Origin of the sequence: Streptomyces xanthochromogenes, from assembly GCF_014650455.1 — a bacterium.
Classification (GTDB): domain Bacteria; phylum Actinomycetota; class Actinomycetes; order Streptomycetales; family Streptomycetaceae; genus Streptomyces; species Streptomyces xanthochromogenes.
Window position 1 is genome coordinate 1 of sequence record NZ_BMUZ01000020.1, and the last position, 55,010, is coordinate 55,010.

The window sequence follows — 55,010 nt, forward strand, 5'->3', positions numbered from 1 at the left end:
GGGACCCCCCCCCACTTCTCGGGGCTGAGTGCAATCCGGTGCCGGCGCCTTCCCGGCGGGTAGTGGTTTTGCCCGGAGCGGCACCCAGGCCCGCCGGTTGGGGCTTGGTCTCCCGGATGGGCCCTGCTGTGCCAGCTCGGTAGGGTCACGGCCGTGAGTACCGGCTGCCAAGCCGTGCCGCGCTGCGGACGCGGTGCCCGCCGGGCTCCAATGATCAAGGAGGTTGCGTGACGCCACCGAGGAACCGGCCCGGCTCCGCTTCGCAGCAACAGCACCGTTCTGGTGAGCCGAAGTGGACGACGCTGGAACGGAAGGAGGCTCGACTTCGGTCCGACCAGCTAGCTGACCTCGCCGATCTCCGGCGGCATTTGAGCGCTCGACGCCTGGACCGCTCGGAGATCATCACAGACAACACCCTGATCCGCGTCGCCGTCGACGTGCTGTTGCAGGTTCACGCCGAACGGCTTCAGGGTGACACGGAGGAGGCGCTGCTGGCCTCCGCGCTGCCGCGACGCCGGGCCTCCGTCGCGGCGGAGGAATCCGCCCAGGGGGAGGCCGGCGAGACCGTCGGCAAGGGGAGGGTCCGCCGTTCCGTCGGGAGGGGCGAGCGGCAGCAACCTTCATAGGTCGGCACTCCCAGAGTCTGTGATTTGGCCAACGGGCGCGGTTCTCGCCAACCGCGCCCGTTCCGTTGTCTCGGCACAACGGAATGCCGCTAGGCTGCCGCCGCTCGTTGTTCCGGCACAACGGAAGGAATCCGCGTGGACAACGTCGACATGATGGCCGAGCAGATCAACGACCTGATCCGGCAGGCATACGCCGACGGGACGGCCCCAACCGAGTGCGTGCAACTACTCGCGCAGGCCGTCGGTCTCGCGGTCGACCCGCTACACCAGCTCGAACTGCTGATGCTCGTCACCGACACGGCGGGCCGGGCCGCGCGCGACGCCGCCGGCCGCGCCCTGCGGGGCGAGGGCTGCCCGGGAGGCAAGCCTGCGACCTGGACGGACATCGGCGGCGCGGCGAGCCTTTCGAAGGACACCGCCTTCCGGCAGTTCCACGGCGGTGACGCGCTCTCGTGGTCCCCGGCGGCCCGCGGTGTCCGCCAGGCCGTACGGCGCCCCGCTGCCGGGGAGGCCCGTTGATGTCCGTCGACCGGAGCCTCACCGGGGCCGACCTGCTGCGTGCGGCCGCCGCCGAGGTCTGCTCGTGGGACGAGGAGATCTCCGAGGCCCGCGGCCGCCAAGTGCGGTGGGTGGCGGGCGAGTACGGCCGAGCCTTGGCCCACGCCGACCACCCGCTCGACAGCGAGGCCGAAGGCCGCGCCCTGTTCCGCCGGGCCGCCGTCGACGCCTACCTGGACCTCGCCGCCCGCGGAGAGCTGCGGGCCCGCGCAACGGCCAAGAAACGGGCGAGCACCGACAACTCAAGGCAGACCCGGATCGAGGTCCTGGCGCTGCTCGCGAAGGCGGCCGGGGTGTACGGCGACCTGCCGCCGCAGCCCGACCCCGCCCGCAAGCAGCCTGTGCCCAAGCGGGCCCGGTCCCTGCTGCGGGCCTCTCTGGAGGAAGTCGCCGCCCGAGGTGATGCCCTGCCCGGACAGATCCGCATGCTCGCCATGGGCGCGACAGTCGCCGACACCGGAGCCCGGTCCGGCGAGTTGTGCGCGTGCCGGATCGAGGACCTTGCCCCCTCACTCGAAGAGATCCGGATCGTACGCAGGCCCCAGGGGTGGAGCAGGGATGAGGCCTACGTCGAGCTGATCGCTCTGTCCGCACTCTCCCGGACGGCGCTCCGCCGCTGGCTCGCGGAGCGGCACGCGCTCCTGGAGCGGGTGCGGGGCACCACCACCGCCCTGTGGGTGGGGCTGCGCGCCAACCACCGCGGTGAATACACGGTCCCGCCCGGCACCCCTCTGGAGCCGCGCGGCCTGTTCCGGGCCTGGACCCGGGCGGTCGAGCAGACCAACGAGGAAATGGCCGGCGAACCCTCCTGGGGGCCGCTGCCCACCCGCATGGAACAGCTCCGCCGCGGAGTCAGCCCGAAAGCCTCCCCCGCGCCCCGCCAACCGGACGCCGAACAGGCCGTCGTCCTCCTGGACGACGTCGCCGCAAGTGCAGGGGCCCTCGCCGAGGTGCGCCGCCGCGGCGAACACGAGGACACCACCGCCGAACTCGAAGCCCGTCTCGCCTGCCGCAGGGCTGTGCGGGCAGCATGGGCCGAGGGAATCGAGCACGAAGTTCAGCTGGCCGCGCTCGCCGAGGCGGGCCTGACCAGTGCTGCGGACCTGGCGGCCGCCGGGTGGGAGCCCGCGCTGCTCGCTGCAATCGAGCGTGCGCTGGGATGGGGCCGCCCCTCCAAGGCCAAGGCCGTCTGACTCGCACTCCGAGGCGGGCGCCGAGGCCGCGCTCGCCTCGTTCGAGTTCGACGGCTTCCGCTTCGACGCGACCGGGTGGGCATTCACCGGGATCGAGTACTGGTTCATCTACTCCTGCCAGGTGGCCCGGTACTCCCGAAGGTGTCGCCCGGGGACATGTCCCCGGGCGACACCTTCGGGAGTACCGGGCCAAGCGGTGAGTTCACGAATCCCGAGCTTCGAGAACCTTGCAGGTCAACGCACTGATCCGGTGTCAGCGTGGTCCCTCCACCATGAAGTCGGCGCCAGGCACCGCAACGTCTTCGCAGGTCAAGCGTGGTTACAGAGAGCTACTTGGCACTTCGTGGCAGCTTCGGGAGCACAGGGCCCAGGTCATCGCCTGGACCGTTGCCCAGTACGGCGCGCGGGTCCCCGTCCCCGCCTGACCGTGCCCGGCCGACGAGGACACGCATGGAGAAGCCCCCGGCGGCGCTCGGTGCAGGAGCAGCCGTCGGGGGCTTCGTGCGTCGCCCGGGCCCACTGGGGAGAGCGCCGGGAGACGGCTCAGGGGGCCGCGGCCGCCGGCGTGCCGACGGGCACGGCAGCTTCGAGCCGGTCCAGCCGCTCGTACAGCGAGCGGATCAACCGAGCCCGGCTCTGCACTCGTTCAAGGCTCGTGCACGGCCGCGACAGACAGCCGTCGGCCTCCTGCAGGATCAACTCGGCGAACACGCGGCGGCCGTCGTCCTCGGGCAGCCGGTCCGCGCAGATGCGCACCGCATCGGCAACCACCCACGCCGCCCCGGCGAGGAGGTGGCCGACCGCAGCGACGTCGGGGGCCGGGATGTCTAGCGGAGAGGGCCACGCCAGCGCCGTGCGCACCACCTGCTCGTGCGCGGTGCGGTCGGGCGGCAGTTCCGCCGCCAGGCGTCCATCCGGGTCGTACAGGATGTGGTGGGTGCCGGTCATGGGGTGGCCGCCTCCTGCTGGTCGCGGGCCAGGGCTCGCAGATGGTGGGTGAGTCGGTCGGGGCGGATCAGCGGCGGCGCGCTCTCGCGGGGCGGGCTGATCCAGTGCGCCACCGGGCTGCTGTGCTGACCGGCGGGCATCAGGAGTTGGAAGCCGTCGCCGAGGACCCGCACGCCGGGCAGGCCGGTGGCCGTCCCCCCGGTGCCCGGCGGCACCAGGACGTACAGCTGGTCGCGCAGGTGGTCGGCGAGTACCGGATAGCCCTGGCGCGGGCCCACCCGCATGGCGACCAGCACGTCCAGGCCGTGCGATATCGGGGTGATGGCCACCGCGTCCCAGGTCCGGCCGCACGCCACCCACTGGGTGCAGCCTTCCCCGCGCACCCACTGGTCGCGGAGCCGTTCGGAAGGCTGTGCGAGCCGGTGCCACGTCGGGCTGGAGGTCTCAGCGGAATGGGCCATACCTGGACCGTAGGGGCGGTATACACGACGTAGCCCACACGAAGTGTGTGGGTCATCGACTCCGTCCCGGAGCGCCTCATGGACCGCATCCAGTTCGGCCGCCGCGTCGCCCACTGGCGAGGACGGCGCCGCCTGTCCCAGCAGGAGTTCGCCTCCCTGATGCGGCGCTCCCTGCGCTGGGTCGAGGAGCTGGAGGGCGGACGCCGCCAGGCCGACCCGAACTTGTCGGTGGTCACCGAGATCGCCTCCCGGCTGAACGTCACGGTGGACCGGCTGCTGTACGACCCGGTTGTCCTGTGCCCCGCCGAGAGCGAGATCGACGCGGTGCGCGCCGTCTTGCAGCGTCACGACATCATCACCGGCCGCACCGACGACTCCGGCGCCGACCCGGTGCCCGTCGCCGACCTGCGCCGTGCTCTGGTCCACGCCCGTACCGGGTTCCAGGCCGGGCACTTCGCCCGGCTCGGTGTGCAGATCCCGGCGCTCCTGGTGGCCGCCACGCGCGCCGTCGAGCGTCACCACGGCGAGGACCTCCAGGAGGCGTACCGGCTGCTGTCGCTGTCCCTGGAGCTGACCGAGGCGGCCGCCATCAAGTGGGGCGACACCGAACTCGCCGTCGTGGCCGGGCACCGCGCGGTCGCGGCCGCCGAACGGTCCGAGGACGCCGTGATCAAGGCCAGCGCCGCCCGGCATCTCGCGGACGCGATGACCAGCCACGGCCAGGCGGAGGCCGCGGTCGCCTTCGCCACGGCGGCCGCCGAACGCCTGCGTCCTGAGCTGGTACAGCGCGGAGCGCTGGGGCTGAGCGTGCTCGGCATGCTGTTCCTCAAGGCCGCGCTCGCCCAGGCCGCCGTCGCCGAGGCGGACGACCGCAGCCCCGACGCGGCCGCCCGGACGGTCCCCCTCTACCTGGACCAGGCCGACGAGCACGCCGCCCGGATCGGCACGGACGGCAACGAACTGTGGACGTCGTTCGGGACGACGAACTGCGCGCTGTACCGGGTCGCGGCCCACGTCCAGCTCTCCGCCGGCGCGGACGCCGTGGCGGTCGCCGCGGACATCCCCGCCGAGGCCCTGGACGCCCTGCCTCGCGAGCGCCGCGCCCATCTGCTCACCGACCGGGCGTTGGGCGAGACCCAGGCCGGGATGCGCGAGAAGGCCGTCGACACGCTGCTGGAGGCCGAAGCCCTCGCCCCCGAGGAAGTGGTGTGCCGCCCCCGGACCAAGGAACTCGTCGAGAACCTGCGGCTGTTGGGCACGGGAAGCGCCGAGGGGCGCTTGCACGGCCTCGCTGATCGCTGTGGACTCTCCCGGTGACCATGAACCGCACCCTGTACGTCATCGCCTGCGCCGCGCCTCCCGCCCGCCGCCTGTCCGTACCGATCGAGGCCGCCCAGCAGGCCGGATGGGACGTCTGCCTGATCCTCACCCCGTCCGCCCACCGGTGGCTCACCGAGGACGCCGAGGGCGAGATCGAGGCCCTGGAACGGCTCACCGGCCATCCCGTCCGCCACCAGTACAAGCTCCCCAGCCAGCCCGACGTGTTGCCGCCGCCGGACGCGATGCTCGTCGCCCCGCTCACCAACAACACCCTGGCGAAGTGGGCGACGGCCGTCTCCGACACCCTCGCGCTCGGGCTGATCACCGAGGGCATCGCGCTCGTGCCGATCGTCGCCCTGCCCCATTTCAACGACGCCCAGGCCGCCCACCCGGCCGTCGCCCGGCACGTCGAGTTCCTGCGCGAGGCGGGCGTCACCGTGCTGCTCGGCGAGGGCGGGTTCACTCCGCACAAGCCCAAGCACGGCGACCTGGACGCCTATCCGTGGCAGGCCGCGATCGACGCTCTCCCGGCCTGACCGACCAGAACCCGCCCGGAGTCCGCGAGTACCGGACTTCCGGAATGCCGGAGTGCGGCAGTCCCAGAGTCTGTGACTCCGGCACTGCCGCACTCCTGGCGCCGACCGCCGTCAGTCGAGGTCGTAGTCGTCCTCGGGCGGGTGCGGGCTGACGTGCCCGCAGTAGTGGCAGACCGCCCCGTCCGCGCGGTCGACGGTGGAACCGCAGCAGCGGGGACACTCCCCCCGTTCGAGCACCGGGCCCGCGCCGCGCACGCAGCCGGGGCACGCGTGGCCGGCGGCGTCGTCGAGGACCCAGCCCGCGGCCGCCAACGCGGTCTCGATCGGGCGTTCTTCGGGGAGGTCGTCGGGTTCGAGGTAGACGGCCAGGCAGTACGGCCGGTCGCAGGTAGCAGCGTCGCGGATCATCGGGTCCCTTCGGTCGAGGGCGGCCGGGCTGTCCGGCCCTGCGCACCGCTGTGCCCGGGCGGGCGGCCCGGGCACAGCAGCACACAGGGCCGTCAGACGGCGGCGATCAGCAGGGCCGCGACGAACAGCCACAGGATGTGCCAGCTCTGATCGAGCGCATAGGCCCCGGTCCCGAGCGTGGGCGCGTACTCGCCCTTCGCCGTCACCGGGTGCCCGGCGTGGGCGGGCGTGCCCAGCGAGTAGAACTCCGCCTTCCCGCACCGGTCGGCGAGGCCCTTGAGCGTGGTGCGCCGGTCGGCCCAGTAGTGCGTGACCGCGTCGATCCCGAGCCCGAGGACCAGGCCCAGGACGGTGACCGGCAGGTGCAGCACCAGGACGGCCGGGACCAGGACCAGGCCCTTGGTGATGGTCAGGCCCAGGACGTGGCGGCCGCAGGCGAGGCGCCCGGTCCAGCCGGGCAGGCCCTTGGTCGCGGCCTGGCAGCTGGACTGCACCCAGTGGTCGCCGACGCTGTGCGCGACGTACAGCGTGACGAACACGGCGGCGAAGACGGCGGCGGTGTCGAGCTGGTTCATGATGGGGGTTCTCCTGTCCCTGATGGATGGGTGAGCCCCGGGGGACGGGCCGCTCTTGCTGGCCGGCGGACCGGCCCGCCCTCCCGGGTGCGCGGCGGCTACTGGCCGCCGCGGTCGTCCTGCGGGGCCCCGCCGCCTCGCCGCCGGCCGTCGCTGACGGCCCACTTCTCGAAGGTCCCCGGGGCGGAGTTGTGCAGGACCTCCCGGCGGTACTGCGCCGTGCTGCGCGCCACGTCCATTGCCAGCGCCAGGTCGCCGACGCTGCCGCCGCTGGCGGCGTGGGCGCGGATCAGGGCGTCGCGGATGCCTTCCAGGCGCGGCAGGAGCCGGTGGTCCACGTCGTTGATCATCGTGTGCCAGCTGTTCGGCGAGACGGCCTGGTCCGCCGGGGCGGCGCTCCGCAGCGTGGCCAGGGCCCACAGTGCGCTGTGGAACCAGTCGGCGAGCATGTCGGCGTCGGGGCCGAGCTTCTGCGACTGCTCGGGGGTCAGGCTGATGACGATGTCACCGCCGCCGAGCCGGGATTGCCTGGCCGGGACGAAGGCGATCGGGTCCTTGGCGTTCATCGGGTGCGTTCTCCCTTGGTGTCGTGCGATGGGTGGGTGTGGGTTGGCGGGCGGTCACTGCCAGCCGGGCAGTGCCGGGTGGTCGGTGGAGACGGGGGCCGGGGCGTCGGGGTCGAACACGGGCGTGCCGCCCATGTGGACCACGGCGCGCTGCTGGCCGAGCAGGGCGTTGAAGCGGTTGAGCAGGAAGTGCGCCTCACGGGCGATCTCCGGGTTGCCGCCGTACGTCTGGATGTCCCGGATCGCGTACTCCAGCGACAGGAAGTCCGCCTTCTGGATCGGGATGCGCACCTTCTCCGGGTCGAACTCGGTGACCGAGGCGGCTCCGGCGCTGCGGTACAGGTTGCCGATCACGTCGAGGTGGTGGTCACGGTGGCCGATGTCCGGGCGCCGGGCGGCCACGCGGTCGGCGGCGTGCAGCATGACTCGCTCGTACGCCGCCAGTTCGGCGAGGCTCATCGGGACGTACTCCACGCGCGGGAAGGGGGCGGGGGCCGGGCGGGCGGCGCTCTTGGCGCGGGACTTGCCGAACAGCATGGTGCTCTCCCTCACTGGCTGGGGCGGGGTCAGACCGTCTGCATGTAGCGGGCGGCGGCGTCCACGAACTCGTCGTGGGCGGTCAGGGCCGCGACGCGGGCCGCATTGAGGGTGTCGGCGTCGGTGTCCTGGTGGCGCATCCCGAACGTGGCGTCGACCATGCGGTCCGCGGCGGCGCGCACGGCCGGGTCGGTGATGAGGATGCGCAGCCCGACCAGGGGCGCGGCCACCGCGGCGCGGGTGTCGTGCGAGCGGACGCGCAGTTCCTCGTAGCGGTCGAGGTCGCCCTTGAACTTCGCGTCGCCGCGGCGCCACATCATGCTGCGGTAGGCGCTGATGGCCTCCGCGAGCGCGGTGACGGCGTTCAGGTGCTCCTTGCGCAGTTCGCGCCGGCGGGCCCCTGCCTCGCCGCGCTCGGTGGCCCGCTGCTGGAAGTGGCCGGTGACCACGGAGCCGAGCAGGGTGCCGAGGACGGCGATCACGGCGGTTAAGAGAGCGACGGTCACGGTTTCTCCTTCGGTAGTGGTGCGGTGGGGGCGGTGCGGCTGATCAGTAGCGGGAGGCGCGAACCTCCCAGCCGCCCTGGTAGTCGGGGCGGATCTCCAGGCCGGGGGCGGTGATCGAGCCGTGCACGGCGCCGGGGTGCAGGGTGCTGAGTTCACGGGGTACCAGCAGTTCCCGCCGAAAAAACAACGCTAAGCAGCTTCGCTCCAGTTCAGGGGGCGAATCAGGGCAGCCACAGCGGATGCCCCCCGAGGGGCGTCCGGAGCGCGGTCCTGGTCACTGGCAGCGAGCGCTGACCCGGTTCTCGTACTCGCGGCGGGCTTCACCCAGCAGCGCGGCGACCTGCTCGGCGATCTGCTGGGCGCGGGCCGTCTCGTCGTCGCTCGGCATGGTCTGTCGCATGGCGTCCGCTCCTTGCTGGCTGGCCCGGCGGCCCGGCGAGGCGTACGGAACTTCGTACACCTAGGACTGTACGGACTTCCGTACACCCCCACAAGAAGGCACCTCAAGATTCTTTAGACTGGACACCGGGCGAGCCTCTGAACTGCATGTTTATGCATGAAATTACAGAGTTCGGTACTCCGTGAGTACGTCACTCCGTGACTTCCGGAGTCTGTGACTTGCCGGTACGCGATCCGCCGGCGGGACGGGGCGGCCGGACGTCGCGGGGGAGGGGAGCGGTGCCCGGGCCGGGCGGACCAGCCCACCGCTCCCCGTCACCCTCACCACAGAAGACCCCCGAGAACGCCCCTGGCGGGGGCCAGGAGCGCCGTTCCTGCCACGGAGGCCCGGGAGTGCCGATCAAGCCCCGAGAGCCGCACAGGGCCGCTCAGGGACGCGCCGCCCTCCTCTTCTGGCTGCCGCCCGTAGGGCGTCCGCTGTCCCATCGGTGGAGCCGGGGGCGCCCGTGGCGCCCCCGGCGGAGCCGATTGGGCTGCGTTGAGTCGCCCCGGAGGGGCGTCCTTTCTATGGGTTGACCTGCACGTATGCACTCAGACCAGCCACCCACGGCGCGGGCCCGTCATCACCTCAGCCACGACGATGCCGTCACCCTGGCACCGGCCTTCACCCCTACGGGTGACGGGCCCGCGCCCCTCTCCTCTAACCCCTAACAGGCCCAGGCGCCCGAGAGCGGCGGTGCGCCGTCGCTGCGCTTGTCATGAGCCTGCGGCTTTCGTCGTGGTTGAGGTCATGACCTGCGCTTTCAGCGTGGGGGGGTCCTCTCCAGCAACGACGGTGAGGGTGCCATGAGCCCCTGTACCAGGGACAGGGGCTCATGGAGACGGCGGCCGCCCCGGCCTGTTAGGGGGACGATAGGGGCGGATTCCCACCGAGGCTTGCTCGGTGGGGAGCTGGTCTGCGGCCACCGGCCGCCGGTGGATCTCTTCGGGGGAGGAGCGAACTGGTCCGGCGCCGTGGCGCCGTCGGCCGCGGCGAAGCCGCCTCACGCACGCTCGCGCTCAACTACCTGTAGATGGCCTACGGCGTTCAGCGGCGCAACGCGCCGCAAGGCGCCACACCCGATCTTGGTTTCGATGACCTTGGTTTCGTTCTGCGGTGGCGTTTCAACCACCTCGGGAGGTTGCGTCTCCACCACTCCGGGAGGTGGCATTCATGCAACCTCCGGAGGTGGTATCAGTACCACCTCCGGAGTGACCTGCGGTTTTATGGCCTCAGAGGCCGAAATCGGAGTGAAAACCGAGGTCGAAATCGGGTCTCCGGACCTTCGGTTTTCTGCCCGATTTCGTGATGCGGGCCGCCGGCGGGACAGATGGGCGCCGGGCCGGTCGTCGAGTAGGCCCGAGACGGCCGTCTCGGGCCTGCCAGGATGAGCCTGTGAGCACCACCCGCCGCCCCTTGGGCACCGGACCGCAGTCCCCTGCCCCCGCGCTGAACACCGCCCTCCCGCGCCACGGAACCGTTGCCGACCGGGCCACCGGTCAGCCGCCTCCGATCCCTGACCGCGAGCTGGCAACACGCGACAAGCGGCGCCCCTTGGGGCCAGGCGCGGACTGTACTGAGTAACCCAGACTCCGGAAGTCCCGGAGTCACGTACTCCCGGACCGGCAGCGTCGCGGCCGCCGCCGACGGGCTCCCGGGAACGCGGCCATCCGGCCTGGAGATCGAGCGCGTCAGGTAGAGCCTGACAATTGCATGCCGTCAGGTTTAGCCTGACGGCATGACGGATGTGGAGCATGACCCCGACACCGAGCGGTACGCGTACAGCCCGAAGGCTCTCGCCCGACTCGTCCTCTCGTACGAGCTGCGCGAACTCGCCGACCGAGCCGCCGGCGGTGTGCCGACCGGCAGCGACGACTATGCCGAGCCGGGCGAGGAGGTTGCCGACGCGCTCGCCTTGGTGCACCAGGCCCAGGAGGTGCTAACCCGCGCCGTGCTCTTCGAGCGGGCCCGCCACACCAGCTGGGAGGCCATCGCCGAGCAGCTCGACATGAAGAAGCAGTCCGCGCACGAGCGGTACCGCGAGGCCGAGCAGGAGTGGAAGGACGCCCTGCACGAGCCGTTCAACCCGATCCCGCCCGGCGCCCGGTTCCCGTACGAGTACCTGCGGCTGCACGAGGCCGCGTACGAGCCCATCAAGGCAGGACGGGACTTGGACGAGTGGGCGCAGGAGCACGGCAAGGGCGAGCACGCCGTCACCGGCGGCCTGCCGACGCTCTCCCTACTGGACGAGATGGGCCAGCTTCTCGACGGCCTCAATTACCTGTACCGGGACATGCACAAGCGCCCGGCTCCCGGTGCTCGTCTCCGGCTGACCGAGCGCAAGGCGGCTCTGCTCGACCGCATCGCCATCGAGGAGGGCCGCCCCGAGGCCGCCGCGCAGGCGGAGGAGGCCCGTGCCCTCGCTGCCCAGCTCAGGGCCGAGATTGAGGGCACCGCATAGCCGCGATCACGTCTCGCCGTCGTCGCCCGCAGGCCTTTCCTAGTGCGTCAGCGCGCGGCCGCCAAGTCCTCGTGCTGCGCCATCTGCGCACCACGGCAGACGCCGCACAATCCGTCCTCGGCCTCAGTCGTACGGCCGCACGGCGAGCCATCCCAGCGCAGACCCGAGCAGGGCGCCGGTTCCGCGCCGTACATCACCGGCATCGATGGCACCTCCGGGGCCGCCTCCGGCTCGCTGGTCGGCTCCTGGGGGCGGTCGCTGTCGGCGTCCAGCGTCGCCAGCCGCAGCCGGTGGATGTCGGTCGCGGCCGATCTCGCGGCGAACTGCGCCGCCAGGAGCTGACCGAGGAGGTCGGCGCCCTCCCGGCGGACCCGCTCGCGCGCCTGTTCTGCCTCGGCGAGCACCCGCTCCTTCGCGTCCGCCCACTCGGCGGGCGGGTTCTCCATCCGGGCGACGTCCTCGGCGGCCCGCTCAGCAGCTCCGGCGATGTCGCTCTCGAACCCGCCCACGCACAGCGGGCACAGAGCGCCCTCGGTGCCCCGGTTCTGCTCGCACCCGGGGCACAGCAGGCGGGTCGCCGGGGTGGCGGCCGCCGCTTTCTTCGCCTCGCGGTCGGCCTTGTAGTCGGCCTTGTAGTTCTTGCCGCGCTCGATGCACAGCACGCACGCCTCGCCGCCCGCCAGCAGTTTGCCGTCCTCGCAGCTCAGATCCGGGCACTCGCCGTGTCGCACCATCGCCACCGCCGCGCCCACCGGACGCTCCAGGCGACCCGTCTCGAACTTCTCGGCGTACCCATGTGTCGTCCAGCGACGTAGAACCCGCAAGACCAGCTGCTCAGCGGTCCGCTCCCTAAGGGCCTTCGTCACCGCCGTCACGAGCGTCTTCGGCGCATCGGTGTGCGCGGTCTCGCGCATCGCCTCCCGCAGCTCCGGACGGAATGCCTCCAGAACCCTCAGCACTTCCGGCGCCAGCGGCACCTCGGCGGCCTTCTTACGTGCTTCGCGGGCCGGAGCGGGCTTCGGCGCCGGCGCGGGCGCGGGCTTGCCCTGCGCCGGGATCGTCGCGGCCGCCGTCTTCTTCGCGGCCTCCGTGCGCCCCTCCCACTTCGCGGCTGCCTTGAACTCTGGGTGGGCGTTGTAGAAATCCCGCAGTCGAAGCTGGCCCTGGTAGCCCGTCGGAGGGTTGTAGCGGACGAAGTACTTATACCCCTGGCGCATCCCGCCTGCGTACCGGTACTTCTCCGTCCTGATCGCGCCGAGCGCTTCCAGCTCCTTGCGGTAGGCGGCTACCTGGCGATCGTCCTTGAGCTCCAGGACCACTGCGATGGCTTTCTGCTTCGGGCAGGCGATCCGCTTCTTCGGGTTCTGGATACGCGAGTTGATGTGCTCGGCGAGGAAGGCGTACATCAGGAAGGCCTTGGCCGACAGACCGGCGAGCATCACCCACACCGGCACCGGCGTGCTCACGGTCGGCCAGTCCTCGGCGACCAGCTGGTCGCCCTCTTCCTCGCCGTAGCCGTCGTCGTACGGCTCGTCGTCGAAGTCGTTCACCGGGCCGCCTCCGAAATCATCGAGGCAGCCGCATCGTGGATAGAGCACACGAGCAGGGGCGCGGAGGCAGCGCCTGGCGGTCGAACGATGGTGCACATGGTGCGGGGGACCGGGTGGTGCATGGGGTGCGATCTCTCCCAATCGGGGTAGAGAGTCGCACGTCGGGGATCATCACCAGGTATTCGGACGGACCTATCAGCGGTGCTGCGGAAAGGTCGCCGGGGCGGTTACCCTGTTTGATGGTGACCGGGCCCGTCAGGGTCGGGAACCCGGCATCAGCCGACGTACGACTCAGGAGCTGTGGCTTAGGGGCCTGTGACTGAGTCAGGTTGTGAAGGTCGAGAGCCGCTCCTGTTGGCGCAGGGGCGGCTCTCGGCATTTACGGAGCGCGGGCGGCCATGACGGCCATCGTGAAGTCCTTCCGCCAGTCGGTAGAACCGATGATCAGCTGGTGTTGGTCGGCAGACCGCCGTCGGATATATCCGCTGTGGTGGAGCCGGGCTTCCGGTGCGAGCGCTTCGGGAGGGAAGTCGCAAGGGCGTCCTGCCACGGGGGGACGAAGGGTCGCCGTCGGCGTGTCACCGTGTCCCTCTGGCCCACTGGCTGTGGGCACGCGTAGCCTGCTGACCATCGCAGGCACCTCCCATTCAGGTGCTTGGTCACGCCGCCGACCACCACAACCGGCGAGCGCGACCGGCAGGCTCCCGTGACGGGGGCCTGTTCGCGTTTCGCGGGCCATCATCCACCCTCCAGGCATCACGCGGGGGCAGCCCCCTGATTCCGGAGTGTCGTCAGATTCCCGTTGTCCTCGATCACAGGTACGAGGCTTCCGGCGTAGACGACGGGGGACTCGCCGTTGCCTGGTGGCTCGAATCGGGCACCGTGCCGGAGTAGGTCTTCCTCAGTGAAGTACATAGCGTTGGGATTGTCGAAGGTGCTGGCGTTGCGCTTCTTGATCCGCTCCCACAGTTCCTCGTGGGTGGCGGGCAGGTACACCAGGGTGACCTTGGCCCCTGCAGCCTCGCCGACCTCGCGCCACTCCTGACGTTCGGAGAGCGTCCAAAGACCGTGGTCGAGGACGACGTCCCGGCCGGAGGCCAACGCGTCGCGGAGCTCGGCTGCGATCGCGGTCAGGATGGGGCGTTCGCGGATCTTGTAGGAACCACGAGGAAAGTCCCTCCCGTAGTGGCCGTGTTGCTCGAAAACCCGCTCGTCGGGGCAGATCCGCAGGTAGCCCCGAGTCTCCAGCTCGCGCGCGATCGTTGTCTTCCCTGACCCAGGAAGGCCAGCCAGCAGGACGAGTTGGGTCAGCCCCGGACGCCCCGCGAGTGTCCGCATAGTGCGCGTAACCTCCCTCTGTTCGGCCCAGGTGAGAGAGTCTCGGCGGTCCGCCTGGAGGAGGATGCCCAGGCGATTCTCGGCGACGTGAATGAGGGTGTCGTCCAGAAACGGGAGCGTCATGAGGTGCTCTCCTCCCTGGTCCAACGGCGGCCGGGCCCGCCGACATCCACGCCGTACTCAATGACGACGCCAGCACTATCAATGACTCTCACTGTCAGCACGATGACTGCTGCACGGGTGTCTTCGGGGATCTCCAGCGGCCCCGCGTCGGCCGGAGTGGTGTTGCGCGCCCACATGGAGCTGACTCGACGAACTACCGGACGACCGGTGTGCCGAGTGATCACGTCAATCGAGGTTCCGCTGGCCAACCGCTTGCCCATGAGCAGCTCTGGCAGTTCATCGGCGAAGCCAACCGGAATCCACGACGTGGAGTGAGAGATGACCTGGTTGGTGTGTTCGTCGCGGTATGTGCGCGAGCGTCGGAGGACCCTCTCGCCTACGGCGATCTCCAGGGCATCTGCGACTTCCTCAGGCGCGGCGACGATCCCGGCCATGTGCGAGTCGGAGCGTTCGCCCGCGCGCCAAGAAGATCCGGTGAGCTTGCTGCGCGCTTCCCGCTCAGCGCCGGATGCTAGAGGCAGACGGTTACGAACGACAGTCCCATGCCCCCGGGACGAAGTGACCAGGCCTGCCACTTCCAACGCTTTGTACGCCTGGTGCACAGTGTTTTTGGCCAGCCCAGCGTCCTTGGCCGTGTCCTCGATCTTGGGCAGCCGGTCGCCCGGAGCGTACTTCCCGCTCTTGATCTGCGCGGCCAGCGCATCTGCGAGGGCTTTCCACTTGGGCGGCATTCGCTCTGTTCTCCTCCGTCTCGGCGATCCTAGTGAATCACAGTCCTGAGATTGGTTCAGTAGGTAGCGCAGTCTTAATATTGCAGATCGACAGTGATTGACAGTCGTTCGCAATCCTGCGACTGTCGTTCTCGTAGGGCAGCGCCCCGTGACTCCATCTCACGAAGCGTGACGACATACCTATGTCAAAAACGGGCCCTCCGGCCGCCTGGAAGCCAAACCGGAGGGCCCGCGTAAGGGCCGATCTAGCAGAGAGGTACGACCCTATGAGGACTATCGTCGCAGGCCGCATCGTCGGTAGCGAGAACGAGTACATCGAGGCCGCACTGGGCTCCGGTATCGACTTTGCCGCCCTCCGCGCCGCGTCCCCCGAACTGCGGTCCGACTTCGTGGAGTTCCTGGTGGACACCAGCGACCCGGACAGCGAGATCGACCGCGAGAACATCAAGCACTTGCGCCGTGTGCTGGGCATCCGCCCCCCGGCGAACGTGGTGCCGCTCCCGCGTCGCGGCACCGCCGCCCTGAGCGCCGCGAAGGGTGGTCGGGCCGCATGAACTTCACGACCTCCAACCCCCGCCTGACGCTCCTGTTCTCCCTGCTGCCCGTGATGTTGGGCCGGGTGCGGCTGTTCGCCGCGCTGGCCGGCGGCGCCTGGCTGTTCGGGATCGAGCTGGACGTCATGGCCCGCATCGGCCTGGTGCTGATCGCGCTCGTGGTCATCGCGCTGGACGCCGTCCTCACCCCGCAGAGCGCCCTCACCTCCCCCGCCTTCCGCACGGTGGCGGGCGGCTACCGCGACAAGGAGGCGGCATGAAGACCGCGACCCTCACGGCGACCGACCGCACGGCCGAGGCCACCCCGCAGACCGCTGACATGACGGACTGGACCGGCGCCGACTTCGACTCGTGGCAGGTCCTCACCTCCCTGAACATCTCCGCCCCGATCACCCGCGTCACCCGGGCCCGCCAGGGTCAGGGCCAGGAAAGGACCCGCTGATGGAGACGACGACCTACGAGGGCCGCCGTCAGATGGACAAGGTCACGGCGCGTGCGGCGGCCACCCAGGCCGAGGCCACGGGGCGCCGCACCAACGCCCTGGCGGACATCGAGATCTCCGAGGCCCGCGACAAGGCCGCCGAGCGCAAGGACCTGCGCAAGGAGGCCGCGAAGACGAAGAAGCTGGAGGAGAAGGCCAAGCGGCGCGAGAAGCGGGCCGCGGCCCGCAAGGCCCGCAACGAGCGGATGGCGGCCGCGATCGGCCAGCCGATGCCGTGGGTGATGATCGTGGTGATCACCTCCATCTCGTTCGCGTTCCCCGGCCAGTTCTCCGCAGTGGTCGACCTCGGTGTGTTCTGGGTCCTGGCGCTGCTGGTGCCGGTCTTCGTCGAGGGCGCGACCTGGGCGATGTCGTGGCTGCGCAAGTGGGCGGTCGAGAACGACAAGCCCGCGAAGCTGTACGCGGTGATGCAGTGGACGTTCGCCACCATCGCGGCCGCGCTCAACGCCTGGCACCACGCGGACAAGCCCGAACTCGCGGTCGTCTTCGCCGCGTCGTCGCTGTTCGGCGTCGGGGTGTTCGAGGTCTACCTCCACTCCCAGATGCACCGCGTCGGCGGGCGCAGCGCGGAGGAGATCCGGATCGCGCTGCTGCGGCGGATCAAGCATCCGCGCGTCGTGCGCCGGGCCGCATGGCTGCGCACGGCGACGATGCCGCCCCTGTCGGAAGCGGAGGCGTGGGACCGGGCCTGGCGTCAGGTGCACGGCGCCGAGCCGGGCGTGACCGAGGGCATTCTCCAACGGTTCGGCAAGCGCGCGGGCAAGGTCGCCGGTCTCGTTGAGAAGCACGACGAGCTGAGGCCCACGGCGTCGCTCGCGATGTTCGACCCGCCCGCCGAGCCGGTGCGCGAGATGGCCGCCGGCGAGGGCTGGATGATCGACCCCACGGCCATCGGAAAGATCCTCGCGGACCCCGCGAACGCGCTCAGCGCGAACCGCGCAAAGGCATCCGCCGCGAAGATCAAAAAAGACGCCGAGGTCCCCGCTGGAGAGGCCTCACAGAGCCCGCGCGCGGCCCGCACGCGTGCAATGAACGAGCAGGTCAAGCCCAACAACCCCCCCTCTGCGCGGGGCCGTCAGAAGAGCATTGACGAGGGTGCCGCGAAGCAGGGTCGCGCGGTCCGCACGCTCGCTGCGGAGACCGCCCGCGCGGCCACCCCGGAACAGGCCGAGGCCGAGAAGCAGGCGGCCCGCGAGTGGGTCCTCGCGCGGCTCCGCGTGGAGCACGAGACGGGCTGGAAGGACGTGCAGCGGTACTTCGAGAAGGAGGTGCCGGAGCAGCGGCTGCGGGTGCTGCGCGGAGAGACCTGGTGCCGCGCGCGGATCAAGGAAGCCGAGCGCGAGCACAACGGCGACCCGGTCCTGCACCTGGCCGCGACCAGCTGACACGCGGACCAAATACCGGAGTCTGTAAGTCTGTGACTCCCGGACTCACGAAATCCCGTAGTGCCGGGTTCTGAACACCAACCGAAGAGTGCGAGACAGGGCCGGTCCCTCACCGACCAAGACGATGGCCGTCCCCGTCTCGCCACCCACCCCCAGAAGGAGGCGATTCCAGCATGACCGAGACCGACGAGCGGACCGCGAAGACCGGCCGCGACGAGCCTATGGCGAAGGTGATCCGGCTGCCCTTTATTGAGGACGAGCCCGAGGTCTCTGACATCACGGCGCCCGAGCCCGCCCCGCCGGCGGCCCGCGTCGACATGACCAAGCCCGCGGCCGCGCCAGTCGAAGGACGGGTGATCCCGGCCCGCGAGTGGGAGCTGGGGGAGGACGCGGAGGGTGACGCGCCCTGGATTCACCCGACGCTCCGCACCCCCGAGGGCCGCACCGCCCGGCGCGCCTACGTCCAGCGCCAGGCCCGGCGCAGGGTCCGCCGGTGGGCGTCGCGGCAGTGGACACCGCGCGGCATCGTCCCCACCACGATCCGCGGCGGGGTGCGCGTGCAGCGCTGGGTGCGCGGGGTCGAGGGCCAGAACGCGGACGCCGCCAAGCAGCGTGCCGAGATGCTCGCGGTGGAGGCGACGCGGGCCGCCCGCCGGGCCCAGTTCGCGTTGCTCCAGCGGGACGCGAAGAAGAAGGCGGCCGACGTCGCGCAGCAGGAGTCGTCGATGGCCCTGGTCCAGGCGACCGCCGCGGTCTCCACGGCCCGCGTCAAGATTCTCCAGCGGGTGGCGGCCGCGTACCTGCCAATGGCAGGGATCGACGCCGCCGGGTTCGTGTTCATGGACGGCCTGATCGGTCTGGGTGCCGGGGCGCTCGTCAACCTCGCGGTGCTGGCCCGCGTCGGGCGCCGCCCCGACATGTCGCCGGAGGAGCTGGAGGAGCTGGAGCGCGCCGAGGCCGGTCTGCCGGACCGCTTCGAGATGGGCATGACGCCGCGGGCCTTCGAGGCGATGCTGCACGAGGCGCTGACCAAGGAGATCGGTATCGCTGTCCACTCCTTGCAGATCTTCCCGCGCAACTGGGGCTTTGAGATCCAGATCGTGCTGAAGAACCAGACACCGGAGAAGCTGTCCGACAACCTTGCTCTGCTGGAGGCGTGCCTGCCGGGCGTCCGCACGAATTCGGCTCTCTTGCAGCAGTCCGCCAAGGCCCGTAATGAATGCGTGCTGCGTATTCCGGGGGATGACCCGTGGAAGGCCGTTCCGGAACTGCCGTACCGGGCGCCGAAGTCGGTCACCACGCACGAATTGCACAAGGCGCAGTTCGGTGCCGACATGTCGGGCCGTCCCCTGGCCCTTCCGGGCAAGCGGACCAGCGCCGCGTACATCGGCAAGTCCCGCTCGGGGAAGTCGACGATGCTGCGTGCCCGCCTGGACGCGCTCACCGCGACCAGTGACCGGATCATCGTCGGTATCGACCTCGGTTCCTACGGCTCGGGATTCGGCCCGTACCGCAAGTGCATGTCTGCCGTCGCCCGGACGCCGAAGGAGGCCCGCGTTGTTCTGGAGTGGGCCCTCGCGGTGGGAATGGGTCGGCCGAAGCTCTTTGACCGGCTGGGAATGGGTCTGAATTGGGAATCCAGCCCGGAGCGACCCGGAATTACCGTCGTTATCGACGAATTTCCGGCTCTGGTGATGGCCGCCAAGAGTGAGACCTTCCCCGAGCCCGAGGAGGGCGAGGAGAAGCCGCTCCGCCTGGACGAGCTGGTCAAGCAGATCAACCTCACCTCGCTGAAGTCCGACGTGGGCGTGGAGATCGCCTCGCAGGGCGTCACCCGCGACCGGGTGGGCGCGAACATGTGGCTGGCCGAACTCCCGGTCCAGGTCATGTGCGCGTGCGACAAGGACGACATCGTGCAGATCGCCGGCGGCGGCGCGATGGCCCAGGGGTGGCGGCCGGACCGGCTGCTGCCCGCGATGGGCGACGCCGTCAACGACGCCTCCGTGGCGTACGTGATGGCGGGCGGCGACTACTGCGAGCCGATCCCGTACCGGGCCTGCATCACCAGCGACGACGAGGCCGACCGCCGGGCCGCCGAGCGGGCCGCGGCCGGGATGTGCGAGCTGGACGCCGCATCGAAGGCCTTCGCCCCCGGCGTCGTTCTGCCGAACCCCGGCGGCGGCGACCCGTGGGACGGCGACGAGGACGAGGCCGAGGAGGAGACGCTGCCGGTCCTCCTCCAGGTGATCCGCTCGATCTACCGGTCCCTCGGTGACCCGAGCGGCCTGACGGAGGACGAGCTGTTCGACGCCCTGCACGAGGTCCAGCCCGAGACGTGGGACCTGGAGAAGTTCGCCACCGGCGACGGCCCGTCGATGACCAAGGGCGCCGTCCTGGCCCTGGTGCTCGACAAGGTCCTCGCCCCGCGGGGTCAGAAGTGGGCCAAGGAGACCTTCCGGCCGAAGGGCTCCAAGCAGACCAAGGGCTACCGCCTGCTCGACCTCAAGAGGCTCACCGGCGAGGCCGACGGGCGCTGATCCGCTTCCGGAACACCAGGAAACATGCAGGTCAGCGAGGGGGAACCAGCCCGGAACAGGGCCGGAACCCCCGCCCCGGGCCGGAACACGTTCCCCTCCCCGGACCCCGTTCCCGACCTGTTCCGAGCCCCTGACCTGCACGTTTCCCCTAGTTCCGCCGCTGTTACGTCCGGAAGATCACGAATGTTCCCCGGAGGAGATCCGATGCCGATCAGCCCGTGGCGGGCCCTCAGCCCCGACAACGGTGATCACTACCTGGCCTTCGAGCGCCGCTTCCGCTACGTCGTCGAGGACCCCGAGCACACGTGGCGCCGGGTGTGGATTCCGACCGTGCTGGCCTGCCCGGTGTGCGAGGCGGACACCGGCCTGCGGCTGGCCTTCAAGACCGGCATGGACGCCGCGGTGGAGGCCGCCTGCGGGATCGGGCACACCTGGGTCGAGCCCCGCGTCGCCGTCGTGCAGTGGATGGCGTACTGCCGCTTGCGCGCCGGGCAGCAGGAATCCGGCTGGCTGTGGCTGGTCGAGGCCGGTTACGGCGAGGAGCCGCCCCCGCCGATCGACTACGCCAAGGAGATCCGCCAGGGCGCGGCCGCAGTCACCAAGCATGTCCGGCGCAAGGCCAAGGCGAAGGTCCGCCGGGAGATCCGCAAGGCCAGGAAGAAGGTCGGCAGGCGGGTGCGCAACGAGGCGATGCGCCCGGTGGCCGCCGTCCTGCGCATGGCCTGGGCGATGCAGGCCGGGGGCGTCGAGCCGGTCACAGCCTCCCGACGGCGTCCGGCAGAGCCGAAGCTCCCGAAGACGCCGCCGGTCTCCGCCTACCGCAAGGCGTACGGCATGCAAGCCGCCACCAAAGGACCGAAATGCCTGGTCTGCGAGGACTCGGGGCGTATCACTGGCCCTGGCGTCTCCGTCCCCTGTACCGAATGCCGCGGGACCGTGAAAGCGACCACGGCAGCCGCCGTTGTCGCGGAGACCGCCAAGCGAGTCGCCGCTTTCGACGAGCGCGCGGCAGAAAGGGCCGTCACCCACGAGAAGGCGGCCGAAGGGCGGGCCGCAGCCAGGGAACTGGCCGCGGCCCGGGAACTGGCCGTGCAGAAGGAGAAGGCCGCGGCCCAGGAGCGTGTCTCTGCCAGCAAGCAGGCCGCCGCCGAGGAACGGATTGCAGCTGAACAGACCCCCACCGGGAAGCAGGCCCCCGCGCGGAAGCAGGCCCCTGCCCGGAGGAAGGCAGTCCAAAAGCGGGGCGGCTCGAAGCCTGTGACCACTGCAAGCCCGGCGGCCGCGCCGGCCGCGCGCAGCGCGGTCGACATCGTCGTCGACGAGCACGGCCGCGTGGTCAGCTCCAGCCGCCCCCTGACGCCCGACGAGGTCAAGCAGGTCCGCACGGCCGTGGAGAAGGCGGTCGATGTCGCGGCGGCGGTGGCCGCGGCTGCCTTCGAGACCGCCTCCGACGATTAGCCCCAGGCGCTGCCGCTGAACCCCGGACTCTGTAACTCCGGCACTTCGGAAGTAACAGGGTCCGGGACTCGGCGGGAGCATCTGGTCAGTCCCGACCGGATTCCGTCTGACGAAGGAGCCACCCCGTGAACGTCGCTGCCAAGCTCACCGCCCTCGCCGCCCGCCTCACCGGCAGGGCCTGGGCGCACGAGACCACCGAGCAGCTCGTCGCCGCACTCGACCAGCAGATCGAGCGGCTGACCGACGAGCGCGTGCCGGAGCACCTGGCCGGCGCCGCAAGCCTCAGCAGCCCGGCCGCCTACCAGCCCGGCCTGATCGACCTGCGCGCCGACGCTTACGACATGGCCGTCTACCTGGACGCGCTCACCACCGCCGCCGTGGCGCTCGGCGACGCCGACCTCGCCGACGCCTTGGTCGAGGCGGGCGAGTCCGCGCACGAACTCGTCACCCGCCTCGCGGTCGCCGCCCACGCCACGATCCCCGCCCCGGCCGTCCCGGTCGCTGATGCAGCCTGACCAGCGAAAACAAAAAGATGCCTACAAATGGTGGGCACACGCTAGACAGGCCTACAAAAAGTAGGCATTCTGAGAGTGCGGCACCGACCACGGGCCGCATCCGACGGGAAGGATCCCCGCTCATGACCGCGATCCAGCACCTCAACTCCCGCGACCTCCACGGCCGCGCCCTCCGGGCCCGGCGCCTCACCGTCCGCGTCCTGCGCCTGGTGGGCATCCACGCCGGGAACGTCACCATCGGCGCCATCTACGCCGCTGTCATCGCCTGGATGGTCAACGACGTCGTCGAGTTCACCACCGTCCTCAACATCACCTCCAACAGGGTCATCCTGCTGATCCTGGCCGCGTGGGGGACCACTCAGCTGATCAGGGCGGCCGCATACGACATCGCCGACCGGGTGGACCCCGACCGTCGCGACAGCGACGACCTGTGGGACGTCGCCGCCGCCCTCAGGGCCAATGCCCAGGACATCACCAACGGCGCGGACTACGACGAGATCCGGCTCGCGCTCCAAACCAGCGAGGTCCTGCCCGCCCTGCACGGACTGACTGCGCGGCTGCGCGGTGCGTATGCCCAGGACGGCGAGATGGAGGAGGCGTCCGCGCTCAGCGACACCACCGCCCTGATCCGCGCCGCCGCCGAGTCGCTGGGACACCGCGAACTCAGCGAGTGACTTCGCCCCGGGGCGGCCGCCATCCCGGCCAAGGAACTCCGGCCGCCCCGGGCCCCGAACCCGCTCCAGAACGGAGCAGGAGGAGAACCCATCCTCCCCCATCCCGAAGGAGCCCCCGACATGTCCAAGCCCGACACCGACAAGGCCGCCGAGGCCCGGCGCGTACAGCAGGTCCAGCAGCGCCTGGCGGCAGCGAAGACCACCCGCGACCTGCGCAAGGCCGACGCCGAGTTCGACTTCTGGGCCGACGTCGCCGCCGCGATCGACAGCGGCGAGGTCAAGCAGACCGAGGCCTGCGACGCCATCGGCTTCAAGCGCGAGTACGTGCGCCGCCAACTGATCGAACACCGCGCCCAGGCCGAGGCCCGGGCCACGACCCACACCCCCGACTCCACCGACTGACCCGCCCGCGAGGAGCTCCGATGTCCAAGCAGCCCCCGGCCCCCGGCCAGATGCCCGCACCGAAGAGTCCCGCCGAGTTCCTGAGCGAGCACCGCGCCTACGCGGGCACCACCGTGGCCGCCGGCACGCTGCTGACCCTGGCCCGGATCTGGAACGCCCAGGGTGCCGAGCACAGCGTCGGCGCCGCCGGGCTGATGCTGGCCTTCGGGGCCGCCTCCGGCTACCTCGCCGTCAAGAGCGACGAGGAGACCGCCAGCGCGGTGTTCTCGTCGATGGCCCTGACTTTCGGCGCCCTGTCGGTCGGCGTCTACTCCGACCCGATCGCCCCGGCGCTCATCATCTGGATCGTCGCCGTCATCGCGTCCAGCGTCCTGATCGCCCGCTCCCGCCGCGACGACCGCCGCGTGGCCACCCAGCATGCCGCCGAGATGGCCGCGCTCAAGGTGGACCGCTCTGCGGACATCACTATCGCGGAGATCGACGCCAACTCCCGGATCGAGGTGGCCCGCCAGCAGTCCGCGGCGGCCGCCGCGATGGAGGAGGCCATCGCCCACCGCGCCGCGCTCGCCGACGGTCCGCTCGACCCGACCGGCATGCTCCGCGCTTCCGGCCAGCTCCCGCCCCTGCACGTCGTCAAGGACACCGACGACGAGCGCCGCACCGCCTGACCGGTAGCCCTAGGCCCGCGTCCCGCACGTGGGCCCTGGAGATCTGGCCAGCACGACCGCGCACCCACTCGTCCGTTCAACGTCTGGAGAACCCCGTGAAGATCCGACTGCCTTGGATGAGCCGTCTCGACCGGAACCGTTGGAGGTCGGCGCAGGACCTCGGTCAGCTCGGAGGGCTCATGGCCCTCTGGCTGGAGGGGCACGTCGCCAGCTGGCCCGGCTACCAGCCCAACTGGGGCCCCGACGAGGAGACCCAGGAGCTGATCCCGACGCTCGCGGCCGCCAACCGCGCCGGGTACGTCACCATCGCCTCCCAGCCCGGCATCGGCCCCGTGGAGGGCTTCGACGGCCAGATCTGGCAGCAGAGGGCCGCCGTCGAGGGCTTCGTCCGCAACTACGACCTGCTGCGCGCCCTGGTCGACGCCGCCGAGAAGGCGGGCCTGGAGCACGAGATCGTCGACACGCTGGACACCGGCGAGCGGGGCATTGCCGTCACTCAGCGCGGCGGGAAGCCCTACACCACCTTCGGCGGCTACATGAGCCTCGCGGAGCTGCGGGACACGGTCTGGCGGGGTATCGGCCGCGGCGCCCTGGACGACGTCTTCCGCGCTGTGCGGGTCACGCTCGCCGCCCCCGAGTACGGAGCCGCCGCCGGCGAGAAGTTGTGGAGCGCCCTGAACGGTGTCATCGGGAAGCACGGCGACCCGGCGCTTCCGCACGGCACCGCCGATGCCGGGACGGCGGCCTGACGGCTGCCCGCGCCGCCCGGCCCGGGGGAGCGGGGCGGCAAGGGGAGCCGGGACAGCCCCGGTATCCGGAACAGAGCGAGAAGGAGGTGAACCTCATGGCGCATTGGGCGGTTGAGATCCCGACCCGCACCCCGGGCGAGCACGAGCAGCCCCGGACCGGCGTCCAGTGGTTCACATACCCGGCGTCACGCTTCCCCGGCCGCGGCGACGTGGTCGAGAAGGTCCGCGAGGACGTCGACACCGAGGACGCGGTCCGGCACCGCAGCGGTGCCGTCGCCGACGTCGACGCCATAAAGGTCGTCTGGCACGACGACCTGCTGTAGATCCGCCCCGGGGCGGGCGGCACCACGACCAAGCAGATCGCCCGCCCCGGGCCACCCGAACCCCCTGTAGAGGAAAGGGCATTGCCCATCATGACCCAGAAGACAGGCGGAAAGACCCCGGTCATCTTGATTCAGCTGGCCGACCCGTCGGTGCCCTACCCGGAGATGACCGGTGACGAGCCGTGCCGTCAGGACCCGGATTTCTGGTTCCCCGCGCACGGCGTGAACGCCGGTCCTCCCAAGGCGTTCTGCGTCGCCTGCCCGGTCCTGGACAACTGCCGGGCGTGGGCCCTGGCCAACCCCTACCTCGCCGCCGACGGCATCTGGGGCGGTATGAGCCACACCGAGCGCAACGCCTTACGCCGCAACGCGATGAGGCGGGCGGCATGACGAACCCGGCGGACATCAACCAGGCCCTCGCCGTCCTCGCCCTGGCAGCCGGGTGGGCGCTGCACGCCCGTCGCCTCCACCGGCGGCTGGACCGCTCCCGCCACGACCCGCTGACGGGGCTGTGGACCCGCGACGGCTGGAGTCGGCGGGCCGAGCGGGTCATCCGCCGGCGCCCCTGCGCCGCGGTTCTCCTTGCGGACCTGGATGGCTTCAAATGCGTCAATGACGTGCACGGTCATGCGGCCGGTGATGCCGTCCTCGCGGCCGCGGGGGAGCGGCTGGCCGCCTGGTGCGGCGCCCACGGAGTCGCCGGGCGGCTCGGGGGAGACGAGTTCGTGGCCGTCGTCGAGGACGACACGCGCTTGGACGACCGGCTCGCCGACCTCGCCGAGCTGCTGCGCCAGCCCGTCGAGCACCAGGGCGTGACGTTCACGGTCGGCGCCTCCATCGGCGCCGCCCGGCTCGCCGCCCTGCCCGAGCCGACCCTGTCGGCCGCGCTCAACGCCGCCGACCAGGCCATGTACCGGGTCAAGGGCCGCACCCGCCGCGGCCGCCGCCTGCTGCTGGCCCCGGCGTTCGCCGTCCTGCGCGGCCTCCCGCTGCGCCGGGACTACGAGTCCGGCGCCGTCCGGGCGTGGGCCCGCGAGCACGGCCACGACGTGCCGGACCGGGCGCGCATCCCGAAGAAGGTCCTGGAGGCCTGGCGCCAGCGCGAGAACGCGCCGCGGCTGGCCGCCGTCAGCTGACCGCCAGCACCCACCGCACGATTCCCGGGGCGCGGCCGCCATCCCGGCCAGGACCACACCGGCCGCCCCCCGGGGCCCCTCCGAACCCGAGACCCAGGAGATCCCCGACATGAACCCGATCCCCGAACCGTCCGTGATCGTGCTGATCGGCGCGAGCGGCTCCGCCAAGTCCACCCTCGCCCGCACCTGGCCCGTCGACTACCGGCTGGCACTCGACTCCTACCGGTGGACCGTCTCCGGCGACGCGGGCGACCAAGAGGCCACCGCCGACGCGGTGTTCCTGCTGGACGCCGTCCTGGAGCGCCGTCTCGCCCGCGGATTGACGTGTCTGGTCGATGCGACGAATACCCGCGTCGACGTCAGGAAGCGGCTGATCGAGGCCGCCCACGCCCACCAGCTGCCCGCGGCCGCCGTGGTGATGACCGCGCCGCTGCGCCAGTGCCTGGCCCGCAACTCCCGCCGCCCGGACAACCGGCGCGTCCCCGACAGCGAGGTCCGGCGCCAGTACCGGCAGATCAGCCTCGCCCGCCCGGGCCTGCACGCCGAGGGCTTCGACCACGTCGTCACCGACGACCGGCTGATGCGGCTGCGGCTGCTGCTCCAGCGGTCCGTCGACCGCGTCCACGCCGACCACCAGGTCGAGGGCGACCACACCGAGTACGCCCGCCGGGTGCTGGCCCGCCGGTTCTTCGGCGAGGACCTGGCGCAGGCCTTCCACTGGACGCACCTGCGCCCGAACCACGACCCGATCGGCGCCCTCGCGGTCGGCGGCGACGAGATCGTCGTTGCCTACCGCACCTGGTTCCCCGACCCGATGGACTGGGGGTTCGAGGCACAGGTGCCGTGCCTGGGCGGCTGCTCCGGCCCGGCCTGGGTGCCGGTGCGCAGCCCAATGGACCTGCTCGCCGTCTACGACGACGACTTCCCCGAGGAGGTTGTGCGGTGCGACCGCTGCACCGCCGGCGCCACCACGCGGGAGGCGGTGTGAGCACAGCGATGAACCCTGACACCGGCGACGGGTTCGACGCCCCGACCCCGTCCGAGGCCTACTCCGACGCCCCGAACCTGCGCCGTGAGATGCACGACGTGATGGAGCTGGGTGCCGTTCGCGAAGGCCGCCGCAACGGGATGGTCACCGTGCCGCCCGCACCCGACGCCGCGACGGTCGACCGGGTCTTCCTTCTGCGCCGGGCCGCCCTCATGGACCGCATGGCCGTCGAGGACCCCGGGCCCGGGGCCCGGGGCGCCGCAGTCCGGGCCGCGTTCGAACTGACCCAGTTCGACCACCAGCACCCGCAGATGACCGCCGGACCGCACGGGCCCCACTCGATCGAGTTCGACCCCAGCCAGCGCCCGTACGTCCGCCAGGAGTACGCCGCCTGGACCGCCGCCGGTCAGCCCGGCGCCTGACCCGCCCACGAGAGGACACGACATGTTCCAGGCCGGAGACACAGTGCGGATCGTCGCCTGCGAGGACGACCCCCGGGCGGTCGGCAAGACCGGGCGGATCGTCGACGAGGTGGCCCCGGGGCCGCTCACCGGCGGCCGGTGGACCGTCAACCGGATCAGCTTCCTGATCGGCCCGGTCCTCTGCCACGGCCACGAGTTGCAGAAGGCCTGAGTGAAGTAGCCCCGCCCGGGCGGGAAGTACCCGATCCCGCCCCGCACTGTCCGTACGGCACGACAGCATGGGCCCGGGGCCATCTGCCCCGGGCTCCGCCATGAAGGGAAGTACATGAGCACCACCGACACCGACCCGAGCGCCGCGGCGTACGCCGCCGTGAAGAAGGCCGCCACCGGCCTGCCGACGCTGTACGCGCCGAGCGTGCTCGACGAGGCCGCCGCCCTGCTGAGCGACCTGTGGGCCGCGGGTGAGCGGCACGGCGTGACGCCCAAGGAGTGGGACTGGGCGGTGAGTCTGGCCGGCGGCGCGCTGGAGGTCATCGCCAGCCGCTACACCCGCACCCCCGACACCGAGCGCACCGGGGAGCAGGTCACCGCGCTGTGCCAGGACCTGGTCTCGGCTCTGACCTCCGCCGAGATCGGCCTGACCGTCCTGCCCAACCCGCGTAAGCACCAGGCGGTCGTCGGGCGCCTCCCCGAGACGCCGCGCGGCGGCTACCACGGTGACGCCAGCCTGGTCGTCGGCATCTACTCCAACGGCGGCTGGGACATCAGCATGAACGCCGACGGCGCCACCGTCGTCTCGATCGCCGCCCCCGCCACCACGGCCGGGGCCGCCGAGGTCGCCGCCCTCGTGCGGGCCGTCGCCCGCGGCGAACTCGGCAACCCCTTCCGCCGCTGACTCCACCATCAAGGAGAGCACCACCATGTCCGACTGGGACCCGACCACCCTCGTCCGCGTTGACCGCGAGTACGACCGCCGCAACGCCGACAGCCGGTTCGGCTCGTACATCAGCGCCCGCACGGAGGAACTCTTCGAGGAAGACCGCACCGACCGCGCCCTGTTCACCGCGTGGGCGTGGCGCATCGCGACCCCGCCGGTGATGTCGCCCGGCTACATCGACATCCGTCCCGACCTGTCGGTCACGTTCGACCGCGACGAGGACGGCGACCCGATCGTGAAGGTCACCATGCCGCTGCCGCACCGGGCGCTCGCCCGCGAGCACCGCCCCGGCTACGAGGTGGGCGACTGGGAGGCCCCGTACGGCCGCGGCGAGACGTACCCGCAGCTGTGGGCGCCTGCGTACATCAAGCGGACGGCCGTCCTGGCGTCCGCCGTGATGCTCGTGCCCGCCACGGACTGGACCCTGTTCGTCCCCTCCGGCCGTCCCGAGCAGCTGGTCGACGACGCGCAGCTCGCCGTGGAGACCGCCGCCCGGCTCATCAACGAATACGTCGGCCCGCAGGTCGCCGACCTGCTCGGGGCGTCGTAGGCCGACCCGACCGAGGCGGGCGCCGGGACCGCGGACATCGGCCCCGGCGCCCGCCAGGGAGGAAAGCACATGCAGGAGACCGCCACCACCCGCCGCCCGGCGACCGTCGCCGCGGCGGCGCCCGGCATTCTGCACGCTGCCCTTGCCGCGTGCCACCACCCCAACCCGCTGCCCGCCTGGCTCACGAAGGCCTCGCCCCGCTGCGGCACCGGCCCCGGCGGCACGCTGCACTTGGACGCGGCGGCCGTCGGCGAACTGGCCGACCTCGCGGCGACGGCCCTGTGGGAGTGCCAGCAGGCCGCGGGGGAGGGGGAGCCGTTCACCACCCTGTTTGCCGAGGCCTGCGCCGCCGTTCTCGACTCCCTCGCCGCCGCCCGCCACACTCGAACCCAGACACCGGAAGGACCCGTGCGATGACCGCTCAGCCCGTCCATCAGCCCGCACCGCCGCCGTCCCCGGCGGCCGCCGCGCAGCTGCGCGAGCGCATCAGCCGCCACGCCCGCGCCGCGCACTGGCTGCCCGCCTTCGAACGGGACTGGGGGCACGCCCTGGAGACGGCCCGGCAGACCTTTGACCTGACCCCGCTGCACGAGACGATCCGGGAGTGGAGCGGCCGCCTGGACACCGCCCCCGCGGTCGCCGCGTTCCTCGCGGGCGGCATGGACACCTCCGACGGCGTCCCCCTGGAGGACGTCATCGGGTCCCGCGGGTGACCCCGGCCTGGCCCGCCCGGCTCTCCCCGAACGCGTCCGCCGTCCTCGCCCAGCTCCCGCTGGAGGTACAGGAGATGGTGCGCGACGTGCTGGACATCGCCTCCCGCCAGCCGTGGGGGTGGCCGCAGTGGGACCCCACCGACCCGGAAGGGCCGGACCTGCGCCGGGCTGACGTCGGCCCGCTCACCGTCGTCTACGTCGTCAACCAGCCGCGCCAGCACCTGTATGTGCTGGACATCGTCTGGGCCGGGTGACCGGCCGTCACCTCCCCTGCGAGGAGCCCCTGTCGGTCCACCGACGGGGGCTTCGTCGTGTCCGGCGGCATCGCGGCCCACGCACTTCGGCGTACGGTGCTGATCTCCAATGCCCGCAAAACCGAGGAGATGTGACGCCGTGACGACGTACGCGGTGCCCGGAGCCGAGCGACGGCCGCCGATATCAGCTGGCCGCGCCGCCCCCGACGACGAGGTCCTGGTCCCGATCCGCGGCGGCCTGCTCGCCTCCGCCGTCGTCGTCGCCGTCAACGCCATCGCGCTCGCGGTCATCGGCTTCACCGGCTCCTACCGCTCCGTGCGCGACCTCGCGCTCGGCTGGCACTGGGACTGGTTCTCGTACGTCTTCCCCATCGGCATCGACGTCGGGATCGTCGGCCTGATCGCGGCCGATCTTTTCCTGTGCGCGATCCGCACCCCGGCACCGATCCTGCGGTGGTTCGCATGGGTGCTGACCCTCGCCACCGTCACGTTCAACGCGGCCAGCGGCTGGCCGGCGAACGGCGAAGTCCGGTGGATGACCTACATCGAGGCGGCCGCGCACGCCACGATGCCCGGGCTGGTCGTGGTCATCACCGAGGCCCTGCGCCGGGCCATTGCCCGCCGGGCCCGGATCGCCGACGGCCGCCAGTACGAGCCGCTCGGGATCGCCCGGTGGTTCCTCGCCCCGGTCAGCACCTTCGGGGTGTGGCGGCGCATGAGGTTGTGGGAGGTCTACACCCGCACGGCCGCGCTCGATCTGGAGAGGGACCGGCTGACCCTGCGCGACGAGCTCCGCGAGAAGTACGGCAGGAGGAACTGGAAGAAGCGGGCGCGGGCGTTCGAGCTGCGGGCCATGCGCGATGCTCGCCGGGGGCTGCCGATCCCCGGGCATCTGATCGCGAACGGTGATCCGGGGACCGCGAACGCCGTCGGCGCGTTCACCGCGAACGGCGCGAACACCGACCGCGAAGCTCCCGGCCCCGGCAGCCTTCCCGCGAACGGTGCGAACGGTGCGAACGGCGGCGCGTACGCCGAGGAGGAGGCACCCGCGAACGACATGTCGACGAGCCCGGCGGCCGCGAACGGTCCCCTCATCGACATGGCGACGGCGCGAACGTCCTGGGAGCCGACGAGCGAACGCCTGCCGGTCACAGCCGCCGGTCCGGCCCCGGTGACTGGCTCTGACCTGCGCGATTCGCACCGCGAACGCGCGACCGTGCCCGCGGTCGCACCCTCGCGGTCGGTCGTCAGGAGCACCGTGCCCGCCCCCTACAGTCCGGACGGCTCCGCGGGCCAGGGCGACCGCGGACTGGTGGGCGCGAACGCCGGAGCCCTCACCGCGAACACCTCCGCGTACGCGGCCGCGCCGACCGTGAACGGCGCGAACGGGTACCGCGAAGACGCCGCCGGCGACGGCGCGGGGGAGGGCTACGAACAGCCTGCCGAGCGGTACTCCGAGGACCGCGCCGGGCGTCGGCGCCTCGCGGAGGACTTCCTGCGGGCGAAGGGCGCCGAGCGGCCGCCGCCCTCGCAGGCGAAGTTCGCGGCCACGGTCGGCGTCGCGCCCGCCACCGTGTCCAAGGCGATGAAGGAGTGGCGCGAGGACAGCATCGGCTGACGCCCTTCGTTGTGCCGACCCAACAATCCGTCACCCCGCACCCCTGTCCCGTTGTTCCGGCACAACAGGGTGGGGGTGCGGCGCTACGGCCGACTTCCGCCGCCGGTGGTGATGCAGGGGGCTCCGCCCCCCACACCCCCCGACCCTCCACAGAGGGGTGGGGGGTGCCGTTTTTGATCTTGCGGCCGGTGGGTGGTGGCGGGTGGGTGGTGGCCGGGGGATTCCCTCCGCGGCGGGACACCCGGAGGGGACCACAGCCCGCGCCGGGCCGCCAGGCCAAGCCGCCTGCGGCGGTCGCCTACGGCGAGCCCGGCCCCCCGACACGGCCCGCGGTCGGCGGAGCCTGCCCCGCCGCGGAGGGAATCCCCCGACCGGCCCGCCGTGCGGCGTGCGGACGCCGGACACGGCCTCGAAAAAACACCGTCTGAGCTGCCGTTTCGGGTTGACCTCAACCCTGAAACTTGATTGAATTAGCAGTGTCGGAACGGGGCGGGAATCCCGGACCGGCACCACCGAGAACCCTCAACGAAAGGATCATCATGGCCGTCACCTTCGGTCCGCTCCTGCTGGACGACGAGGCCAACACCCAGCTCAAGCCCACGTTCGAGCCGGTGCTGCGCCTCTACTACGTCGAGCTGTGGAAGGACGGCGCCGTCCTGGACGTGCACGGCAGCGGCGAGTGGCTGGAGACCGCCGCCTACGCGGTGGACACCGTCGACGCCTTCCTTGCCGGGCACGGTGTGCGCCCGCTGACCGGCATCGAGCGCGCCGACCTGCACGGCGGACTGCTCCAGGCCAGGGGCGGCGCGGGCTACGAGGTACTCACCCGGCAGATCACCCGCCGGTCCTGAGTGACCGTCACCCGGCGGGGTGGACGGGGCGGGAATCCCGCCCACCCCGCCGGACCACCGACCACCTCAACGAAAGGAATCCCGCGATGGTCGACCGCATGGACAGCCGTGAAGGGTTCACCACGGGCGACACGGTGACCCAGGCCGGAGAGGGCCCCTTCGGGCTTCCGCGCGACGGCGTGGTCCAGGGCTGGCTCACCTACGAGTACGCGCCCACCAAGTGGTACTGCTGCGTGACCTTCGGCGGCCGGTACATCGGCCGCTACCAGGCCCACGAGATCGAGCACGTCACCCGGCCGCAGTGACGAGATCGGCAGGGGGAGCGGGGCGGGAATCCCGCTCCCCCCGCCGGAGCCCACCACCGAAGAACCTCAACGACAGAAAGCCGCACATGACCATCACCAGCCAGACCCCCGCCGCCTGCCGCGTGCAGCTCGGCAAGGCCCCGGCCGAGTACCTCGTCATCGCGGACGACGGCCCCGCCGCCGACGACGTCTGCGCGGGCCGGACCCCCGTGCGCCGGGTGCGCTACGTCGAGCGCCGCGCCGTCGACCCGGTCGAGCGGCGGCTCCAGTGGGATGAGTTGGAGGGCGACTGCCTGGACGCCGAGGGCACGGTGCGGCTGCTCGCCGTCGCCGCCGTCAGCCACGGCCACGCCGCCCACGTCGCCCGCCGCGAGTTCGCTGCCTTCAACGCCGCTGTCCGCATGGGCGACGAGATCGGCCGCCGCCTTGAGCGCGCCGAGCGCGGGTGGCTCGCGATCCGGATCGCCGACGGCCGCAGCGACGGTGAGCTGTACGGCGACTACGAGGACGCCTTCGCCGCCCAGGAGCACCCCGGGGCGTGCACCTACTTCCCGATCTCCCCGCTGAGCCCGTGGACGCCCCGCATGTGCGCGGAGCACCTGGAGTTCATGACCCACCTGCGGCACGGGTGCATGGTCTACGGCCGCCCCACCTGCCGCTGACCCGCGGCCCCCGGTGACGCGGGCGGGGGCGGGAATCCCCGCCCGCGCCACCGGCCCGGCCGCTCGACACCGATCAACCTCAACGAAAGGCACGCACATGACCAGGACCCCGGCGTTCCGGCTCGGCGCCCCCGACTGGGAGCAGCGCTACCCCGTCCTGACCGGCACGGACACCGTGATCGGCGCCGTCTTCCGCTGGCACCGTGACTGGCTCACCATCACCAGCAGCGGCGAGCACAACCTCGGTCGTCCCGAGAAGGGCCGCCGCGGCGTCCCGCAGGGCGCCGCCCTGGCCGCGGCCGGGCACGTGGCCGCCCAGTACGGAGCCGGTCACATCACGGCCATGACGCTGGAGACCGTGACCGCCCCGGTGCCCGTACTGATGGACCCGGTGCCGCTGCTGCACGAGCGGATGCCGCAGAGCCCCCGCAACGTCGACGCGGCGAAGTCGGTCATGGCCTTGCTCGCGACGTTCCGGTGGAGGCCGTTCACCGGGTTCCCCGGCTCCGACAACCCGCACTGGATGGAGTGCGAGCTGTGCGGCTGGCAGGGCCCGCGCTACTGGTCGCACCTGCGAGGCCGACCCGTGGGCGCGCTGCCCAGCACCTACCGGCACCCGGCGTCCGAGGAGTTCGGGGCGCCCGCCGGTTGCGTCGGTGACGCGAAGGTCCGCGAGCTGATCGCGGCCTACAGCAAGTAGCTCCCCCACCCCACAGGCAGCCGGGTCCGGACGCGCGCCGGGCCCGGCGCCCCCCCAGGAGGAATCATGTCTGTTGACTTCAGCGTCGAGGGAACCGTCGAGCTGTACCCGCCCGTCCCGCTCGCGCAGTTGTGGGAGCTGACCGAGGGAGGAGACTTTCACGTCGCCCCCCACGGCATCCCGGAGAGCGAACTGGCGGCGCTGGTCAAGCGCGAGGCGTGGGTGCTCGTGCCCGACCCGGACAGCGGCACCGACGACCAGGGCCGTCCGAAGGCCATCAAGTACCTGCGGGTGGGCGACCCCGAGACCTACTCGTTCTCGATCAACCGCCGCCTCATGGCTCTGTCCGCGTGGATGGGTGAGGCGCATGAATTCGACGGAGAGCTGCGCTATCAGGACGGCGACGTCGGCACGATGGGCGTGATCGAGCCGTTCGAGGACGGCGAGCAGCCCGAGTGGCGCGAGACCGGCGGGCGGTTGTGGTGACACCGCCAGTGCGGGGCGCCCGCGCTCCGCACTGATTGGGGGCAGCGCGGCCGGCGGGGGAGCGGGGGGCAGAAATCCCTGCTCCCCCGTCGGCCGGACGGTCCGGGACATGCAGGCGGCCGGCGGGGCGCAAAAAAGCGTGGGAATCCCGCCGGCCGCAACGGCTCGGCCACCGAAGGCCCTCAACAGGCCGTCACCCGAGCACGCCAACATGGTAGACGCGTCCTACACACACCAAGGAGCAGGACCCATGAAGACCATTGACGGACGGCTGTACGCCACCCGGGCCGAGCTGTCCGAGCGTGCCGGGTACAAGGGCGAGGCCACCCTGCGCAACCTGTGGGCGGACCGTGAGGACAACGAGCACCCGCCCGCCCGCCGGATCGACCGCGCCCTGTACTGGGACCTGGAGGTCTGGGAACGCTGGCACGCCGAGCACCGGCGGCAGCACAACGGTGTCGACTACAGCGGCAGCCCCGACGAGGAACTGCCCCCGGCGGTCCAGGCCAAGGTCCTCGGGATCAGCGTCAGCGCGATCAGCCACTATCGCGAGAACCCGCCGCCGGGGTGGCCCGCGCCCGTGCGCGAGGAGGAGCTCGAGAGCGGCCGCACGCGCGAGTACCGCACCCGGCGCCAGCTCTGGGCCTACGCCGACGCCGGGCCCCGCGCCGGAGCGGCCGGCCGGAAGCCGGCGAAGGGCCCGGACCCCAGGGTCGCCCTGGCGGCTGAGGCCCTGGCCGCCGCGCCCGACCGGAAGGCGGGGGAGGTCGCGGCCGCCCTCGCCGAGCAGCACGGCGGGGGCCTGAGCACCTGGAAGCGCGCCGTCACCGAGGCCCGCAGGCAGGACTGACCGGCGGCCGCGACGCGCACGGGCGGCACTGCCTGAGAAATGGGCCGACCGCCGGTGCGGCAGCGTCTTGACCTAACCCTCATTACTTGATTGAATTAGCAGTGTCGAAATGGGCGGGAATCCCGGACCGGCACCACCGAGAACCCTCAACGAGCAAGGGCAGAGCACATGACCGAGACCGACTTCGGGGAGCCCACCCCCGAGACCTGCCTCCGGGTGGCCCGCCAGGCCGCCGAACTCGCCGCCGCAGCCGATGACATGGCGCTCAGCGCCGCGTGCCGCAGCACCCCCCGCACCGAGGCCCACCGGGACGAGATCATGCACGCGGTGCACCGGGAGGCCGTCGAGGCCGAGGGGCACGCCGCCCGGGCAGAGCAGTACGCGGCCGACCCGAGCATGCCGGACAGCGCGCTGCGCTACTGCGCCAGCGGCGCCGTCGACTACGCCGTCCGCGCCCAGGAGGCCGCCGGGATCGAGACGACGGCGGCTGCGCTGCGCACCGAGCTGGAGCGCAAGCTCACGCCCGCCGAGCACGCCGAGCGGGAGAGCGAGCGGCGCCGCGCCGAGGCCGAGCAGGAGGCCGAGGAGCGGGCTGCCACCGGCATGGACGCCGACAACCGGCACCTGGCCAGGATGAACGCCTACCTCGCCGAGAGCGCCGTCCCCCGGCTCGGGTGGACCGCCGGGCACGTGCGGGTCCTGCAGGCCGCGGAGACCGGCCGCCTGTACCAGCGCGACGGGCAGGTCCGGCAGGCCGCCGAGCGCGGCACCTGGAGCGGCGGCCGCAAGATCAGCCGGGAGCGGACGCAGGACCTGCACGCAGCCGGGTTCCTCGTCGTCGTCGACGCGACCGACGACGCCCGCGTTCTCGCGGCCACACCGATGGGACAGGCCGCCCTGGAGCTTGCGCGGCTGCACCCGGCGGGCCTGTACGAGAGCGACAAGGCGGCGTACGAGGCCCGCTACGCCTGCGTCGCGAAGCGGTACAAGCGCAGGGACGACAAGAAATCCGCAGCCCGCCGCCTGCCCGCCCTGGAACACGGGGTGGGCCGCTACCGGCGCCCGGTGACGCTCGTCGAGCAGGAGGCCCGCGCCGCCCGCGAGGCCGCTGAGCGATGGGAGGACGAGGGCGGCTGCTGCCCGGGCGTCGAGCCCCCCCGCCCGGCCGTCGAGCCCCGGGCCGAGGACGCGCCGGCGGCGGCCGCCGAGCCTGCCGTGACACTGGTCAAGCCCGGGCCGTCCCTGCCGCCGGGAATGTACTTCCTGCCGCTGCCGTCAACCCTGTACCGCGAGTGGTGGGCCATCCAGTGCGCCCGCTGTCAAGGTGGCGTCCGTATCACGCTGTCCGGCGAGTGGGCCGACAAGTACGAGGCTGCGGAGGCCGCCCGCGATCACTTCGAGGCGGCCCACCAGCTGCTTGATGACCCGCTCACCTCGGAGGAGATCGCCGAGGCGCAGCGCTGGCCGCTCTCGGATGCGCAGCGCACCGTGCTGCACTGGGCCGAGCACGCCGACCTGGCGGAGTACGACGACGGGTTCTGGGCCCTGGACTGCGTTCCGGACCGCTGGGACGTCAACAAGAAGGTGGCCCGCGGCCGAGTGGCCGGGATGTGGGCAGCCGGACTGCTGGACGTGCACTTGGACGGCAACGGCAGCCGCCGCATCGTGAAGTCGCCGACCGGTTGCCGGGTGGCCCGTCTGGTGTGGCGCGCAGAGCGCCAGGGCCTCGCCCAGGCCGCTGCGAAGGACGCCCGGCTCGTACCGCTTCCGACGCGCAGTGGCGGCTACCCGTTGCTGTCCGAGGGGCGCTACTTCAAGGGCGAGCAGCGGCGCGAGGAGGACCCGGTCCCGGCGGAGACCGTTTCCGCAGCCGCCGAACCGGCACCCATGAAGCCGCAGACAACGACCGTGGCACGCGCCGACCAGCCTCTGCTGCGGCGCCTGTTCGCTCCGCGCTCCGCCCGCGAGCAGCGGCCCGCGCACGACGTCCGTAAGGTCATCCGGCGCCCGCAGCGCCTGCTCACCCCGGAGGAGCGCGAGCGGGTGCGGGACATGCCGCTGCTCAACCTCCAGGGGGCCCTGATCATGGGCATCACCGATCCGGTTCCCAACGCGTCGCCGATGTCGGAGGACGCCGGTGCGTGGGTGCGCGAGCACGCGTGGCCCGCGCACTGGCAGGAGATGGAGGACCGTTACCCGTTCGGGTTCCACCGGTGGAGCACGTGCGAGCGGGGCACCTGCTGGAACTGCCTCAACGGCCGGTGCGACATCTGCGTCCACCGGCAGGAGGGCGGCCCGAGCGTCGACAGCAACCGGGACTGGGTGACCAACCATCAGGGGCGCACCGTCGCCGAGTTCATCCCCCGGCCGGGCGGCGAGCCGTGCGTGTGGTGGTGCCGGTGCGAGTGTCCCAAGGACGGCCCCGCACCGGCCCGGCCAGCGAAGAAGAAGCCCGCCCCGGCCGGTCCGCCGACGGCGCCCGAGCTCACTCCCGCGCAGGCCGCCGGGCCCGTCCGGGCACCCGAGGCGGACGCGGTGCAGACCGCCCTGTGGTGACGTGGGGGGCGCTGCCCCCCACACCCCCCGGCCCTCTCTCCAAGGGGGCGGGGGGACGGACGTCGGCCGCACGCTGAGCGGGTGGTGCAGGGGTGGGGGCGGCCGGGGGCTCCCTCGCCGGACGGGCACCCCGAGGAGGCCACAGCCCGCGCCCGGCCGCCAGGCCAAGCCGCCTGCGGCGGTCGCCTACGGCGAGCCCGGCACCCCGACACGGCCCGCGGCGGCTGACGCCTGCCCGACCGACGAGGGAGCCCCCGGCCGAGGCCGTCGTACGGCGTTCCGACGCCGGAACAAAAACAGCATGTGACCTGCCCGGACGTCTTGATCTCACCTTCAAGAGTTGATTGAATTAGCAGTGTCGAAACGGGCGGGAATCCCGGACCGACACCACCGAGAACCTCAACGAACAAGGGCAGATCACATGAACGAGGAGCGCGACACCGCAGCGACAGACGAGGACGGGCGCCCGTACGTGAACGGCGGCTTCCAGCCCGCGGTCAGCGACTGGGACGGATGGACGTGCGAGGACGACTGCACCGTCTGCGCGACCGGCGCGGACTGCGCCGACTGCCGGGAGTGCACCGACTTCGCATTCCCCTACCCGCCCCACTGGGCGCGCACCTGGCAGGACGGCGAACCGGAGCGCGGCGTCGAGGCGTTCGGCGGACCGGGCGGCATGTCGGCCGGACGCGCACTGGTCGACGACGGCGGCGACTGGATCCTGATCGAGCAGAACCGGGACGCCGCGGCGACGGCCCGGGCGGCCGGTCACTGGGTAGTGGAGGCGGACATCAGGACGCTGGACCCCCGCCACCCCGCCCTCCGCTGCACCCACCGCTTCCACGGTTCGCCGCCCTGCCAGACCCTCTCCGATGGAGGCAAGCGCTCCGGCTGGAACCGGCAGGAGATTGCCGAACTACAGACCATCATGTGGCAGGCTTCCGAGGCGTTCGGCTGTCTCGAGGTCGACGACCTGTGCAGCCTCTACGGCGGCCCACACCACTACTACGGCGACGTCATCTACGGCATGGAGGACCACCCTGACGCGCACGGCTGGGGAGACCGGTGCGGCGGCGGTCGCCTGCCCCCCTGCATGACCCCGACCGAGTTCCGTGCATGGGCCGCCTCGTCGGTCTCCGACGAGCGCACCGCGCTTATGGCCGAGATGCTGATCTGGCCCATGTGCCTGGTGCAGATCGGCGCCCCGCTGATCTCCATCACGATGGAGCAGTCGGCAAACCTGCTCCGCCAGACCCCGGCCCTGGCGGAGGCGATCCAGTCCGAGATCACCAGCGTGGAGGGCTTCGGCTGGGCATGGTGCTCGTGGCAGATCGCGGACGCCGCCGACTTCGGCGCGGCCACCCACCGAGAGCGGGCATGGATGGTTGCCACCCGCTACACGTACCCCCGCTACGCCGACCACGCCGACAGCCGGGCGGCGGCCCACGAGATGTTCGCCCACGTGCTCAAGAAGACCGGCAAGTTGCCCGACTGGATGCCCGAGCTGGACCGCCGAATTGAGCCCTACCAAGGTCGCCCCGCCCTCCCGGTCGTGACCGTCGCGGACGCCCTGAACCTCCCAGTCACCTGGTGGGCCGACACCCGCGGCAAGCGCAAGACCAACCCCAGGACTGGCAAACCGAACGGCGGCGGCAGCTTCCCTCTCAACCGTGTTGGACTGTGCGTCACCGCCCCTTGGTACGGGATCAAGTTCCGCCCGGCCGACGTCCCCCAGGGTGAAGGAACCATCACGGTTTCCCTGCCCGATCTCGGAGTCCTGGTCGGCTTCCGCCGGGACTATCCGTGGACCTACATCCCCGCCCGGACGGGAGCGAAGGGCATCCGCAACATCGCCCAGATGATCGCCGACGCCGTCTCGCCGTTCATGGGGGCCGCCATCTCCGCCGCAGTCCAGGGGCAGGACTGGTACAAGCCCGCCTCCAGCTATCAGGCGACGCTGTACCGACTGCGCAAGCAGGCGGGGACGACCAGGCGGCCCGAGGAACAGCTCACGCTGTTCGGGAACCAGACTCTCCTGCGAGCTCTGTTCGCCCCCCGGCCGTCGGTCCCGGCCGCCGACTGGAAGCCCGCCGTCTGACCGGCGGCCGCACGAAACACCAACGACGAAGGGCCCCGCGATGCGGGGCCCTTCGCGTGTGTCCGGAGGAGTGGAACGGTCAGGCCGAGGCGGTGCTGCCCGCCGTCGCCGAGGCGTCGGCCGCCCCGTCCTGAGCCGGGATCGTGCCCGCCGGCGAGGAGCCCTCGGAGGCCGCCGTGGACGACTGGCCGTCGGTCTTCTTCGCCGACGACCGCGACCGCTTCGGGCGGGTCCGCGGTCGCTTCACGGGCTCGTCCGCACCGAGGTTCGTCAGTTCCTCCGTCGTCCAGCCCGCAGCTTCGGCGTCGACGTACGCCTGGCCGTACGGCTCGTCGAGTTCGGCGAGCTGCTCCAGGAGGCCGCTCCGCTTGGCCAGGACCTCAACCAGGGGGCCCGCAGCGGCCATCCGGCGTTCCTGGACTTCCCTCATCTTCTGCAAGATCTCATCAGCGCTTGGCATGCGGTGATCGTAGCGTCCATCATTCCGGCACCCACCTCGATGTCTGGGTGGAATGCCGCAGGCGGTAAAGGAACTGACAGCACGGCATGTACGGGCCGCGCCTTACGGGAGGCAGTAACCACAGGCAGCGAGTTGTAGGTTACTGGGCCCAGTAACCGGATATCGCTGGCCGGTCTGCACTAGGTTGGCCGTCATCGATCTTGGTCCAGGGATGGACCGGGAGGGGTAGGAGAGGGGGCGCCAGCGTGGACGAGTCGTCGGCGGATGAGGAAGCGTCGCGTCCTCCGCTACGACGACGTGGGCGCGAACCGGGCGGGGCCCGGTCGCACCGCTTCAAGGTCTCCTTCAACGACGCCGAACTGGCGATCGTGCAGGAGGCAGCCGACCGAGAGAACCAGGCACTCGCGTCATGGGTCGGCCAGGCGTCGCTGGCCGTCGCCACGGAACAGGTGGTGCCCGTCTCGGCGGACTCCAAGGTGGTCTTGCAGGAACTCATTCGGCAGCGCGCGCAGCTGCGCCGTGTCGGCAACAACCTCAACCAGGTGGCCCATGTGCTGAACGCCGAGGGCGAGGTGACCAACGCTCAGATCAGGGCCGTACTGGCACTGGTTCAGGAGACCGTCCGGCACGTCGACGAGGCCACCCTCCAGGTGATGAGAGAGCGGCGGGCGCGCTCATGATCCCGAAGGAAGCGGAGCCCGGCGACGACACCGCCGGACTGCTCTACTACCTGTACGGGCCGGGCAAGCGAGACGAACACGTGGACCCGCACATGGTCGCCGCGTGGGACCCCTTCGTACCCGATCCGGTGAAGTCGGAGGACTTCTCGATCGCCGATCTCGCGATGCTGCTGGACGCACCCGTACGCGCCCTGACGGGCAGGAAGCCGCCGTTGCACGTCTTCCATGTGGCGGTGCGCAACCCACCGGAGGACAGACTCCTCACTGACGAGGAATGGGCCCGGGTGGCGCGCGAGATGATGCACGCCGCGGGCATCGCTCCACATACCGACGACCAGGGGTGCCGGTGGGTGGCCGTGCGCCACGCCGACGACCACATTCACATCGTGGCGACCCGTGCCCGCGAGGACGACCGTCAGCCGGACACGAGCTGGAGCAAGCTCCGGATGCAGGAAGCAGCGCGCGGGTTCGAGATCGAGTTCGGTCTGCGCCGTCTGGCTCACGCCGACGGAACCGCGCGCAGGTGGTCGAAGACCGGAGAGGCCGACAAGGCAACGCGCCGGGGACTGTCCGAACCGGTCCGTGAGACGCTCCAGCGCACTGTGCGCGAGGCGGCGGCCGCGGCCGTCAGCGACGCCGACTTCTTCGCCCGGCTCGCCGCGGCCGGGCTCCGCGTGAAGCAGCGGATCGCCCCGGACGGCAACACGACCGGCTACTCCGTGGCGCTGCCCGGAGACCGCGACAGCGGACAGAAGCCGGTGTTCTTCCCGGGCACGAAGCTTGCCCCGGACCTGTCGCTGCCACGCGTACGTGAACGCTGGAGTGGACCGCCGGTGAACCCCGCGGCGACGCCGGCGGATGCGTGGCGTGCGGCGGCGGCCAAGGTCCGCGCGGCCGCCGACCAGCTCGGGGCCGGGGGACTGCACGAGGGTGCCGGAGACGTGGCCGCGCTCGGGGATCTGATCGTGACGGCCGCCGTTGTCTCCCCGTACCTGGTGCGCAGTCAGATGCGGACTGCCGCCTACGAGTACGAGCGGGCATCCCGTGCCCCGGCTGCCCGCCAGATGGAGGGTCAGGCACGCCAGTTGTACCGGGAGTCGAACCAGGTCCTCGCTCGGTCTGTGTCGGCCGTTGGCCGCAACGACACGGTCGCCGCCCTCGGTCTGCTGCTCGCCCTGGTGACCGCGGTGGAGGCCTCCCGGCGCTGGCACCAGGCGCAGGAGCACCGCATCCAGGCGGAGGCCGCCGGACGGGCCGGACGACTGCTGCACGAGGCCGTCGAGGTGACCGTCGGCGTCAACGCGGCACGCGAGTACAAGCCCCGGGCCAAACGCACCGCACCCCGGGCAGGAACCGGACGGCGCGCGGTCACGGCGCCGGGCACCCGGCCGATGGTCGGCACGGTCCAGGAGGCCATCCCCGACCATGCGCAGGCGGTCCTGGCCGATCCGGCGTGGCCCGCCCTGAGAGCCCGTCTGGTCGAGGTCGAGGTGGCGGGCGACGATCCGGGCGACGTCCTGGCAACGGTCGCGGCCCGCAGGGAATTGAACTCAGCGGACTCGGTCGCCGAAGTGCTTGTATGGCGCCTGGACGGATGGCAGCGGCAGCGCAGCTCGGCGGCCGCCGCCTCCGGCAGCGGCACGACTGCCGCGCCCGCCGGCGGCCCCGGGCGAGGCGCCCCGGCCCGCAAGCAGGGGGCGCCGTCGCCGACACGGCGGCCGCCCGGCGAGGAGCAGCAGCGCAAGGGCCCGAAGCGGGGCCGCTAACGAGGGGAGAGCGCGAGATGACATCACCGGTACCAGAGGAGCAGGCGGGGGAGGCGTTCGCGGAGTCCGCCGCCGAGGCGGTGCAGACCGCGGTCATGGCAGCGCGTCTGGTCATGGCCATCGCGGACGCCGCGCGGCGCCACCAGCAGCGCAAGCAGAAGGGGAAGGAGGACGACCTTCCGTCCGCCGAGGAGGCGGTGAACGAGGTCGGCAAGGACGTACGGCGGCTGCTTCCCTCCGACATCTCCACGGCGCTAATGGAAGAGGCGGACTGGCCGCAGCTCGCGCAGCAGCTGCTCGCCCTGCGCAAGGCGGGCGTCGACCTGGACCAGGTCCTGCCGCGCATCGGCGAGGTCGCGGTGAACGTGCGCGACCAGGTCGCGGCGAAGGCATCGGAGTCCACCGACCAGTGGGTCCGGGCGGTGCGCGAGACGCTGCCGGCGGGACCCGTGCGCGAGGCGATCGTGACCTCACCGGCCTGGCCGGAGATGGCCGCGACGATGTCCCGGCTGGAGGAGAAGGGCGTCAACGTGCGCGAGGTCCTGGCGACCGCGTACAACGAGGTCCTGGCCGTCGACCAGGCGGTGGCGAAGGGGCTCGGTGCGGCCGCCGAACCTGCAATGAGCCGGGACGCCCAGTTGTCGTACGGGCCGCTGACGACTGGGCTCGACCTCCCCCGGGATTTCGACCTGGACGACCGCGAGGGAACCCTGTGGAAGCTGGCCATCGACCCCCAGGACAACCAGCGCTACGCCGGGCTTGTCCGCGAGGCGCTGCCCGGGCGCGAGCGGGAGGCGGACCTTTTGGTGGCGCACCGCGAGTGGCCGCTGGTGGCCAGCCGCATGGCACAGATGGAGAAAGAGGACAAGCCGGTCGGCGAGCATCTGGCCCGTCTGGCCAAGGACCCGTCGTGGCAGGAAGGCTCCGCTGCTCAGCTCGGGAAGCGCATGGTCAATGCGACGAGTGAGGCGTTGCAGCGTCCAGTCGGCGATGTGCCGGGCCAGTCGCGGGTGAAGGTGAACACCGCGGCGGCGAGGGCGACATCGCCGAGTGTGGACCCTACTAAGGCGGTCAAGGCCGCAGCGCCTGCGGAGGCCGGGGTCGCGCCGCACCGTCAGCCCGTACCCGCCGCGAAGAGTGGCAAGACTCTGTAGAGCCGTACGCACGTGTGCCGCAGACCGAGGCCCGGTCTGCGGCACACGTTGTTTCGGGTCAGGGGCGGGTGGCGCCGTAGTAGTCCCGCTCGGGCATGGCGGATGCCATGGGAGCGACTTCCACGTTGCGTCCGGTGCGCGGTGCGGCCACGACCTTGCCGTCTCCGGCGTACATGGCGACGTGGTATATCGACGACCCGTGGGCCCAGAACAGCAGGTCGCCGGGCTGGAGGTCGCCGCGTGCCACGGGGTGGTTGGAGGTGGCGCCGTACTGCTCGGCTGCGGTGCGCGGCAGGTGGAGGCTTGGCCAGTAGGCGTACATGACGAGGCTGGAGCAGTCGAAGCCGGAGGTGCTGGACGCTGAGCAGCTGCCGTTGAGGTATCCGTTGGTGCCGTCGCAGAATCCCGTTGAAGGTCCGTCAGGACCGCCGCCGCCCCACGCGTAGGGGGTGCCGACGCGGGTGAGGGCGCGGCGTACGGCGTCGGGTCCGGATCCGGTTCCGCTGACCTGGAGGACGCCGGGGCCCTGGAATTTAGACATTGCGGCGAGGATCTTCTTGACGTAGTCCTGGGTCTCGGCGAAGGGGGGGATGCCGGGCGGGTGGGCGTGGGTGACGGCGTACCAGCCAGCGTTGTAGCCGGCCAGGGCCAGGGCGCGGACGTCGCCGGGGATGCCGCTGGCCTTGGCGTCGCCGATCAGGGAGCACATGAAGCGGCCCTGGGACATGACGGCGTCGCCTATGTCCCAGGGGCTCGTGTCGCCGTTGCCGTCGTCGTCGCGGCCCCAGGTGGCCCAGGTGCCGGGCATGAACTGGGCGGGGCCGAGGGCGCCGGTGGAGCTGACGGTGCTGCGGCTGGTGCTGAATCCGGACTCGGCCTCGATCTGCGCGGCGAGCAGGGCGGGCGATAACTCGCGGTGGGTACAGGCGGCCGATGCTCTGAGGATCCATGGCCGGAATTCGGCGGGTACCCCGCGCAGTCCGCCTCCGCCGTCCGATATCTCGGCGGCCCCGGCTTTCGCGATGACGACGACGCCGACGACGAGCATCATGACGAAGGCGCCGAACAGGGCCACCAGGGCAATGCCAGCTTTCACCAGTGTGTTCACGCGCGTTCCCCCCGCGGGTGTGTGGTGAGCCGCGGTGCGCGGGCGGCTGCTTCCCCGCGTACTAGATCACGGGAGGCGGCGTGGGCGCTCCAGAAATGAGGCAGCGTCAGGGCGTAGGCGGCGGCCCATTCCAGGGGAAGTTGGACGTGGCCCCCGCGCTCGACCTGCGACACCGTGGTCGGCGAGTGTCCAACGCGCTTGGCCATCTCCTTCTGTGTGAGCCCGAGCGAACGTCTGATCTCGGCCAGTGATACACCGTCAGGGGGCGGGGCGAGGTGGAGTTCATGCCGGGGGACGCCCAGTGCTTTCGCGAGGGCGCGCACCACCCGTTCGCGGGGCTGGCGCAGTCCTGTTTCTGCTGCTCGCAGGGTGCTGCGGGAGATGTTCGCGGCGGCGGCCAGGCCCCGGATGGTGTGGCCGGAAGCGATGCGCAGCGCGGCCGCTCGTTTCCCGTTGAACAACATTTGGACTCGTCCCCCGTGACGCAATGAAACCCGGGCAGCTTTGCTGCGCAAATCACGCTAGCCTCTGGAGTCCCGCAAACCCAAGATCAGGGGACGCAAATAGAGTCAAACAGGGGGGACTTGGGTGTGAGTGCTCAAGCGGTATCGGCAATTCCGGGTAACGGGACCCCTATTGGGCCGCAGTACGCACTGATTCCCGTGCACGGCTACGGCATTGCTGTCGCGACGGTGATGCGCATGCTGGACGGCGAGGGCGGCGGGACGCGCGCGCGTCTCCTCCAGCCCGGCGGTCAGGTGCCGTACGGGGCGATGCCGGTCCTGCTCGCCGAGACGACGGTCTACGGCGCGGTGTGCGTCGAGACGGTGCTGCGGGGCTGGAGCAGCCAGCTGCCGCGCCCCTGGCTCGTGTGGATCGCCGATGCCCCGGCCCGGCCGGTACCGGCCGCGCGCTACCGCATCCGGGCCCTCCAGGCGCGATTGGCGGGGGTGGCCACGGTGCCGTACCTGCCGGTGCTGCGCACCGTCGAGGACGCCGCGCAGGCCCTGGAATACAAGGACGTCAGATCCGCCGGCGACAGGCTGCGGCGGCAGATGGAAGGGAACAGCAAGTGAGCAGCAGAGTGATGTGGGCGCTGGCCGACGGGCTCCTCCCGGCGGCGAAGCCGACGAAGATCAAGGGCCTGGACGGGCCGGTGAGCGAGCTGTTCGGCTACGGGCTGTGGCTGGTGCTGCTCGCCGGGGCCGGTGCCGTCATCTTCGGGATCTTCAAGCTCGCCACGTCGGACAAGTCGAGGAATGGCGGCGGCAGCGAGCCCTTCAAGTGGATGGGCGGCGGCGTCGCAGCCTGCCTGCTGTCGGGGGCAGTGATCACCATTCTCAACGGGATCGTGGGGTAGTCATGGCGCACAGGGGGTCGCTGAACAGCAAGGGTGTCTGGGCTGCGGGCGGTGTGGCCGTCGCCGTCCTGGCCCTGACCGCAGTGGCGATGTTCAACGGAAGTGACGGCGGGGGGGATGACGGGGCGGCCGGCAAGAAGGCGTCGGCGAGCGCGGGCAGGACTGCCTCGGGTGCGCCGGCGCCGACCTACACGATGCCGGACAACTGGACCGAACCGGCGAAGTGGGCTGCGCTTCCGCGGGGGGAGCGCAGCGACAAGTACGGCAGCCAGGTCGGGTTTCCGCACACCGCCGAGGGCGCCATGGGTCTGGCGCTGGCCGCCAACTCCACCGCGGTGCAGGCCGGAGGCCGCAGCGCAGTGGACGAGCGGCTGCGCACGTACAACTCCTACCTGGCGACGGCCGACCGCAGCACGCAGGCCGCCAAGGCAGTCGAGCTGGGCGGCATCGACGTCGACAAGGACTTTCACCAGCAGGCGGGCGTGACCCCTGAGCAGGACCTGCCGTCGGGCGCGTACATGCGGAACACACCAGTCGGCTACAAGGTGATCAAGGCCGCGCCGGACGAGGTCAGTGCGTGGCTGCTGGCCCGCGTGTCGACGAAGACGGCGGAGACGGCGAAGGAGTCCGTCACCTACACCGTCACCGTGGTCGGCGTGCGCTGGGAGGCGGGCGACTGGAAGCTGTCGGTGGAGACCACGGCGAAGGCGCAGGACCAGGCGCAGGGCCAGGCGGCGCCCGAGGCCGTGGCGCCCGGCGACGCGGCCTTCAACGCGGCGGGGTGGACCGCGATCCGGGAGGCGTCGTGAGACGCCGGATCGTGGCACTGCTCCTGGCTGTGGTGGCGGTGTGCGGGCTGGCACTGGCTGCGCCGGCACCGGCGGCGGCAGACGGCCCGGGCGGCCTCGTCGGCAAGGGCATCGAGCTGGAGTGCCGCGTCAGCACCGGCATGCTCGGTGACCTTCTCAGGGCCACCAAGGTCGTGAAGGGGGATATGTGCCACAACGTCGGCGTGGCGGTCGAGAAGAAGGTCAACAAGGCCTGGAAATCGGTATGGGACAGCGCGCTCGGTCCCATCATCACGTCGGCTGCGGATTTCGCCAGAAGCGCGCTGAAGAAGGCTTTGACGATCGCTCTGATGGGGCCGTCGCTGAACCTGAACGCCACCGGACTGTGGAGCGGTGATGCCACGCTTGCGGGGATGCTGACGTGGCTGGGTCTGGTGATCGCCACGTTCGGCCTGATGTGGCAGATCGGGAAGATGGCCGTCACGGGCCAGCTCAGGCACGCGGGCAGGGCGGCCAGCGGATGGGTCGAGAACGTCGTGATTTCGGCGCTCGGTGTCGGCCTGGTCGCTCTCCTGCTGTCGGCCGGAGACGCCCTCACGAGAGGGCTCGTGAACGGGACGTTCGACACCGACAATGACGCCCTGAAGCGCATTGTGGCCGTGATGGTCCCGGCCACCGTAGCCAACCCGATCACCCTGCTGGGCGTTGCCCTGGTCGTCCTGCTGGTCGGCGGCATCCAGCTCGTGATGATTTTTCTCCGGCAGAGCGCCATCCCCATCCAGTGCCTGCTCCTGCCGGTGGCGGGGGCCGGGCGGGTCGGAGGAGACGCCACGCGCCAGTGGGCACCGAAGCTGATCACCTCGATCTGCATGGTGATCTTCTACAAGCCGATCCTGGCCGTGATCATTTGCGTGGGTTTCGTCGAGTTCGGCAGCTCCACGACGCCCATGGAGTGGCTGCGCGGGTGCGCCACGCTGGTCCTGGCGGTACTGGCACCGGGACCGCTGATGAAGATCTTCGCGCCGTTCGGGCAGGCCGTGGGCGGCGGCATGGCCGGCGGCGGCGCCGTCGGCGCGCTCGGCGGTGCCGTCGGATACCTGTCGGGCAAGGCCGACAAGGGATCCGAGGAAGCCGGTGGCGGCGGCGGGGGCGGTTCCGACGACGGGCCACCCGACGCCATTCGTCACGCTCAAATGGTCTCCCAGACGATGGGCAAGCAGGGCGGAGAGGGCGCGGACGGCGGCCGCGGACAGGACGTGCAGCAGCACGCCTCCCGTGCGGACGCCAACACGGCGCAGCTCGCCGACGTGCCCGCCCAGGCCGGGCCCGAAGCAGCCGCCGGAGGAGCGGGTGGCCAGGGCGCCGGAGCAGCAGCAGGCGGAAGCACAGGCGCAGCGGCCGCCGGTCCGGCCGCAGCCGCTGTCGTCGCCATCAAGGTCATCGACGGCGTCAACCAAGCCGTCCAGGACAGCGCCGCAGAGATCGGCAACGGGGGGAATGAGCAGCCGTGACGACCCACGACGTACCGGGCAGTCTGATGGTGGACGGGTTCCGTGTCCGCAGGTCCTTCGGATACGGGGGACTGAGCAGGAACGCGACGATGTTCGCGGCGGTGGCGCTGCTCGTCGACGGTTTCGTCGCCACCAGCATGCCGATCAGCCTCCTCGTCACCCTCCCGTTGACGGCCGCCGTGATCGGTCTGGCCGCCGCCCGCCGTCACGGCATGTCCGCCCTGGCGTACTACTGGGCGCGCTTCGCATGGCGCAGGGCCAGCCGGGCAGAGGCGACGAACTACCGCCGTCTGCTGCTGCCCCACCCGTACGCGCTCGACCTGCCGGGCGTCGGCGCCTCCTCCACTCTCATCAAGGCCTACGACCCCAGTTCCGGGCGGTCCGTCGGCGTCGTCCACGACCGCACCTCGGGCCATATGACGGTCACGACGCTGCTGTCGCCGGGCGGCAGCCTGATGGCGCCCACCAGCACCGTGCAGGGCAACCTGCGCAGCTGGTCGTCCCTGCTGGACTCGATGAGCACCGACGAGCAGATCAAGGGTGCATCGGTGACGATCCAGATCACACCGGGCGCCGGCGAGGCGCTCGGCGATGACGTGGCCGCCCGGATGGACCCGGGGGCCCCCGCGCTGGCAGCGCAGGTGATTTCCGAGCTGGTGCGGACGACGCCGCACGCCACGGCGAGCGTGGCGCCGTGGATGTCGGTCACCGTCGATCCGCTCGCGGCGTCCGATCCGCCCGAGACCCTGGCCGACCAGGTGGCGGAGACACTGCGGCTGGTGGACGGCCTCGACCTGTCGGGCACCGGCACCGATATCGAGCGCCGCGCCACCGACATCGACCTGCGGCGCCTGGTGCGCTCCGCCTACGACCCGAGGGTCTTCAACGCCCGCGATGCGGAGTTCGAGGACCTGGAGTGGGCCGAGTGCGGACCGCAGGCCGCCGACGACTACCTGGAGGAGTACGCCCACGACGGAGCCGTCTCGCTGTCGTGGGTGCTGCGCGAGATGCCGCGCCGCTCCATCCCCTACAGCGTGCTGCTGCCCCTGCTCGCGCCCGGACGCTTCCAGCGGCGCATCACCCTGGCCTACCGGGTCCTGGACCCGGTGGAGGGCGAGGCGGTGCTGGAGCGCGAGATCAGCCATGCCGAGAACGCGGCCCGCGCGACCACCGAGTTCAAGGGACGCGCCAAGTGGTCGCAGCGCGTCGACCTGCAAAAGGCGCAGCAGGCGGCGGCGCAGATGTCCGGCGGCCGCCAGGTCGTGGACTGGACGCTGATGGTCACCGGCACTGCCCGGCGCGCCGCCGATCTGCCCGCCATGCGTCTGGAGCTGGAGCGGGCCGTCAAGGCCACCAAGGGCATCCGGATGAGGCCCGCCTTCGCCGCTCAGGCCGCGGTCTTCGCCGCGGGGATCCCCGTCGGCTACAACCCGCTGGTGAAGTGAGGACCTGACCATGGCACGCAAGGCGAGGCCGCCGCAGGTCATCACGCCCAAGGTGATCACCCGCGTCGAGACGCCGAAGCCCAGCCGCGAAGAACGGCGCACCGAGCGGAAGTTGCAGAAGCGGTATGCGCCCCGGCTCGGATGGGGCGGCCGCTTCAGCGGGCGAGTGCCGGTCGAGGACACCGGCACCGTCTACACCGGCCCCTCCGGGCAGGCCGGTGCCATCTATCCGTTCCTGCTCGGGTCCGGACTGCCGCCGCGCGGCGTCCCGGTGGGCCGCGACGTGCTGACCGGGGAGCTGGTCTGCCTGGACCCGTCCGGCTGGACCGGCAAGCTCACCACCAACCCGGGCGTATGGGTGATGAGCCAGCCCGGCGCGGGCAAGTCCGCTCTGGTCAAGCGCATCTGCCTCGTCTACAGCGCGTACGGGCACATGGTGTGCGTGCCCGGCGACGTCAAGGGCGAGTACTCGCAGCTCATCGGCGAGCTCGGCGGGTCCGTCGTGCGGATCGGCGACGGCATCGGCCGCATCAACCCGCTCGACTCCGGGCCGCTGAAGGGCAGGGTCCACACGCTGCCCGTCGAGCGCCGCCAGGCTCTGCTCGACGTCCTCAACGGACGGCGCCTGGAGACGCTCGTGGCGCTGCTCTCCACCAAGAACGGGCTCGGCCGGGCACCGGACGAGATCGAGCGCAGTGCGCTGGACACGGCCGTCCATGTCGCCTCCGCCGCCCAGGAGTCGGGCAGCGACCCGGTCATCGCCGACGTCGTCATGGTGCTGCGGGCCGCCCCGGAGGAACTGCGCACCAAGCTCGGCGCCGAGGGCGAGCGCTACCGCGACCTGACCCGCTCCGTGATCGCCGGACTCGATAACCTCATCGGCGGCCCGCTGAAGGGACTTTTCGACGGGCCGACCACCACACCGCTGGACATCAACGCGCCCGCCGTCAGCGTCGACATCAGCGCGCTGCGGGCCCGCGGTAACGACGTCGTGTCCGCCGGGATGATCGCGACGTGGGCCTACACGTACTCCAGCATCGACAGCGCCCGCAGCATCGGCCTCATGCACAGCAAGTTGGTGCTGCCGATGGACGAGATGTGGCGAGCCCTGCGCTCCGGGCCCGGCCTGGTCGACGCCATGGACGCGATCAGCCGCCTGAACCGCACCACGGACGACGTCACCATCTACGTCACGCACTCCCTGCTCGACATGGAGGCCCTGCCCACCGAGATGGACCGCGCCAAAGCGAGAGGCTTGATGGACCGGTGCGACACCTGGGTGCTGGGCGCCAGCACCGAGGAGGAACTCCGCCGCGTCACCGGCAAACGCATGCTCACGGAGCAGGAGATCATGCTGATCTCCTCCTGGTCGTCGGCGACCTCCACCGGCCTGGACATCGAGCCCTCACACCACGACGACGAGGCACCGCCCGCCGAGGACGAGGGCAGCCGTCACCCGGGCCGCGGCAAGTACCTGATCAAGTTGGGCACCAGGCCCGGCATCGCGGCCGCGCTGGAACTGACCGCGACCGAGGCCCGCCTGTACCGCACGGACGCCAACCGGCGCCGCGCCACAACCACGGGGGTGGGCACACGATGATGACGGACAACGACCGCGCATGGGCGGCCGGAGGGATCCTGGCCGGCGGCGCGGTGACCCTGGCGGCCGGGGCATGGGCCGGAGCCGCAGCCGGAGCGTTCGTCACCGGCGACGAGGTAGCCCCCGCCTCCCCGCTGACCATCTACCAGATGGCCACCGACTGGTCGACGGTGTGGCCGCACTCGCAGACCGCGTCCATGGCAGGCGCCACCATCGCCGACCTCGCCCTCGTGACCCTCCTCGTGTGGGGTCTGCGCTCCGCGTTCAGGTGGTTCCGGAACCCCTCCAGCCTTGCGACGCTGCACCAGGTCCGCGAGCTGACGCCGAAACAGGCAGCGCGCACGGCAACGCGGTTGCGGGCCTCACTCAAGGAACGCAAGCCCAAGGACGTCCCGGCCTGCGACCGGGGTGTGCTCCTGGGCGACCACCTGCCGTCCGGCGTCGAGCTGCGCGGATCGGACGAGGACACCTACGTCGCCATCATGGCGCCCCGCGCGGGCAAATCCACGTCGCTGGCCATCCCGGTGGCGGACGAGGCCCCGGGCGCCCTGCTGATGACGTCGAACAAAGCCGACACCTACGCCGCCACCGTCGCGAGTCGCGGCCGAGTGGGGCAGACCTTCCTTTTCGACACCCAGGGCGTCGCGCAAGCCGAGCGGGACGTGTGGGTCGACCTGGTCGCCCAGGCCGAGACGCTGGAGGGCGCCGAGCGCCTCGCGTCCCACTTCGTCAACCAGATCACCAGCGAGCAAGCCGACCCGTTCTGGAGCCAGGCCGCCGGCGACCTCCTCACCGGCCTGTTCCGGGCCGCGTGGTGGGAGGGCGCCACCGTCCGCGAGGTCATGCGGTGGCTGGCCGACCCCAAAGAAAAGGCCCCGTTGCGCGTGCTCTATGAGCACGAGCCGGTCCTCGCCGAACAGGTTGATTCCTCCATCAACATCGCCGAAGAGACGCAGAGTGGCATCTACCAAAATGCCCGAACTGCCATGTCAGCACTGCGAGATGAGAAAGTCCTCGCCTGGGTCACCCCGGACAAGAGCCGGGCCCGCTTCGACCCCGAGGCGTTCGCCACCAGCAAGGACACGCTGTACCTGCTGAGCAAGAAGGGCGGCCCGTCGAGCGCCCTGGTTGCCGCGGTCGCCGACGCCGTGTTCACCGCCGGCACCGAGGCGGGCGAGCGCCACGGCGGTCGTTTGCCAGAGCCGATGCGGGCCGTCCTGGACGAGGCCGCCAACATCTGCAAGATCGCGGACTTGCCCGACCTGTACTCGCACCTCGGGTCTCGGGGGATCACGCCGTTCGTGATCCTCCAGAGCTACCGTCAGGGGGTTCGCGCGTGGGGCGAGGTCGGCATGGACTCGATGTGGAGCGCGGCCACGAAGAAGGTGATCGGTGTCGGGATCGATGACGCCAAGTTCGCCCAGGACATCAGCTCTTTGACCGGCGCCCACTACGTCGAGCGCGGCTCGTACTCCAAGAGCAAGGACGGCGGCAGCCGGAGCTGGAGCGAGCAGCGCGAGCAGGTGCTCGACCCCGCCGAGATCCGCGCCATGCGTAAGGGCACGGCCCTGCTGATGTCGACCGGCATGCCGGTCGCGCAGATCGGTCTACGCCCCTGGTACGCGGAGAAGCGGATGGCACACATCGGCCCGCAGATGCGCGCCGAGGAGGCCGCCATCACCAAGCGTGCCGTAGGCGCGTACGAACTGCGGAAGGCGGCCCGCAATGCCCGGTGAGGACGAGACTCCCAGTCTTGACGTGCCTGTCGGCATGTTCGAGGACATCGAGGACCTGAAAGTTCAGGTCGCGAGCCTGACAGCACTCATCGACAAGCTTGCCGAGAGCGGCGACAGCGATCCGGGCGAGGCCTCCGCCGAGACGGAGGAACCGGCCGGCGAGGAGGATGCGGAAGACGAGGCGCAGTACCCGCCCCTCATCCTGCTGCTCGACTCCCCGGCGTACGACGACGAACTCCGGGCCCTGATCGAGTGGGTCGAAGGAGTCCTCGTGCCCGGGTACCTCGCCGAACCCGGCGCCGATGCCCGATGGTGCCACCTCTGGTTCGAGCACACGGTGGCCGTCGCCCGCCTCCATGCGATGTGGCTCGCCTGGCAGGAACTCACCGACCCCGCCAGCTGCGGCTACCTTGGACCAAGCACCTGGCACCGCGATCACCTGGACCCCGCCCTGCGGGAGCTGCGCGCGCCGAGCGGGCCGTTCGCGGGCTGTACCAAGGGCGAACATCAGGTGGCACACCGCCTGCCCGGCATCGTCCCGAGCGCCTGGACCCGGGAAGACGCCTGATACGCGGCGGCCCACCGTGGCCAGGGCCCCCGGCCCCCACGGGGGCCTCCGCACCGGCCACCGAACAGGTAACTTCATCCGTGCCCTGGGCGTTGGGCCCGGCATGAGACGGAACCTGTGTGTAAGCGCGGCCGTGGCCTTGGCGTGCGTCATCCCGCTCGCGACGCCGGCCGCAGCGGACTCCAGCGCCTGCACCCACCATTGGTCGGGCCCCCAGGTGTGCATCCGTCTGGAGGGTCGCAACCACTGGAACAGCGTCACCGGGATCTGGACCAATCCACCAAAGACCGCAAGGCAGCGAGACGTCATGCTCACCCTCAACGGATGGCAGCTCGGATCGGCACAGACGGCCCGACGGGTTGGTGGAACCCTGAGCTACCACTGGTCCGGCTTCGACACCGGCACCGACACCAAGATCTGTGTCCACTTCACCGGAATCAGCAGGGTGGCCTGCGACACCACCAAATACGTCGGAGACCGTGCTTGACCACCTCCCTGGTGTTGAAGGGGACCGTCCCCGCGCGTACGGGAAGCACTCGTGGTTGCGTCGGACCATCAGGTACACGTCGGGACCGTCCCCGCGCGTACGGGAAGCACGATCTGCTCCCCCACCGGCTCGGGTCCACCTTGGGACCGTCCCCGCGCGTACGGGAAGCACACCGCCGAGGTCACGAACACCACGATCACGGTGGGACCGTCCCCGCGCGTACGGGAAGCACAGATCGCGGCCCCCCCATGGCAGCAGACCGGGGACCGTCCCCGCGCGTACGGGAAGCACACTTCGCGACCTGCGGGTTTGTCGAGGGAGATGCCCGTTTTCGATGACTTTCGAGAAGTCCGGCATTCACCGCGTTCGTACGCACTATGCACATATGGGGACGGCTGGGGAGTTGCCTCCCCAGGGTGACCCGCAAGGGGTCTTCCCGCTTCACCCTGCCTGCCCCAACGCCCTTGCAGGGTTGGGGTCTTACATGCAGTCCACGGGCGTTACAGCCCCTGCTCCAGGGGTCTGGACCGGCCTATGGCCGGTCGGGTGTTGCGTGGTTCTTGATGTTCTGGGCCGCG

The 55,010-nt window shown here is 71.2% G+C and carries 64 protein-coding genes, 1 pseudogene and 1 CRISPR repeat array (1 of these 66 running past the window's edge); of the genes and pseudogenes, 49 read left to right on the top strand and 16 right to left on the bottom strand.

The window, feature by feature from the left end; all coding sequences use genetic code 11:
• The first annotated feature begins 227 nt into the window (after positions 1-227).
• From IE267_RS36405 to IE267_RS36415, 3 genes are all read left to right on the top strand, one after another.
• The gene (locus IE267_RS36405; protein WP_189766160.1) at positions 228-626 is read left to right on the top strand and encodes a hypothetical protein; all 399 of its coding nucleotides are present in this window, start codon (positions 228-230) and stop codon (positions 624-626) included.
• Between the two features lie 135 nt (positions 627-761).
• A complete protein-coding gene (locus tag IE267_RS36410; protein WP_189766161.1) occupies positions 762-1,145 on the top strand; it encodes a hypothetical protein in 384 nt (127 codons plus the stop codon).
• Positions 1,145-2,377 (top strand): site-specific integrase, encoded by a 1,233-nt coding sequence (locus tag IE267_RS36415; RefSeq protein WP_189766162.1) that lies wholly within the window; start codon positions 1,145-1,147, stop codon positions 2,375-2,377. Before IE267_RS36410 ends, IE267_RS36415 begins: the two co-directional genes overlap by 1 nt.
• A 543-nt stretch (positions 2,378-2,920) precedes the next feature.
• Here the strand turns inward: IE267_RS36415 and IE267_RS36420 are convergent.
• Both IE267_RS36420 and IE267_RS36425 read right to left on the bottom strand, forming a co-directional pair.
• Entirely contained in the window at positions 2,921-3,325 is a 405-nt protein-coding gene (locus IE267_RS36420; protein ID WP_189766163.1) for a restriction endonuclease, read from the bottom strand.
• The gene (locus IE267_RS36425) at positions 3,322-3,786 is read right to left on the bottom strand and encodes a hypothetical protein (protein WP_189766164.1); all 465 of its coding nucleotides are present in this window, start codon (positions 3,784-3,786) and stop codon (positions 3,322-3,324) included. Before IE267_RS36425 ends, IE267_RS36420 begins: the two co-directional genes overlap by 4 nt.
• A gap of 78 nt (positions 3,787-3,864) precedes the next feature.
• Here IE267_RS36425 and IE267_RS36430 point away from each other — a divergent pair, with 78 nt between their 5' ends.
• Positions 3,865-5,103: a helix-turn-helix domain-containing protein gene (locus IE267_RS36430; protein WP_189766165.1), complete on the top strand. Its 1,239-nt coding sequence runs from the start codon at positions 3,865-3,867 to the stop codon at positions 5,101-5,103.
• 2 nt (positions 5,104-5,105) lie between these two features.
• On the top strand, positions 5,106-5,642 hold the full coding sequence (locus tag IE267_RS36435; RefSeq protein ID WP_189766166.1) for a flavoprotein: 537 nt from the start codon (positions 5,106-5,108) through the stop codon (positions 5,640-5,642).
• 111 nt (positions 5,643-5,753) lie between these two features.
• On the opposite strand, the gene IE267_RS36440 is transcribed toward IE267_RS36435, so the two are convergent.
• From IE267_RS36440 to IE267_RS40230, 7 genes are all read right to left on the bottom strand, one after another.
• Positions 5,754-6,050 carry a hypothetical protein gene (locus IE267_RS36440; protein WP_189766167.1) on the bottom strand — a complete coding sequence of 99 codons (297 nt, stop codon included), beginning with the start codon at positions 6,048-6,050 and terminating at the stop codon, positions 5,754-5,756.
• Between the two features lie 92 nt (positions 6,051-6,142).
• Positions 6,143-6,625: a transcriptional regulator gene (locus IE267_RS36445; RefSeq protein ID WP_189766168.1), complete on the bottom strand. Its 483-nt coding sequence runs from the start codon at positions 6,623-6,625 to the stop codon at positions 6,143-6,145.
• 98 nt (positions 6,626-6,723) lie between these two features.
• Positions 6,724-7,191 carry a hypothetical protein gene (locus IE267_RS36450; RefSeq protein WP_189766169.1) on the bottom strand — a complete coding sequence of 156 codons (468 nt, stop codon included), beginning with the start codon at positions 7,189-7,191 and terminating at the stop codon, positions 6,724-6,726.
• 54 nt (positions 7,192-7,245) lie between these two features.
• Complete coding sequence (locus tag IE267_RS36455) at positions 7,246-7,728, bottom strand: hypothetical protein (protein WP_189766170.1); 483 nt, start codon at positions 7,726-7,728, stop codon at positions 7,246-7,248.
• Between the two features lie 29 nt (positions 7,729-7,757).
• On the bottom strand, positions 7,758-8,234 hold the full coding sequence (gene kilB / locus IE267_RS36460; RefSeq protein ID WP_189766171.1) for a plasmid transfer protein KilB: 477 nt from the start codon (positions 8,232-8,234) through the stop codon (positions 7,758-7,760).
• 43 nt (positions 8,235-8,277) lie between these two features.
• Complete coding sequence (locus IE267_RS36465) at positions 8,278-8,421, bottom strand: hypothetical protein (RefSeq protein ID WP_189766172.1); 144 nt, start codon at positions 8,419-8,421, stop codon at positions 8,278-8,280.
• An 87-nt stretch (positions 8,422-8,508) separates the two neighbouring features.
• Complete coding sequence (locus tag IE267_RS40230) at positions 8,509-8,634, bottom strand: hypothetical protein (RefSeq protein ID WP_268251636.1); 126 nt, start codon at positions 8,632-8,634, stop codon at positions 8,509-8,511.
• 1,777 nt (positions 8,635-10,411) lie between these two features.
• Here IE267_RS40230 and IE267_RS36470 point away from each other — a divergent pair.
• Positions 10,412-11,134: a hypothetical protein gene (locus IE267_RS36470; protein ID WP_189766173.1), complete on the top strand. Its 723-nt coding sequence runs from the start codon at positions 10,412-10,414 to the stop codon at positions 11,132-11,134.
• 47 nt (positions 11,135-11,181) lie between these two features.
• Here IE267_RS36470 and IE267_RS36475 read toward each other — a convergent pair whose 3' ends face one another.
• The 3 genes from IE267_RS36475 to IE267_RS36485 form a co-directional block, all read right to left on the bottom strand.
• A complete protein-coding gene (locus IE267_RS36475) occupies positions 11,182-12,684 on the bottom strand; it encodes a hypothetical protein (protein ID WP_189766174.1) in 1,503 nt (500 codons plus the stop codon).
• A 756-nt stretch (positions 12,685-13,440) separates the two neighbouring features.
• Positions 13,441-14,145, bottom strand: coding sequence for a P-loop nucleotide/nucleoside kinase family protein (locus tag IE267_RS36480; RefSeq protein WP_189766175.1), 705 nt, complete (start codon positions 14,143-14,145; stop codon positions 13,441-13,443).
• Positions 14,142-14,876, bottom strand: a complete 735-nt coding sequence (locus IE267_RS36485) for a GntR family transcriptional regulator (protein ID WP_189766176.1) — start codon at positions 14,874-14,876, stop codon at positions 14,142-14,144. Before IE267_RS36485 ends, IE267_RS36480 begins: the two co-directional genes overlap by 4 nt.
• Positions 14,877-15,142: 266 nt before the next feature.
• On the opposite strand from IE267_RS36485, the gene IE267_RS36490 reads away from it, so the two are divergent.
• The 31 genes from IE267_RS36490 (at position 15,143) to IE267_RS36640 (ending at position 39,769) form a co-directional block, all read left to right on the top strand.
• On the top strand, positions 15,143-15,430 hold the full coding sequence (locus IE267_RS36490; RefSeq protein WP_189766177.1) for a hypothetical protein: 288 nt from the start codon (positions 15,143-15,145) through the stop codon (positions 15,428-15,430).
• A complete protein-coding gene (locus tag IE267_RS36495) occupies positions 15,427-15,690 on the top strand; it encodes a hypothetical protein (protein WP_189766178.1) in 264 nt (87 codons plus the stop codon). Before IE267_RS36490 ends, IE267_RS36495 begins: the two co-directional genes overlap by 4 nt.
• A complete protein-coding gene (locus tag IE267_RS36500) occupies positions 15,687-15,872 on the top strand; it encodes a hypothetical protein (protein ID WP_189766179.1) in 186 nt (61 codons plus the stop codon). Before IE267_RS36495 ends, IE267_RS36500 begins: the two co-directional genes overlap by 4 nt.
• Positions 15,872-17,317: a DUF2637 domain-containing protein gene (locus tag IE267_RS36505; protein ID WP_189766180.1), complete on the top strand. Its 1,446-nt coding sequence runs from the start codon at positions 15,872-15,874 to the stop codon at positions 17,315-17,317. Before IE267_RS36500 ends, IE267_RS36505 begins: the two co-directional genes overlap by 1 nt.
• 173 nt (positions 17,318-17,490) lie before the next feature.
• Entirely contained in the window at positions 17,491-19,854 is a 2,364-nt protein-coding gene (locus IE267_RS36510) for a hypothetical protein (RefSeq protein WP_189766181.1), read from the top strand.
• A gap of 204 nt (positions 19,855-20,058) precedes the next feature.
• Positions 20,059-21,312, top strand: coding sequence for a hypothetical protein (locus tag IE267_RS36515; RefSeq protein ID WP_189766182.1), 1,254 nt, complete (start codon positions 20,059-20,061; stop codon positions 21,310-21,312).
• A 125-nt stretch (positions 21,313-21,437) separates the two neighbouring features.
• Positions 21,438-21,827, top strand: a complete 390-nt coding sequence (locus IE267_RS36520; RefSeq protein ID WP_189766183.1) for a hypothetical protein — start codon at positions 21,438-21,440, stop codon at positions 21,825-21,827.
• A gap of 122 nt (positions 21,828-21,949) precedes the next feature.
• Positions 21,950-22,501, top strand: coding sequence for a hypothetical protein (locus IE267_RS36525; RefSeq protein WP_189766184.1), 552 nt, complete (start codon positions 21,950-21,952; stop codon positions 22,499-22,501).
• Between the two features lie 120 nt (positions 22,502-22,621).
• The gene (locus IE267_RS36530; protein ID WP_189766185.1) at positions 22,622-22,903 is read left to right on the top strand and encodes a hypothetical protein; all 282 of its coding nucleotides are present in this window, start codon (positions 22,622-22,624) and stop codon (positions 22,901-22,903) included.
• 20 nt (positions 22,904-22,923) lie between these two features.
• Positions 22,924-23,571, top strand: coding sequence for a hypothetical protein (locus tag IE267_RS36535; RefSeq protein WP_189766186.1), 648 nt, complete (start codon positions 22,924-22,926; stop codon positions 23,569-23,571).
• Positions 23,572-23,687: 116 nt separating this feature from the next.
• A complete protein-coding gene (locus tag IE267_RS36540) occupies positions 23,688-24,320 on the top strand; it encodes a DUF6919 domain-containing protein (protein ID WP_373304634.1) in 633 nt (210 codons plus the stop codon).
• A 95-nt stretch (positions 24,321-24,415) separates the two neighbouring features.
• Positions 24,416-24,643, top strand: coding sequence for a hypothetical protein (locus tag IE267_RS36545; RefSeq protein WP_189766188.1), 228 nt, complete (start codon positions 24,416-24,418; stop codon positions 24,641-24,643).
• 90 nt (positions 24,644-24,733) lie between these two features.
• Entirely contained in the window at positions 24,734-25,033 is a 300-nt protein-coding gene (locus tag IE267_RS36550) for a WhiB family transcriptional regulator (RefSeq protein WP_308428881.1), read from the top strand.
• Positions 25,030-25,779: a diguanylate cyclase domain-containing protein gene (locus IE267_RS36555; RefSeq protein ID WP_189766189.1), complete on the top strand. Its 750-nt coding sequence runs from the start codon at positions 25,030-25,032 to the stop codon at positions 25,777-25,779. Before IE267_RS36550 ends, IE267_RS36555 begins: the two co-directional genes overlap by 4 nt.
• Positions 25,780-25,888: 109 nt before the next feature.
• Positions 25,889-26,767: an AAA family ATPase gene (locus IE267_RS36560; RefSeq protein ID WP_189766190.1), complete on the top strand. Its 879-nt coding sequence runs from the start codon at positions 25,889-25,891 to the stop codon at positions 26,765-26,767.
• Positions 26,764-27,189, top strand: a complete 426-nt coding sequence (locus IE267_RS36565; RefSeq protein WP_229861634.1) for a hypothetical protein — start codon at positions 26,764-26,766, stop codon at positions 27,187-27,189. Before IE267_RS36560 ends, IE267_RS36565 begins: the two co-directional genes overlap by 4 nt.
• Positions 27,190-27,211: 22 nt before the next feature.
• Complete coding sequence (locus tag IE267_RS36570; RefSeq protein WP_189766191.1) at positions 27,212-27,400, top strand: hypothetical protein; 189 nt, start codon at positions 27,212-27,214, stop codon at positions 27,398-27,400.
• A 114-nt stretch (positions 27,401-27,514) separates the two neighbouring features.
• Positions 27,515-28,084 (top strand): hypothetical protein, encoded by a 570-nt coding sequence (locus IE267_RS36575; RefSeq protein ID WP_189766192.1) that lies wholly within the window; start codon positions 27,515-27,517, stop codon positions 28,082-28,084.
• A 25-nt stretch (positions 28,085-28,109) separates the two neighbouring features.
• Complete coding sequence (locus IE267_RS36580) at positions 28,110-28,676, top strand: hypothetical protein (protein WP_189766193.1); 567 nt, start codon at positions 28,110-28,112, stop codon at positions 28,674-28,676.
• A gap of 69 nt (positions 28,677-28,745) precedes the next feature.
• The gene (locus IE267_RS36585) at positions 28,746-29,093 is read left to right on the top strand and encodes a hypothetical protein (RefSeq protein WP_189766194.1); all 348 of its coding nucleotides are present in this window, start codon (positions 28,746-28,748) and stop codon (positions 29,091-29,093) included.
• The gene (locus IE267_RS36590; RefSeq protein WP_189766195.1) at positions 29,090-29,389 is read left to right on the top strand and encodes a DUF6247 family protein; all 300 of its coding nucleotides are present in this window, start codon (positions 29,090-29,092) and stop codon (positions 29,387-29,389) included. Before IE267_RS36585 ends, IE267_RS36590 begins: the two co-directional genes overlap by 4 nt.
• A complete protein-coding gene (locus IE267_RS36595; protein WP_189766196.1) occupies positions 29,386-29,643 on the top strand; it encodes a hypothetical protein in 258 nt (85 codons plus the stop codon). Before IE267_RS36590 ends, IE267_RS36595 begins: the two co-directional genes overlap by 4 nt.
• A gap of 139 nt (positions 29,644-29,782) precedes the next feature.
• Positions 29,783-31,261: a DUF2637 domain-containing protein gene (locus tag IE267_RS36600; RefSeq protein WP_189766197.1), complete on the top strand. Its 1,479-nt coding sequence runs from the start codon at positions 29,783-29,785 to the stop codon at positions 31,259-31,261.
• Positions 31,262-31,800: 539 nt separating this feature from the next.
• On the top strand, positions 31,801-32,112 hold the full coding sequence (locus IE267_RS36605; RefSeq protein ID WP_189766198.1) for a hypothetical protein: 312 nt from the start codon (positions 31,801-31,803) through the stop codon (positions 32,110-32,112).
• Positions 32,113-32,198: 86 nt separating this feature from the next.
• Positions 32,199-32,417, top strand: coding sequence for a hypothetical protein (locus tag IE267_RS36610; RefSeq protein ID WP_189766199.1), 219 nt, complete (start codon positions 32,199-32,201; stop codon positions 32,415-32,417).
• Positions 32,418-32,503: 86 nt separating this feature from the next.
• Complete coding sequence (locus IE267_RS36615) at positions 32,504-33,079, top strand: hypothetical protein (RefSeq protein ID WP_189766200.1); 576 nt, start codon at positions 32,504-32,506, stop codon at positions 33,077-33,079.
• A gap of 97 nt (positions 33,080-33,176) precedes the next feature.
• Positions 33,177-33,779 carry a hypothetical protein gene (locus IE267_RS36620; protein ID WP_189766201.1) on the top strand — a complete coding sequence of 201 codons (603 nt, stop codon included), beginning with the start codon at positions 33,177-33,179 and terminating at the stop codon, positions 33,777-33,779.
• A 66-nt stretch (positions 33,780-33,845) separates the two neighbouring features.
• Entirely contained in the window at positions 33,846-34,265 is a 420-nt protein-coding gene (locus IE267_RS36625) for a hypothetical protein (RefSeq protein WP_189766202.1), read from the top strand.
• Between the two features lie 250 nt (positions 34,266-34,515).
• Positions 34,516-35,115 (top strand): hypothetical protein, encoded by a 600-nt coding sequence (locus IE267_RS36630; protein WP_189766203.1) that lies wholly within the window; start codon positions 34,516-34,518, stop codon positions 35,113-35,115.
• Positions 35,116-35,283: 168 nt separating this feature from the next.
• Positions 35,284-37,671, top strand: a complete 2,388-nt coding sequence (locus IE267_RS36635) for a DUF6248 family natural product biosynthesis protein (protein WP_189766204.1) — start codon at positions 35,284-35,286, stop codon at positions 37,669-37,671.
• A 421-nt stretch (positions 37,672-38,092) separates the two neighbouring features.
• Positions 38,093-39,769: a class I SAM-dependent methyltransferase gene (locus tag IE267_RS36640; protein WP_189766205.1), complete on the top strand. Its 1,677-nt coding sequence runs from the start codon at positions 38,093-38,095 to the stop codon at positions 39,767-39,769.
• 79 nt (positions 39,770-39,848) lie between these two features.
• Here IE267_RS36640 and IE267_RS36645 read toward each other — a convergent pair whose 3' ends face one another.
• Positions 39,849-40,229, bottom strand: a complete 381-nt coding sequence (locus tag IE267_RS36645) for a hypothetical protein (RefSeq protein WP_189766206.1) — start codon at positions 40,227-40,229, stop codon at positions 39,849-39,851.
• A gap of 245 nt (positions 40,230-40,474) precedes the next feature.
• Between IE267_RS36645 and mobC the strand changes: the two genes are divergently transcribed.
• The 3 genes from mobC to IE267_RS36660 are packed head-to-tail and all read left to right on the top strand — an operon-like array spanning position 40,475 to position 43,829.
• A complete protein-coding gene (mobC, locus tag IE267_RS36650) occupies positions 40,475-40,909 on the top strand; it encodes a plasmid mobilization relaxosome protein MobC (RefSeq protein ID WP_189766207.1) in 435 nt (144 codons plus the stop codon).
• Positions 40,906-42,675 carry a relaxase/mobilization nuclease domain-containing protein gene (locus IE267_RS36655; protein WP_189766208.1) on the top strand — a complete coding sequence of 590 codons (1,770 nt, stop codon included), beginning with the start codon at positions 40,906-40,908 and terminating at the stop codon, positions 42,673-42,675. The genes mobC and IE267_RS36655 overlap by 4 nt, the downstream gene beginning before the upstream one ends.
• Before the next feature lie 17 nt (positions 42,676-42,692).
• Positions 42,693-43,829: a hypothetical protein gene (locus tag IE267_RS36660; RefSeq protein WP_189766209.1), complete on the top strand. Its 1,137-nt coding sequence runs from the start codon at positions 42,693-42,695 to the stop codon at positions 43,827-43,829.
• Between the two features lie 58 nt (positions 43,830-43,887).
• Here the strand turns inward: IE267_RS36660 and IE267_RS36665 are convergent, their stop codons facing one another.
• Complete coding sequence (locus IE267_RS36665; protein ID WP_229861635.1) at positions 43,888-44,937, bottom strand: C40 family peptidase; 1,050 nt, start codon at positions 44,935-44,937, stop codon at positions 43,888-43,890.
• Positions 44,934-45,401, bottom strand: coding sequence for a helix-turn-helix domain-containing protein (locus IE267_RS36670; protein ID WP_189766210.1), 468 nt, complete (start codon positions 45,399-45,401; stop codon positions 44,934-44,936). Before IE267_RS36670 ends, IE267_RS36665 begins: the two co-directional genes overlap by 4 nt.
• Before the next feature lie 198 nt (positions 45,402-45,599).
• On the opposite strand from IE267_RS36670, the gene IE267_RS36675 reads away from it, so the two are divergent.
• The 9 genes from IE267_RS36675 (at position 45,600) to IE267_RS36715 (ending at position 54,432) form a co-directional block, all read left to right on the top strand.
• On the top strand, positions 45,600-46,013 hold the full coding sequence (locus tag IE267_RS36675) for a hypothetical protein (protein WP_189766211.1): 414 nt from the start codon (positions 45,600-45,602) through the stop codon (positions 46,011-46,013).
• On the top strand, positions 46,010-46,297 hold the full coding sequence (locus IE267_RS36680; protein WP_229861636.1) for a hypothetical protein: 288 nt from the start codon (positions 46,010-46,012) through the stop codon (positions 46,295-46,297). The genes IE267_RS36675 and IE267_RS36680 overlap by 4 nt, the downstream gene beginning before the upstream one ends.
• 2 nt (positions 46,298-46,299) lie before the next feature.
• On the top strand, positions 46,300-47,106 hold the full coding sequence (locus IE267_RS36685; RefSeq protein ID WP_189766212.1) for a hypothetical protein: 807 nt from the start codon (positions 46,300-46,302) through the stop codon (positions 47,104-47,106).
• An 11-nt stretch (positions 47,107-47,117) separates the two neighbouring features.
• Positions 47,118-48,596 (top strand): hypothetical protein, encoded by a 1,479-nt coding sequence (locus IE267_RS36690; RefSeq protein ID WP_189766213.1) that lies wholly within the window; start codon positions 47,118-47,120, stop codon positions 48,594-48,596.
• Positions 48,593-50,041, top strand: a complete 1,449-nt coding sequence (locus IE267_RS36695) for an SCO6880 family protein (RefSeq protein ID WP_229861637.1) — start codon at positions 48,593-48,595, stop codon at positions 50,039-50,041. The genes IE267_RS36690 and IE267_RS36695 overlap by 4 nt, the downstream gene beginning before the upstream one ends.
• A gap of 10 nt (positions 50,042-50,051) precedes the next feature.
• Positions 50,052-51,641: a putative type IV secretion/conjugal transfer ATPase gene (locus IE267_RS36700; RefSeq protein WP_189766214.1), complete on the top strand. Its 1,590-nt coding sequence runs from the start codon at positions 50,052-50,054 to the stop codon at positions 51,639-51,641.
• Complete coding sequence (locus IE267_RS36705) at positions 51,638-53,377, top strand: type IV secretory system conjugative DNA transfer family protein (RefSeq protein WP_189766215.1); 1,740 nt, start codon at positions 51,638-51,640, stop codon at positions 53,375-53,377. The genes IE267_RS36700 and IE267_RS36705 overlap by 4 nt, the downstream gene beginning before the upstream one ends.
• 22 nt (positions 53,378-53,399) lie before the next feature.
• On the top strand, positions 53,400-53,945 hold the full coding sequence (locus IE267_RS36710) for a DUF4913 domain-containing protein (protein ID WP_229861638.1): 546 nt from the start codon (positions 53,400-53,402) through the stop codon (positions 53,943-53,945).
• A gap of 103 nt (positions 53,946-54,048) precedes the next feature.
• Positions 54,049-54,432 carry a hypothetical protein gene (locus tag IE267_RS36715; RefSeq protein WP_189766217.1) on the top strand — a complete coding sequence of 128 codons (384 nt, stop codon included), beginning with the start codon at positions 54,049-54,051 and terminating at the stop codon, positions 54,430-54,432.
• Positions 54,433-54,452: 20 nt separating this feature from the next.
• Positions 54,453-54,724: a CRISPR direct-repeat array (repeat unit 29 nt; unit sequence GGGACCGTCCCCGCGCGTACGGGAAGCAC).
• A 240-nt stretch (positions 54,725-54,964) separates the two neighbouring features.
• Here the strand turns inward: IE267_RS36715 and IE267_RS40600 are convergent.
• Positions 54,965-55,010: pseudogene (locus tag IE267_RS40600) on the bottom strand (zinc ribbon domain-containing protein); its annotated part runs 44 nt beyond the window's last position; the annotation flags it as partial.

Coding starts and splice junctions, on each gene's coding strand:
- IE267_RS36415 (WP_189766162.1), top strand. CDS start 1,145: ATGTCCGTCGACCGGAGCCTCACCGGGGCCGACCTGCTGCGTGCGGCC.
- IE267_RS36420 (WP_189766163.1), bottom strand. CDS start 3,325: ATGACCGGCACCCACCACATCCTGTACGACCCGGATGGACGCCTGGCG.
- IE267_RS36425 (WP_189766164.1), bottom strand. CDS start 3,786: ATGGCCCATTCCGCTGAGACCTCCAGCCCGACGTGGCACCGGCTCGCA.
- IE267_RS36430 (WP_189766165.1), top strand. CDS start 3,865: ATGGACCGCATCCAGTTCGGCCGCCGCGTCGCCCACTGGCGAGGACGG.
- IE267_RS36435 (WP_189766166.1), top strand. CDS start 5,106: ATGAACCGCACCCTGTACGTCATCGCCTGCGCCGCGCCTCCCGCCCGC.
- IE267_RS36440 (WP_189766167.1), bottom strand. CDS start 6,050: ATGATCCGCGACGCTGCTACCTGCGACCGGCCGTACTGCCTGGCCGTC.
- IE267_RS36445 (WP_189766168.1), bottom strand. CDS start 6,625: ATGAACCAGCTCGACACCGCCGCCGTCTTCGCCGCCGTGTTCGTCACG.
- IE267_RS36450 (WP_189766169.1), bottom strand. CDS start 7,191: ATGAACGCCAAGGACCCGATCGCCTTCGTCCCGGCCAGGCAATCCCGG.
- IE267_RS36455 (WP_189766170.1), bottom strand. CDS start 7,728: ATGCTGTTCGGCAAGTCCCGCGCCAAGAGCGCCGCCCGCCCGGCCCCC.
- IE267_RS40230 (WP_268251636.1), bottom strand. CDS start 8,634: ATGCGACAGACCATGCCGAGCGACGACGAGACGGCCCGCGCCCAGCAG.
- IE267_RS36470 (WP_189766173.1), top strand. CDS start 10,412: ATGACGGATGTGGAGCATGACCCCGACACCGAGCGGTACGCGTACAGC.
- IE267_RS36480 (WP_189766175.1), bottom strand. CDS start 14,145: ATGACGCTCCCGTTTCTGGACGACACCCTCATTCACGTCGCCGAGAAT.
- IE267_RS36485 (WP_189766176.1), bottom strand. CDS start 14,876: ATGCCGCCCAAGTGGAAAGCCCTCGCAGATGCGCTGGCCGCGCAGATC.
- IE267_RS36490 (WP_189766177.1), top strand. CDS start 15,143: ATGAGGACTATCGTCGCAGGCCGCATCGTCGGTAGCGAGAACGAGTAC.
- IE267_RS36495 (WP_189766178.1), top strand. CDS start 15,427: ATGAACTTCACGACCTCCAACCCCCGCCTGACGCTCCTGTTCTCCCTG.
- IE267_RS36500 (WP_189766179.1), top strand. CDS start 15,687: ATGAAGACCGCGACCCTCACGGCGACCGACCGCACGGCCGAGGCCACC.
- IE267_RS36505 (WP_189766180.1), top strand. CDS start 15,872: ATGGAGACGACGACCTACGAGGGCCGCCGTCAGATGGACAAGGTCACG.
- IE267_RS36510 (WP_189766181.1), top strand. CDS start 17,491: ATGACCGAGACCGACGAGCGGACCGCGAAGACCGGCCGCGACGAGCCT.
- IE267_RS36515 (WP_189766182.1), top strand. CDS start 20,059: ATGCCGATCAGCCCGTGGCGGGCCCTCAGCCCCGACAACGGTGATCAC.
- IE267_RS36525 (WP_189766184.1), top strand. CDS start 21,950: ATGACCGCGATCCAGCACCTCAACTCCCGCGACCTCCACGGCCGCGCC.
- IE267_RS36530 (WP_189766185.1), top strand. CDS start 22,622: ATGTCCAAGCCCGACACCGACAAGGCCGCCGAGGCCCGGCGCGTACAG.
- IE267_RS36535 (WP_189766186.1), top strand. CDS start 22,924: ATGTCCAAGCAGCCCCCGGCCCCCGGCCAGATGCCCGCACCGAAGAGT.
- IE267_RS36540 (WP_373304634.1), top strand. CDS start 23,688: ATGAGCCGTCTCGACCGGAACCGTTGGAGGTCGGCGCAGGACCTCGGT.
- IE267_RS36545 (WP_189766188.1), top strand. CDS start 24,416: ATGGCGCATTGGGCGGTTGAGATCCCGACCCGCACCCCGGGCGAGCAC.
- IE267_RS36550 (WP_308428881.1), top strand. CDS start 24,734: ATGACCCAGAAGACAGGCGGAAAGACCCCGGTCATCTTGATTCAGCTG.
- IE267_RS36555 (WP_189766189.1), top strand. CDS start 25,030: ATGACGAACCCGGCGGACATCAACCAGGCCCTCGCCGTCCTCGCCCTG.
- IE267_RS36560 (WP_189766190.1), top strand. CDS start 25,889: ATGAACCCGATCCCCGAACCGTCCGTGATCGTGCTGATCGGCGCGAGC.
- IE267_RS36570 (WP_189766191.1), top strand. CDS start 27,212: ATGTTCCAGGCCGGAGACACAGTGCGGATCGTCGCCTGCGAGGACGAC.
- IE267_RS36575 (WP_189766192.1), top strand. CDS start 27,515: ATGAGCACCACCGACACCGACCCGAGCGCCGCGGCGTACGCCGCCGTG.
- IE267_RS36580 (WP_189766193.1), top strand. CDS start 28,110: ATGTCCGACTGGGACCCGACCACCCTCGTCCGCGTTGACCGCGAGTAC.
- IE267_RS36585 (WP_189766194.1), top strand. CDS start 28,746: ATGCAGGAGACCGCCACCACCCGCCGCCCGGCGACCGTCGCCGCGGCG.
- IE267_RS36590 (WP_189766195.1), top strand. CDS start 29,090: ATGACCGCTCAGCCCGTCCATCAGCCCGCACCGCCGCCGTCCCCGGCG.
- IE267_RS36605 (WP_189766198.1), top strand. CDS start 31,801: ATGGCCGTCACCTTCGGTCCGCTCCTGCTGGACGACGAGGCCAACACC.
- IE267_RS36610 (WP_189766199.1), top strand. CDS start 32,199: ATGGTCGACCGCATGGACAGCCGTGAAGGGTTCACCACGGGCGACACG.
- IE267_RS36615 (WP_189766200.1), top strand. CDS start 32,504: ATGACCATCACCAGCCAGACCCCCGCCGCCTGCCGCGTGCAGCTCGGC.
- IE267_RS36620 (WP_189766201.1), top strand. CDS start 33,177: ATGACCAGGACCCCGGCGTTCCGGCTCGGCGCCCCCGACTGGGAGCAG.
- IE267_RS36625 (WP_189766202.1), top strand. CDS start 33,846: ATGTCTGTTGACTTCAGCGTCGAGGGAACCGTCGAGCTGTACCCGCCC.
- IE267_RS36630 (WP_189766203.1), top strand. CDS start 34,516: ATGAAGACCATTGACGGACGGCTGTACGCCACCCGGGCCGAGCTGTCC.
- IE267_RS36635 (WP_189766204.1), top strand. CDS start 35,284: ATGACCGAGACCGACTTCGGGGAGCCCACCCCCGAGACCTGCCTCCGG.
- IE267_RS36640 (WP_189766205.1), top strand. CDS start 38,093: ATGAACGAGGAGCGCGACACCGCAGCGACAGACGAGGACGGGCGCCCG.
- IE267_RS36645 (WP_189766206.1), bottom strand. CDS start 40,229: ATGCCAAGCGCTGATGAGATCTTGCAGAAGATGAGGGAAGTCCAGGAA.
- IE267_RS36655 (WP_189766208.1), top strand. CDS start 40,906: ATGATCCCGAAGGAAGCGGAGCCCGGCGACGACACCGCCGGACTGCTC.
- IE267_RS36660 (WP_189766209.1), top strand. CDS start 42,693: ATGACATCACCGGTACCAGAGGAGCAGGCGGGGGAGGCGTTCGCGGAG.
- IE267_RS36670 (WP_189766210.1), bottom strand. CDS start 45,401: ATGTTGTTCAACGGGAAACGAGCGGCCGCGCTGCGCATCGCTTCCGGC.
- IE267_RS36685 (WP_189766212.1), top strand. CDS start 46,300: ATGGCGCACAGGGGGTCGCTGAACAGCAAGGGTGTCTGGGCTGCGGGC.
- IE267_RS36700 (WP_189766214.1), top strand. CDS start 50,052: ATGGCACGCAAGGCGAGGCCGCCGCAGGTCATCACGCCCAAGGTGATC.
- IE267_RS36705 (WP_189766215.1), top strand. CDS start 51,638: ATGATGACGGACAACGACCGCGCATGGGCGGCCGGAGGGATCCTGGCC.
- IE267_RS36715 (WP_189766217.1), top strand. CDS start 54,049: ATGAGACGGAACCTGTGTGTAAGCGCGGCCGTGGCCTTGGCGTGCGTC.